Annotated in this window: 45 protein-coding genes and 1 pseudogene (2 of these 46 cut by a window edge); 29 read left to right on the top strand and 17 right to left on the bottom strand. The window is 57.5% G+C overall.

Annotated features, from left to right (window positions below; all coding sequences use genetic code 11):
* Positions 1-403 carry the 3' end of an HD-GYP domain-containing protein gene (locus ABD796_RS26640; protein WP_344913919.1) on the top strand. The gene continues 1,058 nt to the left of window position 1, outside the view, so 403 of the gene's 1,461 nt are visible here — the last part of the coding sequence; its start codon lies off the left edge, out of view; the stop codon is at positions 401-403.
* Between the two features lie 5 nt (positions 404-408).
* On the opposite strand, the gene ABD796_RS26635 is transcribed toward ABD796_RS26640, so the two are convergent.
* Positions 409-1,554, bottom strand: a complete 1,146-nt coding sequence (locus tag ABD796_RS26635) for an AI-2E family transporter (RefSeq protein ID WP_344913916.1) — start codon at positions 1,552-1,554, stop codon at positions 409-411.
* Between the two features lie 355 nt (positions 1,555-1,909).
* On the opposite strand from ABD796_RS26635, the gene ABD796_RS26630 reads away from it, so the two are divergent.
* From ABD796_RS26630 to ABD796_RS26575, 12 genes are all read left to right on the top strand, one after another.
* On the top strand, positions 1,910-3,244 hold the full coding sequence (locus ABD796_RS26630; RefSeq protein WP_344913913.1) for a hemolysin family protein: 1,335 nt from the start codon (positions 1,910-1,912) through the stop codon (positions 3,242-3,244).
* Positions 3,245-3,471: 227 nt separating this feature from the next.
* The gene (locus tag ABD796_RS26625; RefSeq protein WP_344914587.1) at positions 3,472-5,142 is read left to right on the top strand and encodes an alkaline phosphatase; all 1,671 of its coding nucleotides are present in this window, start codon (positions 3,472-3,474) and stop codon (positions 5,140-5,142) included.
* Between the two features lie 83 nt (positions 5,143-5,225).
* Complete coding sequence (locus ABD796_RS26620; RefSeq protein WP_344913910.1) at positions 5,226-5,939, top strand: ABC transporter ATP-binding protein; 714 nt, start codon at positions 5,226-5,228, stop codon at positions 5,937-5,939.
* Positions 5,936-7,153: an ABC transporter permease gene (locus tag ABD796_RS26615; RefSeq protein WP_344913907.1), complete on the top strand. Its 1,218-nt coding sequence runs from the start codon at positions 5,936-5,938 to the stop codon at positions 7,151-7,153. Before ABD796_RS26620 ends, ABD796_RS26615 begins: the two co-directional genes overlap by 4 nt.
* Positions 7,154-7,195: 42 nt before the next feature.
* Positions 7,196-8,095: a hypothetical protein gene (locus tag ABD796_RS26610; protein ID WP_344913904.1), complete on the top strand. Its 900-nt coding sequence runs from the start codon at positions 7,196-7,198 to the stop codon at positions 8,093-8,095.
* A gap of 219 nt (positions 8,096-8,314) precedes the next feature.
* Positions 8,315-10,621: a helix-turn-helix domain-containing protein gene (locus ABD796_RS26605; protein WP_344913901.1), complete on the top strand. Its 2,307-nt coding sequence runs from the start codon at positions 8,315-8,317 to the stop codon at positions 10,619-10,621.
* Between the two features lie 391 nt (positions 10,622-11,012).
* Entirely contained in the window at positions 11,013-12,644 is a 1,632-nt protein-coding gene (locus ABD796_RS26600) for a type 2 periplasmic-binding domain-containing protein (RefSeq protein ID WP_344913898.1), read from the top strand.
* Positions 12,645-12,752: 108 nt separating this feature from the next.
* Positions 12,753-13,718 (top strand): ABC transporter permease, encoded by a 966-nt coding sequence (locus tag ABD796_RS26595; RefSeq protein WP_379119143.1) that lies wholly within the window; start codon positions 12,753-12,755, stop codon positions 13,716-13,718.
* A 14-nt stretch (positions 13,719-13,732) separates the two neighbouring features.
* Positions 13,733-14,611, top strand: a complete 879-nt coding sequence (locus ABD796_RS26590) for a carbohydrate ABC transporter permease (protein WP_344913895.1) — start codon at positions 13,733-13,735, stop codon at positions 14,609-14,611.
* 191 nt (positions 14,612-14,802) lie between these two features.
* Positions 14,803-16,260 carry an ArnT family glycosyltransferase gene (locus tag ABD796_RS26585; RefSeq protein WP_344913892.1) on the top strand — a complete coding sequence of 486 codons (1,458 nt, stop codon included), beginning with the start codon at positions 14,803-14,805 and terminating at the stop codon, positions 16,258-16,260.
* Positions 16,261-16,345: 85 nt separating this feature from the next.
* Positions 16,346-17,053 (top strand): winged helix-turn-helix domain-containing protein, encoded by a 708-nt coding sequence (locus ABD796_RS26580; protein ID WP_344913889.1) that lies wholly within the window; start codon positions 16,346-16,348, stop codon positions 17,051-17,053.
* Positions 17,050-18,114, top strand: coding sequence for a sensor histidine kinase (locus ABD796_RS26575; protein WP_344913886.1), 1,065 nt, complete (start codon positions 17,050-17,052; stop codon positions 18,112-18,114). Before ABD796_RS26580 ends, ABD796_RS26575 begins: the two co-directional genes overlap by 4 nt.
* 109 nt (positions 18,115-18,223) lie before the next feature.
* On the opposite strand, the gene ABD796_RS26570 is transcribed toward ABD796_RS26575, so the two are convergent.
* Positions 18,224-18,487, bottom strand: coding sequence for a hypothetical protein (locus ABD796_RS26570; protein ID WP_344913883.1), 264 nt, complete (start codon positions 18,485-18,487; stop codon positions 18,224-18,226).
* A 312-nt stretch (positions 18,488-18,799) separates the two neighbouring features.
* Between ABD796_RS26570 and ABD796_RS26565 the strand changes: the two genes are divergently transcribed.
* Complete coding sequence (locus ABD796_RS26565) at positions 18,800-19,582, top strand: ABC transporter ATP-binding protein (protein ID WP_344913879.1); 783 nt, start codon at positions 18,800-18,802, stop codon at positions 19,580-19,582.
* Positions 19,554-21,479 (top strand): ABC transporter permease, encoded by a 1,926-nt coding sequence (locus tag ABD796_RS26560; RefSeq protein ID WP_344913876.1) that lies wholly within the window; start codon positions 19,554-19,556, stop codon positions 21,477-21,479. Before ABD796_RS26565 ends, ABD796_RS26560 begins: the two co-directional genes overlap by 29 nt.
* Before the next feature lie 341 nt (positions 21,480-21,820).
* Here ABD796_RS26560 and ABD796_RS26555 read toward each other — a convergent pair.
* A pseudogene (locus tag ABD796_RS26555) lies at positions 21,821-23,332 on the bottom strand (ABC transporter ATP-binding protein); the annotation flags it as partial.
* Entirely contained in the window at positions 23,301-25,127 is a 1,827-nt protein-coding gene (locus ABD796_RS26550) for an ABC transporter ATP-binding protein (RefSeq protein WP_344913873.1), read from the bottom strand. The pseudogene ABD796_RS26555 and the gene ABD796_RS26550, both read right to left, overlap by 32 nt.
* Before the next feature lie 391 nt (positions 25,128-25,518).
* On the opposite strand from ABD796_RS26550, the gene murQ reads away from it, so the two are divergent.
* The 3 genes from murQ (at position 25,519) to ABD796_RS26535 (ending at position 28,433) form a co-directional block, all read left to right on the top strand.
* Complete coding sequence (gene murQ, locus ABD796_RS26545; protein ID WP_344913870.1) at positions 25,519-26,421, top strand: N-acetylmuramic acid 6-phosphate etherase; 903 nt, start codon at positions 25,519-25,521, stop codon at positions 26,419-26,421.
* A 93-nt stretch (positions 26,422-26,514) separates the two neighbouring features.
* The gene (locus ABD796_RS26540) at positions 26,515-27,489 is read left to right on the top strand and encodes a DUF4434 domain-containing protein (protein WP_344913867.1); all 975 of its coding nucleotides are present in this window, start codon (positions 26,515-26,517) and stop codon (positions 27,487-27,489) included.
* A complete protein-coding gene (locus tag ABD796_RS26535; protein ID WP_344913863.1) occupies positions 27,486-28,433 on the top strand; it encodes an ROK family protein in 948 nt (315 codons plus the stop codon). Before ABD796_RS26540 ends, ABD796_RS26535 begins: the two co-directional genes overlap by 4 nt.
* 182 nt (positions 28,434-28,615) lie before the next feature.
* Here the strand turns inward: ABD796_RS26535 and ABD796_RS26530 are convergent, their stop codons facing one another.
* Positions 28,616-29,314, bottom strand: coding sequence for an N-acetylmannosamine-6-phosphate 2-epimerase (locus tag ABD796_RS26530; protein ID WP_344913860.1), 699 nt, complete (start codon positions 29,312-29,314; stop codon positions 28,616-28,618).
* Between the two features lie 658 nt (positions 29,315-29,972).
* On the opposite strand from ABD796_RS26530, the gene ABD796_RS26525 reads away from it, so the two are divergent.
* A complete protein-coding gene (locus ABD796_RS26525; RefSeq protein WP_344913857.1) occupies positions 29,973-30,683 on the top strand; it encodes a TerC family protein in 711 nt (236 codons plus the stop codon).
* Between the two features lie 77 nt (positions 30,684-30,760).
* On the opposite strand, the gene ABD796_RS26520 is transcribed toward ABD796_RS26525, so the two are convergent.
* The 6 genes from ABD796_RS26520 to ABD796_RS26495 form a co-directional block, all read right to left on the bottom strand.
* Positions 30,761-31,726, bottom strand: coding sequence for an ABC transporter ATP-binding protein (locus ABD796_RS26520; RefSeq protein WP_344913854.1), 966 nt, complete (start codon positions 31,724-31,726; stop codon positions 30,761-30,763).
* Complete coding sequence (locus tag ABD796_RS26515) at positions 31,723-32,706, bottom strand: ABC transporter ATP-binding protein (RefSeq protein ID WP_344913851.1); 984 nt, start codon at positions 32,704-32,706, stop codon at positions 31,723-31,725. Before ABD796_RS26515 ends, ABD796_RS26520 begins: the two co-directional genes overlap by 4 nt.
* 29 nt (positions 32,707-32,735) lie before the next feature.
* Positions 32,736-33,635 (bottom strand): ABC transporter permease, encoded by a 900-nt coding sequence (locus tag ABD796_RS26510; protein ID WP_344913848.1) that lies wholly within the window; start codon positions 33,633-33,635, stop codon positions 32,736-32,738.
* The gene (locus ABD796_RS26505; protein ID WP_344913845.1) at positions 33,628-34,575 is read right to left on the bottom strand and encodes an ABC transporter permease; all 948 of its coding nucleotides are present in this window, start codon (positions 34,573-34,575) and stop codon (positions 33,628-33,630) included. The genes ABD796_RS26510 and ABD796_RS26505 overlap by 8 nt, the downstream gene beginning before the upstream one ends.
* A gap of 66 nt (positions 34,576-34,641) precedes the next feature.
* Entirely contained in the window at positions 34,642-36,297 is a 1,656-nt protein-coding gene (locus tag ABD796_RS26500) for an ABC transporter substrate-binding protein (RefSeq protein WP_344913842.1), read from the bottom strand.
* Positions 36,298-36,330: 33 nt separating this feature from the next.
* Entirely contained in the window at positions 36,331-37,161 is an 831-nt protein-coding gene (locus ABD796_RS26495) for an IclR family transcriptional regulator (RefSeq protein ID WP_344913839.1), read from the bottom strand.
* A gap of 294 nt (positions 37,162-37,455) precedes the next feature.
* Between ABD796_RS26495 and ABD796_RS26490 the strand changes: the two genes are divergently transcribed.
* From ABD796_RS26490 to ABD796_RS26475, 4 genes are all read left to right on the top strand, one after another.
* Positions 37,456-38,301 carry an alpha/beta fold hydrolase gene (locus tag ABD796_RS26490; protein ID WP_344913836.1) on the top strand — a complete coding sequence of 282 codons (846 nt, stop codon included), beginning with the start codon at positions 37,456-37,458 and terminating at the stop codon, positions 38,299-38,301.
* A gap of 56 nt (positions 38,302-38,357) precedes the next feature.
* The gene (locus ABD796_RS26485; RefSeq protein ID WP_344913833.1) at positions 38,358-39,593 is read left to right on the top strand and encodes a dipeptidase; all 1,236 of its coding nucleotides are present in this window, start codon (positions 38,358-38,360) and stop codon (positions 39,591-39,593) included.
* A gap of 199 nt (positions 39,594-39,792) precedes the next feature.
* A complete protein-coding gene (locus ABD796_RS26480; protein WP_344913830.1) occupies positions 39,793-41,181 on the top strand; it encodes an MATE family efflux transporter in 1,389 nt (462 codons plus the stop codon).
* Positions 41,182-41,484: 303 nt separating this feature from the next.
* Complete coding sequence (locus ABD796_RS26475; RefSeq protein ID WP_344913827.1) at positions 41,485-41,979, top strand: hypothetical protein; 495 nt, start codon at positions 41,485-41,487, stop codon at positions 41,977-41,979.
* A gap of 290 nt (positions 41,980-42,269) precedes the next feature.
* On the opposite strand, the gene ABD796_RS26470 is transcribed toward ABD796_RS26475, so the two are convergent.
* Complete coding sequence (locus ABD796_RS26470) at positions 42,270-44,750, bottom strand: beta-propeller domain-containing protein (RefSeq protein ID WP_344913824.1); 2,481 nt, start codon at positions 44,748-44,750, stop codon at positions 42,270-42,272.
* Positions 44,751-45,098: 348 nt separating this feature from the next.
* Positions 45,099-45,917 (bottom strand): helix-turn-helix domain-containing protein, encoded by an 819-nt coding sequence (locus tag ABD796_RS26465; protein WP_344913821.1) that lies wholly within the window; start codon positions 45,915-45,917, stop codon positions 45,099-45,101.
* A 141-nt stretch (positions 45,918-46,058) separates the two neighbouring features.
* On the opposite strand from ABD796_RS26465, the gene ABD796_RS26460 reads away from it, so the two are divergent.
* Both ABD796_RS26460 and ABD796_RS26455 read left to right on the top strand, forming a co-directional pair.
* The gene (locus tag ABD796_RS26460; RefSeq protein ID WP_344913818.1) at positions 46,059-47,879 is read left to right on the top strand and encodes an FAD-dependent oxidoreductase; all 1,821 of its coding nucleotides are present in this window, start codon (positions 46,059-46,061) and stop codon (positions 47,877-47,879) included.
* Positions 47,880-47,914: 35 nt separating this feature from the next.
* Positions 47,915-49,237, top strand: a complete 1,323-nt coding sequence (locus ABD796_RS26455) for an ABC transporter substrate-binding protein (protein ID WP_344913815.1) — start codon at positions 47,915-47,917, stop codon at positions 49,235-49,237.
* A 219-nt stretch (positions 49,238-49,456) separates the two neighbouring features.
* Here ABD796_RS26455 and ABD796_RS26450 read toward each other — a convergent pair whose 3' ends face one another.
* The 3 genes from ABD796_RS26450 to ABD796_RS26440 all read right to left on the bottom strand — a co-directional run bounded on the left by ABD796_RS26450 (position 49,457) and on the right by ABD796_RS26440 (position 54,672).
* Complete coding sequence (locus ABD796_RS26450) at positions 49,457-52,423, bottom strand: DEAD/DEAH box helicase (RefSeq protein ID WP_344913812.1); 2,967 nt, start codon at positions 52,421-52,423, stop codon at positions 49,457-49,459.
* On the bottom strand, positions 52,420-54,033 hold the full coding sequence (locus ABD796_RS26445) for an SWIM zinc finger family protein (protein ID WP_344913809.1): 1,614 nt from the start codon (positions 54,031-54,033) through the stop codon (positions 52,420-52,422). Before ABD796_RS26445 ends, ABD796_RS26450 begins: the two co-directional genes overlap by 4 nt.
* A gap of 150 nt (positions 54,034-54,183) precedes the next feature.
* Entirely contained in the window at positions 54,184-54,672 is a 489-nt protein-coding gene (locus tag ABD796_RS26440; RefSeq protein WP_344913807.1) for a GNAT family N-acetyltransferase, read from the bottom strand.
* Positions 54,673-54,800: 128 nt separating this feature from the next.
* Between ABD796_RS26440 and ABD796_RS26435 the strand changes: the two genes are divergently transcribed.
* The 4 genes from ABD796_RS26435 (at position 54,801) to ABD796_RS26420 (ending at position 57,419) form a co-directional block, all read left to right on the top strand.
* Positions 54,801-55,250, top strand: coding sequence for a hypothetical protein (locus tag ABD796_RS26435; protein ID WP_344913804.1), 450 nt, complete (start codon positions 54,801-54,803; stop codon positions 55,248-55,250).
* A 35-nt stretch (positions 55,251-55,285) separates the two neighbouring features.
* Positions 55,286-55,600 carry a hypothetical protein gene (locus ABD796_RS26430; RefSeq protein WP_344913801.1) on the top strand — a complete coding sequence of 105 codons (315 nt, stop codon included), beginning with the start codon at positions 55,286-55,288 and terminating at the stop codon, positions 55,598-55,600.
* 97 nt (positions 55,601-55,697) lie between these two features.
* Positions 55,698-56,966, top strand: coding sequence for a glutathionylspermidine synthase family protein (locus ABD796_RS26425; RefSeq protein ID WP_344913797.1), 1,269 nt, complete (start codon positions 55,698-55,700; stop codon positions 56,964-56,966).
* A 15-nt stretch (positions 56,967-56,981) separates the two neighbouring features.
* Entirely contained in the window at positions 56,982-57,419 is a 438-nt protein-coding gene (locus tag ABD796_RS26420) for a DUF350 domain-containing protein (RefSeq protein WP_344913795.1), read from the top strand.
* A gap of 134 nt (positions 57,420-57,553) precedes the next feature.
* Here the strand turns inward: ABD796_RS26420 and ABD796_RS26415 are convergent, their stop codons facing one another.
* On the bottom strand, positions 57,554-57,671 hold the 3' portion of the coding sequence (locus tag ABD796_RS26415; RefSeq protein ID WP_344913792.1) for a hypothetical protein. The gene runs 1,526 nt beyond the window's last position; 118 of the gene's 1,644 nt are visible here — the last part of the coding sequence; its start codon lies beyond the right edge, outside the window; its stop codon occupies positions 57,554-57,556.

Genomic DNA, 57,671 nt, shown 5'->3' with positions numbered 1-57,671 from the left:
GGTGATCGAGCTTCATCCGGTCAAAGGCTATGAGCTATGCCGCAGCCTCGGGTTTATGAAGGACGAGTTGGACATCATCCGCCACCATCATGAGCGTTGGGATGGAACAGGTTATCCGGATCGGCTGGAGAAGGAGCAGATCCCACTTCTGGCCCGGATCGTAGCCGTAGCCGACGTTTATGATGCGCTTACCTCGAACCGCTCCTACCGGCAGGCGCGCACCCATGCCGAGGTTATCGCGTTTCTGATGGAACACAAAGGAACGCAGTTCGATCCGAACTGCGTCGATGCTTGGGCCGCGCTGTGCGAGCGGGACCCGCAAGCTTACCAGTACCCGGCCGCGATGATCCGGGAGGGAGGCATGCCGGCGGCAGTCGCCTCCTCCGGACGTATCGCGTTGTAGACGTTTCAGAGACGATCGGTCGGCTCGTACCAATGCGTGCGTTTCTGGAACCATTGGAATAGGTGCACGACCACGACTTTCAGCACGGCGTAGCCGGGAACGGCCAAGATGATGCCGAGAATGCCGAACAGCTTGCCCGCGGTCAAGATGACGAACAAAATCGTGATTGGATGGATATGCAAATTTTTGCCCATAATTTGCGGCGAGATGAACTTGCCCTCGACCAATTGGACGATCGTCCAGACGATAATCATCTTGAGCAGCATAATCGGCGACGTGACGATGGCGATAATGAGCGCCGGCGTAATGGCGATGGCCGGTCCCAGGTAAGGCACGATACTTGTGCAGGCGGCGAAGACGGCGAGCACGAGCGAATAATCGAGGCCGATGACCAAATAACCGATATACAGCAAAATGCCGATGCAGCAGCTGACGATAATTTGCCCCCGGATGTAGGAGCTGATCTGATGATTCATCTCCGACATGACGCTGAATGCTTGGCCGCGCAGCGAAGTCGGTAAAAACCGCAGCATAAACGAAGGCAGCTTGCGTCCGTCACGGAGCAGGTAGAATAAAATAAGGGGTACGGTAATGATCGACAGCACGACCTCGGTGACGGCCCCGACTACGGCGCCTATGCTGACCCAGGCATTGTTGACGATCCGGGATAGCTGCGTTGCCGCTTTTTCCACATAATTGGCCGGATCGAAGTTGAGCGTCTCCTGCAGACGGTCGAACAGCCCGCTCCCGACGATCTGCTCGAATTGCAGCTCGACCTGCTTACTGTATCTCGGGAAATTGTCCAGCAGACTGACGATCTGCTGTCGGATAAAAGGCACGACGATCGTAATGAGCAGAGCAATCAAGCCGATGATGAGCAAATACAGAATCAGGATGGAATAGACCCTGCGGAGACCTCGGCGTTCCAGGATGTCGACAAGCGGATTGAGCAAATAAAAGACGATGCCGGTCAGCAGGATCGGCAGGAAGACGGTTTTCACAAGCGCGATAAAGGGCAGGAAAATGTACGAGACATAAGAAAAGACGAGGATGTTCAGGCCGATCAGCAGCAGTACGAGCAAACTTAACACGAACCGGTTGTTGAGAAAAAATCGTTTGAATCGTTCCGTCCATGGCAAAGGATTGTTCACGTGGTCTCGATACCTCCATAAGCTATAAGCGAAATTTATGTTTGCCCGTCTTACCCGCACTGCGCCTGCCTTGATGCTGTTGGCGCGCGGTAAAGCGCATCGTGTCCGTCCGCAGTTGCCGGATGCCGTCAAAAAGCAATGGTGAAGTTTATAAGCAAATGCGAATAAAGATTAAATAATAAACTGTTTTCGGCGAATTATCTGACATTTTGTTCGGATATGACTCAATAAGACCCCGTGCGATCCTTTGATCTTTACTGACGTTACTTTATAATAGAGAATAACCAATTGCAACTATCTTCAATCCTAAGGGAGGTGTACCTGTCCGCCTCAAGAAAGGCGGGTAGGAAATTATTTGGAAAGTGACCCTGGTCCGATAATCCTGAATTTGTCCTTGGCGTTTATTTTGGTGCTTCTGAACGGTTTTTTTGTAGCCGTGGAATTTGCCATGGTGAAAGCGAGAAGCAGCCGTATCGATGCTTTGGCCCTGGAAGGAAACATTAGGGCGAAATTCGCGAGCCGGATATTGGGCAACATGAACGCATATTTGTCCGCTTGCCAGCTTGGTATCACGCTGACGTCTCTTGTGCTCGGTTGGCTGGGCGAACCGACGATCGCGCGAATTATCGAGCCTCTCTTGTCGAAGCTGGGCATGCCCCAAGGTCTGATTCATATTATTGCCTTTATTATCGGATTTACGATCGTAACCTCCTTTCATATTACCGTAGGCGAACAGGTGCCGAAAACGTATGCGATCCGCAAATCCGAAGCGGTTACGCTGTGGACGGCGATCCCGATGATTGTGTTTTTTAAAATCATGTATCCGTTCATTTGGGTATTGAACGGCGCTTCCAACTGGATGCTGCGCAAATCCGGCATCGAGCCCGAAGACGAGCACGACGTGGTTCATACCGAGGAAGAAATTCGATTGCTCGTCAAGGAAAGCCATAAAGGCGGCTTTATCGACAACACGGAACTGACGCTCGTCGACAACGTGTTCGAGTTCACGGAAACCGTTGCGCGCGAAATAATGATTCCCCGCACGGAGCTGGCCTGTTTGTATGCAGACCGCACCTTCGAGGAAAACATGGAGATTGCCACGACGGAAATGCGGACACGGTACCCGGTGTGCGATCCCGACAAAGATAACATTATCGGCTTTATTCATATCAAGGATTTGCTGAAGGCGCGCGACGGACTCGAACAGATCCGTTCGATCGTGAGGCCGATTATGAGCATTCCGGAATCGATGCCGATCAGCGCGCTTCTGAAGATGATGCAGAAGAAGCGTACGGAAGTCGCTCTGCTTATTGACGAATACGGCGGCACGTCCGGGCTGGTCACGATGGAGGACATTTTGGAGGAGCTTGTCGGCGAAATTCACGACGAATTCGATGAGGAACGCTCCAGCATAGAACAACGAGACGAATACACTCATTCCGTCGACGGTCTGCTCCATATCGAAGAGTTTAACGACTATTTCGGCTTGGATATCGAAACGGATGATTACGATACAATCGGAGGCTGGGTCTACTCCCAGGTGGAAATCCCGCCGAAGAAAAACCAGCAAGTGGAATTCAAAGGTTACCAAATGATTATCGAGGAAGTCGACCATATGCGCGTCTCCCGCCTAGTTATCCGGAAGATGGTGGAAGATAACGAGAACGAGGTCATATCGGTCGTATCATAATAACGGCTAACAGCAGCAGCTTGTGCGAAAAGCACAGGCTGTTTTTTTTGTTCCAGTGCTCGGCTATGAAGCCGGGGGGATGGCTTAACGAAATCTACACATAGAGTTAATCATCCGTTTACGAATCCCTCTTAGACTGGTTGGGAAGGCTATTCGAAATTATAGGAGGGTTTTGTTTGAAAAGAAAGATTTCCAAAGGGCTTCTATTATCCGCACTGGCGGTCACGATGATTCCGGCATCCTATTCCATGGCGCTCGGCAACGAGACGCCGGCACAGACGACGAAGACGCCGTCGCAAAACTTGATCGTTCTGATCGGCGACGGAATGGGTCCGGCTCAAGTATCGGCAGGGCGTAACTATTTGCGTTACGAGAAAGGGATCGATCATCTGACCCTCGACAGCTATTACGTAGGACAGGCGACGACGTACGCCGACCGGGGAGAAGACGGCGGTACGATCGTATCCGGCGTCGTCACCGACTCAGCTTCGGCGGGCACCGCTTTCGCGACCGGCAACAAGACATACAACGCCGGTATCAGCGTGTCCAACGAAGATGTGTCCAAGCCGTTCGCGTCGATCATCGAAGCGGCCGAGAAAGCCGGCAAATCGACCGGTCTCGTCACGACGGCCCGTATCACGCATGCGACGCCGGCCGTATATGCTTCCCACGTGCGCAGCCGCGACAACGAAAACGCCATTGCTTCCCAATACCTGGAAGGCGGAGTGGACGTATTGTTCGGGGGCGGCAGCCAGTTTTTCCTAAGCAAGGACGAGAAGGGCAAACGCGCCGACAAGAGCATTGTAGCCGACTTCCAGAATAAAGGATATTCGGTCGTGAAAAGCGCATCCGAGCTGGCTTCGCTTCCGGCGACTTCGGGCAAGGCGCTTGGCTTGTTCGGAAGCTCTCATGTCGATTATGTGCTGGACCGCACCAATGACACTCCGAATTTGGCAACGATGACGCAAAAGGCGCTGGACATTTTGTCCCAAAACAAGCAAGGCTTTGCCATCATGATTGAAGGCGGCCGCATCGACCATGCGAGCCATGCCAACGATTTCCCTTCCACGATCCAGGAAATGCTCGACTTTGACGCGGCGGTCAAAACGGCAATCGATTTTGCCAAGAAAGACGGCAATACGTCTGTAGTCATTACGGCCGACCATGAGACCGGCGGACTTTCGCTGGCCCGCGACAACATTTACGAGATGAACATGGATCTGTGGGACAAGCAAAAGCATTCTTCGGAATTCCTCGCCCCTAAGCTGAAACAAGCGAAAACGGTCGAAGAAGTTCGTGCCATCGTAGCGGAAAACACATTCATTCAGGATTTGAGCGACGAAGAGGCTCAGTTCATTATGAAGGGCGACGGTTCTTCCTACGCCCAAGAGGGCGCGTTCAACGCAGTCGTCTCGAAGCGGATGCTGATCGGCTGGAGCGGACACGGACATTCCGGCGTCGACGTAGGCGTATGGGCGTACGGTCCGATCGCGGAATTGGTCAAAGGCCAAATCGACAACACGCAAATCGCCCTTGCCGGCGCGCAAATCATCGGCGTCGACCTGAAGGCGGCTACAGCCGATCTGCAAGCCAAGCATGTGTATCCGAAATTTAAAATTACCCGGGACAATCAGGTCATGTACCCGGCCAAAGCGTTGGCCGAAGCGCTCGACGCAACCGTCACGTATGACGCAGCCAGCCGCACTGTTCAATTCAAAGGAACGGCCAAGACGCTCAACGTACAACTGGACAGCCTGATTGTATCCGAAGGCGGAACCGATACGGGATTGAAGGGCAACCTGGACAACAATGTACTGTACTTAACGTTGGATGCCTTCAACAAGCTGACAGGCAAAACGATGACGTGGGATGCCTTGTCCGAACGGATCATCAAATAAAGAAACATGCAGCGTAAACGGCGGCAGGGGGGCACTTTGCTCCCCTGCTATTGTTTTCGGGCGATTTTGAAAGGGGGCTTCACATGATTGTGCTGGACAATATCGTCAAATCGTACGCCCTTCAGGGGCAAAGCTTGCCGATTTTGCGCATCCGGCAGTGGAAGGTGGAGAGCGGGCAGCGGATCGCCCTGATGGGGCCAAGCGGCAGCGGCAAAAGTACCCTGCTCCATCTCATCGGCGGGGTGCTGAAGGCCGATTCCGGCGAGCTGCGCGTAGGGTCGTTCGAGCTGCACCGGATGAGGGAACCCGCCCGCGACTCGTTTCGCGCCGCGAATATCGGCTATATGTTTCAGGACTTTCATTTGATTCCGTCCTTAAGTGCGCGGCAAAACGTCGAGCTGGTCATGGACCGGAAGCTGGCAAGAAGAGAACGGCAAGACCGTATCGAGCATTGGTTCGAGCGGGTCGGGCTGACGGAACGGATGAACCATCTGCCGTCGCAGCTTTCCCGGGGACAGCAGCAGCGCGTGGCCATGATCCGGGCTTTGGTGAACCGGCCGCCGCTCGTGCTGGCCGACGAGCCTACGGGCAGCCTGGACCGGGTGACGGCGGAGAAGGTCATGGCGCTGCTGTTGCAGCTTTGCGGGGAAGAGAAGCTCACGCTGCTGACGGTCACCCATGACGATCAACTGGCCGGCATGTATCCGACGCGCGTTCAGATGAGCGAGATCAATGAGCTGATGGCCGAGCGGACGGGCGGAGACGCGATGGCGATCCGGGCAGGAGGCGCGTTATGAGCCAATGGATGCTGCTGGCGCGCAACATCGCGCACCGCAAAACGCTGTCGCTGTTAACCGTCGCCGCGGTGGCGGTCACGATTGCGCTGTTCGCGCTTCTGATCCTTTTCCGCGATGGCGTGGAACGCGGAGCGCAAAAAGGGTACGGTCCCTTTGATATCGTCATCGGCGCCGAAGGCAGCGAATCGCAGCTGGTGCTAAGCACTTTTTTTCGCGTCGGTTCACCTACCGGCAATATCCCAGCTTCGGTGTGGGCGTCCTTGAAGAAAGAAGAGCAGGCGGAGGCCGCGTTCGCCATGACGACCGGCGACCAGCACAACGGGTATCCGATCGTCGGCGTCGACCCGGGGTATTTTCAGATCCGCTACGGAGATCGCCAACTGGCGAAGGGCAAGCTTTATAGCCAACTGGGCGAAGTCACGCTCGGATACGATGCGGCGAAACGGCTGAACGCCAAAATCGGAGATACGTTCAGCGGCGCTCACGGATTGGCCGGGCATCTTGCCGAGGAGCATGACGATGAGGAAGAGGATGGGCACGAACACGAGGATGCGCATCACGCGTTCCGCTATACGGTAGTCGGAGTCCTGCCAAAGCTGGGCACCCCGGACGACCGGGCGGTGTTTACGACGCTCGACTACGCCTGGGCCGTTCATGAGCTGCCGGAGGATAGAAGAGATGTGACAGCGGTTATGATCAAGCCGAAGACGCTTCTCGGCGCGCAAATGATCAAGCAGAAATACGACAAAATCAATAACGTGCAGGCTGTATATACGAGCAAAGCGATTGCCGACGTACTGAACGTGGTCGACACCGGTTCGCAGCTGCTCCAGATCGTGATGGCGGTTTGCGTGGTGCTGGCTGCCTTGTCGCTGCTGCTGTCGCTGACGGCGGCCGTCAACGAGAGGAAGAAGGATGTCGGTCTGCTGAGGCTTGTAGGGAAGCCGGGCTCGTTCATCTGGCTTTGTCTGGTAGGAGAAGGGGCGCTTCTAACCGCCGTGGGCGTCGTGGTCGGCCTCGCGCTCGGTCATATAAGCGGCTGGCTCATCGGCGACGCGGTGTTCTCTCAAACGGGAGTACGCATTATCTCCGATCGGTTGCTCGCGAGCGAGCTGTGGATCGCCGCAGGCGCGCTTGCGATTGGAGCTGCGGCTTCGGCCGTACCGGCCTTTCGGATCTACAAGGTGGGCCCGATGGAACTGTTCCGTAGCTGACGACTTGCGTTGCAGCATACCTTCAACAAGGAGCGATGTCTTATGAAATACGATCGAAAGTTGATTCTGTACGGCGCACTGGCGCTTGCCATGGCTGGGCTAACCGGCTGCGGAGCGAAGGCCGGACAGGAGGCCGGGCAAGAGACGGCAGGTACTTTCGCGGCGGCGGCCCCTCGCGTCACCGAGACCGGAACTTCCGCGTCCGCCGCGGATTCGGCCAAGTCCGCGTTAACAGCCTCCTCCGTGGAACCGCTCAAACCTGCGCAATCCGCTTCTGCCGGTTCGCCGGAACAGCGGCAGCCGGAAGCGGATCGTCCCGCTGCGCAGCAAACGCCGCCTGCTGGAGGCGAAGCCGCTTCGGCGACGGGCAAAGATACGTTGCCGGCAGTCACGGTCAAGGAGCCGCCCGCCGCGCCGACGGAGGGCGAGAAAGCTCAAGCTCCATCCGTGCCGCCTGCCCAGCCGGAACAAGCGCCTGCTTCGCCAGCCGGACAGACGAATGAAGCCGCGCCGCCTGCCCAAGCTCCAGCCGCTCCGAAAAAGGCCGAGCCGTCCAAGTCGGCGTCGGCTACCCCGGCTATTCAATGGGCGGAGTTTTTCGATAACGAGAAGCAGGACCGGCCTTCGGAGAAGTTTTGGGATTTGAGCGACCAGAAGAAGACGGTCGAAATCAAAGGATATATGGGCGAAGTGCTGTCTTTGGACAAACATTGGTTTTTGCTCATTCCTCAGCCGGGAGCCGAGTGCCCGTTCGATAACGGGGACGAGACGTATTGGAATAAAATTATGATCGTGTACGTCCCGGATACCGTCAAGCTGCGCTACACGTCCGGACCGCTGAAAATTACCGGCCGGCTCGACGTCGGCATCAAGGTCGACGAATCCGGCTACAAGACGATGTTCCGCCTCTACGACGCCTCGTTCGAGAAAATCAAAGAATGAACGTGAGTCGGCAACTTTTAGCGGAGATATGACACAACAGGGGCATCCTTTCGGTTCGAAGTCCGGCCGAGACGATGCCTCTTTCCGTTGGATGCCGGATGCCATTTGATGGAGCAACTCAAGTGTGATACACTTTTCCCCATAACTTCTAGTCTTGAGTGTGGAAACGCTTCAATGAGCACAAGTCTTCCCGGCACCGTTGATGAGGGGGTCCAGAGCATGTTTCGCCGACGCAAAAGCGTCTTTCTGACGCTGCTGTTATCGTATATCCTGATTCTGATCATTCCCGTCACGATTTCGGCGGTGCTGTATACGAATATGGAAAACAACTTGGTCCAGAACGCGAGCCGGTCTAACCTGGCGATGCTGGAGCAGGTGCGTCAAATCGTAGACAACCACCTCCAGGAAATCGACCAGATGAGCGTGCAGATCGCCACGCATCCCAAGCTGCAGACGCTGTGGACGATTCCGGAGAGCGAGAAATACGTGCAATACGAAGAAGCGGTTAAAGCGCTTCGCAATATAAGGAGCGGTACGGGCTTTATTAACGATTTTTATATCCATCTGCGCAAAGGCGACGTCATTCTGACTCCGTCGCTAAAAACCGAAGGGGACTTGTATTTCAGTCAATTGTCCCCATACGTGGACAAAAGTCCGGAGCAGGCTCGCGAGCAGCTGTTAACCGGTTACCATTTCAAGACATTCTGGCCGGTGACGGGTATCCGGGACAACTCGACCGTGAGGAATGTCATTCAATGCGCTGTATCGTTGCCGCTCGGTGAGAAGGAAAACGTGTGGGGCACGCTGGTGATGAGCATCGAGGACCAGCAAATTTTCAACCTGCTGAAGCAGATCGAATGGGCCAATAGCGGCTCCATGTTCATTATCGACGACCACGGACAGGTGCTGCTGTCGACGACGGGGCGCTACGTTCTTCCGGAAGGTTTGTTGGAGGAGATTGCCTCCGGAAGCGGCTACCAGTCTTACCAGGCCAACGGGGAGCTTAATTTGCTGTCCCATACGACAGGGCAAAGCGGCTGGAAATACGTCTCGCTCGTACCCGAAACGGTCGTCCTGCAAACGGTGAACGAGGTGAAGGGCTGGGCGCTCGCTTTGCTTGCACTGGCTGTCGTCGCCGGAGCGGGCGTCGCTTACTGGATGGCCTACCGCAGTTATAGCCCGATTCGCGACATGATGATGGCCATCACGAACGGCAAACTCGCCGACACTCCTCCGCAGCTTGGCAACGAATACGAATTTATTAAGACGTCGATAGTGGAGACGATGGCGGAAGGCAAGGAGATGCGGCAGAAGCTGGAAGGCCATCTTCCCGTCGTGCGCGCCTACTTCTTGTCCCGCCTGCTGCGGGGGCAGGCGGATTCGACAGAGCTTCGCGAGGAGCAGTCGTTACCGTTTTTCGGCGTGCAGTTTCAATACAAATATGTGTGCGTCATTTTGATCGAAGTGGACGAGAGCAGCGAATTCGTGAAGGATGGCAGCGAACGCGAGTGGGCGTTGATCCGGTTTATTTTGTATAACCTGGGCAGCGAACTGATCGGGGACCGCGGCTATGTGACGGAGACGGACCGCAACCGGCTGGCGCTGCTGCTGACTATGCCCGACGATTCGGAGCATTCCGCACAGGAACGCGATGCGCTGATCGGGGAACTGAAGCGGCTGGCCGAGGAGCGGTTCCGCATGAAAATCGCCGTAGGGATCAGCTCGATCGGGCTCGGGCTGGAAAATACCGGCCTCCGCTACAACGAAGCGCTAGGCGCGCTCGATTACCGGATTATTCACGGAGTCAGCGCGGTCATTCACTTCGAGCAGATCAAGGACGAAGGCTCGACCTTTTACCATTATCCGATGGAAGTGGAAGCCCGGCTCATCAATGTGTTGAAAAGCGGGGACTATACGAGTGCGGAAAGCTTGCTGGACGAACTGTACAAGCAAAATATCGTATCCCGGGGCATTACGCCGGAGATGGGCAAATGCTTGTTCATCGATCTGCTTGGCACGGTGCTCAAAGTGCTGCACGCCTTGAAAATCGACGATCAGCAGCTACTCGGAGCGTCGGATACGGTGAAAAGCATTGCCAACAGCTCGTCCGCCGAATCGATGCTGCGCAAGCTCAAGGAGCTGTGCCGGACCATATGCGACAACGTCAGCGGAGCTCGTACCGACCAGGGGGAGCAGCTCAGTATCCGGTTACGGGAATATATCAGCGAGCATTACTCCGACCATGGACTGGGTCTGGCTTCGATAGCCGATCATTTTGGCATGACGCCTCAATACGTGTCGGGCTTCTTCAAGAAGCATAACGGAGAAAACCTGACCGACTATATGCTCGCCATTCGGATTCGCGAGGCGAAGCGGCTGTTGGCGAACCCGGATTTGACAGTTTTGCAGGTTGCCCAGCATGTCGGATATGCGACGGACATCGGTTTTATTCGGGTATTCAAAAAAATCGAGGGTATCACTCCCGGCAAATTCCGGGAGCTGCAAAACGGAGAAGCGGCGCCTTAAACGGGCAAAGGATTTTCCCGAGACACGAGTTCCTAGAAAGACAGTACGATTCCCGTAAGGCCGCCGATCCATTCGACGGTCTTTTTGGCGTTCGATGACGAGCAGGGATTATATTTAACAGCAAATCGGCGGAAGATAATCAAGAGCCAGGCGGCGACATCGGCCACTGTATCCGGGAAGTACAGACGGACAAACAGAACCGCAAAAGGTTGCGGCAAGCGGCTGAGATGAAGGACGGTTAGGCCAGTTTAAAATCGGTTGGTGCCTGATATGAAGGGCGGTTTATGCTTGGAGGCAACGGATTGTAGGCAAGCAACGCGAGTTCCTTTATAGTGGGGGTGTGGACGGAAACATCCACAATTACGAAAGGCATGGGAGGGTCAACAAGGATATGGTCAAAAAAATGAGAGTGCTTACATCTACGGCTGTGGTCGCATCCCTTATGGTCGCGCTGCTCGCGGCATGCGGCGGCAAGGAAGAATCGCCGAATACGGCGAATCCGTCACCGGGGACCGGTACGGAAGTGAAGGAAGCAGCCTATCCGAAATCGCTTACTTATTGGGTCAGTTTGAACCCGAACGCAGCGGTCACCATGAAAAGCTACAATGAAATAGCTGCCTATAAGGAACTGGAGAAAGTAACCGGAACGAAGGTCGAGTTCCAGCATCCGCCGACCGGTCAGGAAAAAGACCAATTCAACCTGATGCTGGCCTCCGGCAAGCTGCCGGACGTCATTGAATACGGCTGGAACGCCGCTCCGAAGGGAGCCGACAGTCTCATTAAAGAGAAGCGGATTATCCGGTTGAACGAACTGATCGAGAAGAATGCGCCGAACTTGACCAAAGTACTGAAGGATAATCCGGAATTCCGCAAAATGATCACGACGGACGAGGGCAACATTTATGTCATGCCGTTCCTGCTCGGGGACCCGCTGCTGTCGAGCGTGAACGGACCGGCGCTGCGCAAAGACTGGCTGGATAAGTTGAACCTTCAGGTGCCCAAAACGATCGCCGATTGGGAGAAAGTGCTGACGGCTTTCCGCGATGGCGACCCGAACGGCAACAACAAGAAGGACGAAATTCCGTATACGTACACGATCAATCCGGAGAACGAAACCGATATGAACCATCTCTTCGTCGGAGCATGGGGCATCACCGCGGACTTCTTCCAAGAAAACGGGAAAGTGAAATATGGCCCGATCGAGCCGCAATACAAAGAGTTTTTGACGACGATGAACAAATGGTACAAGGAAGGCTTGATTGATAGAGATTATGCTACGACCGACGGCAAGCTGAAGGACGCCAAAGTGACAGGCAGCCAAGTAGGTTCGTTTTCCGCCTACGCAGGCAGCGGCATCGGGCGGTATACGACGCTCGCCCAGCCGAACAATCCGAACTTCGCTCTCGTCGGCGCTCCTTATCCGGTGCTGAAGGAAGGCGACAAGGCGCTCGGTCAATATACGCTGCCGTTCACCGGTCTCGGCGCCGCCATCTCGGCGACGGCGAAAAATCCGGAGGAAATCGTAAAATGGCTCGACTACAAATACGGTCAAGAAGGCCACATGCTCTTCAACTTCGGTATCGAAGGGCAAAGCTACAAGCTCGATAACGGCTATCCGAAATATACGGACACGATTTTGAACAACCCGGACAAATTGCCGATCACGCAAGCGATGGCGAAATATTTCATCGCGAGCTGGAGCGGTCCGATCGTACAGGACAAACGCTACATCGAGCAATACTTCACAATGCCGGAGCAGCGCGACGCGCAAAAAGCGTGGATGGGCGCGGATCATTCCAAGGTAATGCCTCCGATCACGCTGACTGCGGACGAAAGCTCGAAGACTGCTTCGATCATGAACGACGTCAAAACGTATCGCGACGAAATGGTCAACAAGTTCATTATGGGTTCAGAGCCGCTGGCCAACTACGACAAGTTCGTGCAGACGATCAAGAGCATGGGCATCGACGAGGCGATCAAAGCGAGACAAGCAGCGCTTGACCGTTACAATAACCGGAAATAACGAGATCGCTCGCGTCTGGGCGCGATCCGGGCGTCGGGAGAATCCCGCGCCCGGGAAGGCGTCCGTCGTCCGCCACGCATACCGATAACGACACTGAGGAGGGCTCGTATGTCTGTAGTCACGAAAGAAAAGTCGGGTCCCCCGAAGCCCGAGGTCGACAAGAACGCCTTCAAGTATCGCGCCAGACGCGATTTGAAATTGAACAAGTACGTTTACTTGATGCTCGTTCCGGTTGTAGCCTATTACATCGTTTTTTACTACGTGCCGATGTACGGGCTTCAGATCGCCTTCAAGGACTTCTCGCCGGGACTCGGCTTGTGGGATAGCCCATGGGTCGGCTTCCAGCACTTCGAGAGTTTTTTCGGCAGCTATTACTTTTGGCGGCTGCTGCGCAATACGCTGCTGCTCAGCTTCTACGAGTTGCTGTTTGGTTTTCCGGCGCCGATTATTCTGGCGCTTCTGCTAAACGAGATACGCAGCAATTTGTTCAAGCGTGCGGTTCAGACGGTTACCTACATGCCGCACTTCATCTCGGTAGTCGTTATCGCCGGTATGATGGTCGATTTCCTGTCCCGCGACGGCCTGATTAATATTGTGATGGGTTTCTTCGGCATCGATCCGATCGCCTTTCTCGGGGAAAGCAGCTGGTTCCGGACGGTATTCGTCTCCTCGAACATTTGGCAGAGCGTCGGCTGGGGCTCGATCATCTACTTGTCCGCCATGTCCGGCATCGATCCTTCGCTCTACGAGGCCGCGAAGGTGGACGGGGCTTCGCGCTGGAAGCAGACGATGCATATCACGCTTCCCGGCATTATGCCGACGGTCATCATCTTGCTGATCCTGCAGATGGGCAACCTGATGTCGGTCGGTACGGAGAAAATATTGCTGCTGTACAACAGCACGACCTACGAAACGGCCGACGTCATCGGCACATTCGTATACCGCAAAGGGATTCTGGAGTCCAACTTCAGCTACAGCGCGGCGGTCGGTCTGTTCAACTCGATCATTAACTTTATTTTGCTCATTGCGGCCAACACGATCAGCCGGCGCACGAGCGATACGAAGCTCTGGTAGGAGGAGGAACGTTCATGAATCATCGCAGTCTGGGAGAACGCACGTTTGACGCGGCCAATGCCGTATTTATGATCGGGTTGTCCATCGTGACGATCTATCCGTTTCTGTACGTCCTCTTCGCCTCCTTGAGCGATCCTTCCTGGGTGGTGCAGTTGCGCGGCTTGATCTGGTTTCCGCACGGCTTCAACCTAGAGGCGTATAAGCTCGTATTCGCCAACCCTTCGATCCTGACCGGTTATGCGAATACCTTGTTCTATGTCGTTATTGGCACGGCGCTCAACATTCTGATGACCTCGCTCGGCGCCTACGCGCTGTCGCGGCAGCAGGTCATGTGGAAAAACCCGATCATGTTCATGATCGTATTCACGATGTTTTTCAGCGGCGGCCTTATTCCGACCTACTTGCTCGTCAACAACCTCGGCATGCTGGACAGCCGTTGGGCGCTGATCATTCCGAGCGCGATGAGCGCCTACAACCTGATCATTATGCGCACCTCTTTCCAGGCCATACCGGTTAGTCTGGAGGAATCGGCCAAGCTGGACGGAGCCAACGATTTCACCATTCTGTTCCGCATCGTGCTTCCGTTGTCGATGCCCGTGGTGGCGGTCATGATTTTGTTCTACGGGGTCGGTCACTGGAACTCGTGGTTTAACGCCCTGATTTACTTGCGGACGAGGGACTTGTACCCGCTTCAGCTGATTTTGCGGGAAATCTTGATCACCAACAGTACCGATTCCATGATGACGGGGGTCGGAGGCGGCGATAAAATGCCGATCGGGGAGACGATCAAATACGCGACGATTATCGTGGCAACTCTTCCCATCCTGCTGCTGTATCCGTTCCTGCAAAAGTATTTCGTCAAAGGGGTTATGATCGGGGCCATCAAAGGTTAAAACATAACCTATCCGTTTGGGTCAGCCAGAGTGTTTGGTTGGCCTGTTTTTCGTTTTATCCCAATAGACAACCGTCGGTCAGAGGCCAATATGGGGAAAAAGGATTTGCGCCTCGCTTCCCGATTGATTAAGATAGCGGTAAAGGATACGTCGGAGGCGGGGCAGCGCCCCTCCAGGAAAGGAAGAACACGTTGGAGACAGGGCGTTACGGGTGGGGAGAAAGGCAGTTGTCGCGGCTGCTGGCCGTATGCGGCTTTGCGTTGTTCGGCTGGATGCTGGCGTATGCGTATCAGAATACCGCGAATTTCTTCGAATCGGCGGGGACGATCGTTCTGCTGGGGATCGTGGCGCTCGCCGTCTCGGTGCTGCTTGCGTTTGTGCTCGGCCGCTATGCGGGCCGCGCCGTATCGCTAACGGTCATCGTGCTGCTGGCGGCCGGGTTGCGGCTTCTGTGGGTGCTGAATGCGGATACGCCGCCGGTGTCGGACTTTCTCGATATGCACGAAGCTGCGCTGAGCGCGGCCGCCGGCGATTTTTCGTTCGGAACGAATGAGTACTTTACGCGCTGGACGTATCAGATCGGTTTCGCCTTGTATGAGGCGCTGGTCATCAAGCTGTTCGGCCCGTCGCTGCTTGTGCTGCAATCGTTCCAGATCTTGTTTCAGCTCGGAACGCTGCTTGTAATATACGGAATGGCCGTCAGGGCGTTCGGCGAAACCTCAGCCAAGGGCGCGGCGCTGCTGTACGCGCTGTACGTGCCGAACATTCTGATGTGCTCGGTGCTGACGAATCAGCATATTTCGGTGTTCTTTTATGTTCTCGGCCTGTTCGTCGTCATGCGCCGTCGCTTCTCCGGGAAGACCGATTGGCTGTTGGCCGGGTTGTGCTTCGGCTTGGCGAATCTGATGAGGCCGCTCGGCAGCTTTTTCCTGGTCGGTTTTATCGTCTATGCGGTATTGTTCCTGCTTGTACCCGGTATCCGCGAACGGAGGTGGCCCGCTTTGGCTGCCAAATGCGTCGGTCTGCTTGCCGTCTATTGGCTTGTGCAGCAGGCGGCCGGCGCGGCGCTCGTCCAGACGGGCGTCACGCCGTATCCGCTGGAGAGCCGGGAGCCGTACTGGAAATTCGTCGTCGGTCTCAATCCGGCGACCAACGGCGGCTGGTCTTACGACGATACGGTGCTCGTGCAGCAGGTGCCGATCGGAGAGGAGCGCAACCGGCTCGAGTTGGAGCTGGTGAAGGAACGATTGGCGGACAAAAGGCAGGTTGCCGCGCTGCTCGTCAGCAAAGCGAAGACGATGTGGGGTGGGGACGACTCCGCTCCGATGTGGAGCATGCCCGATCAGGATCGTCCAGAGCTACGGGGGAAGCTGATCCGAAGCGAGCGGATTGAATACGTGCTCCTGGCCTTTCTCGGTCTGGTCGCCGCTACGTTGATCGCCGTTCGGGGCGCGTCGGCGGAAGCCTCGCTGCTTGTGCTTCTGCTGCTTGGTTACGCGGCGCTTCATCTTGTCATCGAGGTGCAAACCCGGTACCGGTACGATATATTCCCGTGCGTCTTCATACTGGCGGGCTTCGGCCTATCCGTTCTGGCCGGAGGGTTCAGACGGAAGCCGCCCGACGTAAGCACCAGCGAGCCCGTTTCCTAGCGAACGGGCTTATTGCCCGTTTTGGCGCAAGGCTTGCGAATTTGTATAATGGAGGCATCGGACAGTCGGAGGGGAGCGAAGACGTATGTATACGATCATGATCGTCGAGGATGATGATAAAATTGCCGCGATTCTCGGCAGCTATTTGGACAAGTACGGCTATGCATCCGTTCGTGCGAGCGATTACCGCAATGTGAAGCAGACGTTCGCCGAGCTCGAGCCGCATCTGGTGCTGATCGACATTAATTTGCCGCAGTATGACGGGTTTTATTGGTGCAGGCAAATCCGCACGATATCTAACGTGCCCATTCTGTTCCTGTCCGCTCGGGTAGGCGAGATGGATCAAGTGATGGCGATCGAGAACGGCGGGGACGATTATATAACGAAGCCGTTTCACCTGGAAGTCGTGATGGCCAAAGTGAAAGGGGCGCTGCGCCGCGCGTACGGCGAATACGCCTCTGTCTCCGTGACCGCATCCGATCGGATCGAGGTGGAGGGCTTGACGCTGGATCGCGCCAAAGGAACGCTGGAGTGGGACGGCAGGCGAGCGGAGCTGAGCCGCAACGAGACGAAGCTGGCGGAAGAGCTGATGAAGCGGCCCGGGGAGATCGCCACGAGGGAGCAGCTGCTCGAAGCGCTGTGGGACGACGTGACGTTCGTCGACGACAATACGCTCAACGTAAACGTGACCCGGGTACGCCGCAAGCTGGAAGAGATCGGGATCGACAAGGCTGTCGATACGGTGCGCGGACAAGGCTATCGGCTGCTCGTTTCCTGGAGGGACGTGCCGTGACATTCAACCGTTTTCTCGCCGACCGGCTCGGCTACATTGTCATTTATTTATTTAATCTGCTGCTCGTGGTGCTCGTCATCCAGCTGGAATTGAGCGCGCAGCGTTCGGCGCTTGGCCTCGATGTTTTGCTGTATGCCGGTTTGCTGTCCATCGTAGGTTTAACGGTCTGCCTGCTGATCGATTATGTACGCTGCCGCCCGTTCTACCGGCAGTTGGACCGCCTGCTTCAGAACGGGATGAATCTGGATGACGCGGTCGGCCTCCAAGAAGCGGCCACCCGGGAGCAGCAGGCGATGCAGACGCTGCTGCAAGCCCAATACGGCAAATATATCGAACGGCTGGAGCAGTACATGCAGCAGCAGGAGCAGCATCAAACGTTCGTCCGACAGTGGGTGCATCAGATGAAGACGCCGGTATCGGTCATTGGCTTATTGACCCAGCAGGCCGATCAGACGGCGAACGGGGAAACGAAGCGGCTGGCCGCCAGCGTTCAAGAGGAGAACGAGCGGCTGGCGCATGGGCTGGATATGATGCTGCATACGGCGAGATTGGAGAAATTCGAGCTGGATTTGCACAGCAAGCGGGTGGAACTGATCGGGGAGGTGCGCTCCGTTATTAACGAGCACAAAAAAGCGTGCATTCGCTATCGTCTGTTCCCGAAGGTGGAAGCCGCTGGCGAACGCATATGGGCGGAGACGGACGAGAAATGGCTGCGCTTCGTGCTGAATCAGTTAGTGACGAACGCGATCAAATATTCCAAGCCGAAGGATGGCGCGAAGACGCTTACGGTCAAGGTTGAGGAGTCGGACGAATTTTGCCGGATCGTCGTCAAGGACGAGGGCATCGGCATAGCCGAACACGAGCTTCCGCGCGTATTTCACGCTTTTTTCACCGGAGAGAATGGCAGAAAAACCGGAGAATCGACCGGCATGGGGCTGTACTTGGCGAAGCAGGTGTGCGACCGGCTCGGGCATCGGCTGGACATCGCGTCTTCGCTCGGCGAAGGCACCGAGGTCACGCTGAGCCTAGCGCGGCACGCCGGATTGCGACGGTTAAGCTAGAAGAAAAGGAAGTGCCGTGAGGCGCATTTGAGGGGGAGGGACCTGCACGCGATCGCGGGTAGCGAGTCAACGGCGGGAGGGGGTGCAAAAGGAAGAGGGCAGGGCCCTCTTACTCCGGTAGCAGCCCGCTGTCTTGGACTTCCTGATGGATTTCATCGGTGAACCGATCCAGACAATTGCAATAGTAGTCTCTGCGGCAGATGGGACAAGGAACGGACAGTAGCCGCGTAATGCTGCTGATCTTCCAGTCGGGATTTTTCTCGTAAAAAATCCGGCACTTCGTCTTGTCGGAGAATGTGACCAAAAACTGGTGAAGACCCAGCTTTTCGTTGGTATCCGACTTTTGAAGGTCTGTTACGTAAAATTGATGCATGCGATCACCCTAAAGTTTGAATGGTCTGGCGCAAAGCGGCCCGGCTAGCGGACGTTCGAATAACGGCCGGCAGGAGGGTTCGGCTTTGTATGGGACGTTTACTAGTATACCATATTTGCCTGCTGTGCAAACGGAATCTTTGCTTGACGTACGGGGAAAGCCGTATTTTTTTGCTTGCCGAGCAAAGGAAAAGTGACAAAACTGTAAGCTTCGCTCCCGCGGAATGAAAGGTTGATCGATAGCTGCCGCCCCGGCCGTTCGGATACACTACGAATAGAAAATCTATTACTTGCACCTATTGGAGGAGTGGCAATGAACGTCTTGAAGGCGCAGGCGCTATCGAAAATATACGGTACGAAGCAAAGCAACGTGACTTACCGGGCGCTGGATCATTTCGATTTGGAGGTCGAGGCGGGAGAGTTTGTGGGCGTGATGGGGCCGTCCGGCAGCGGCAAAACAACGCTGCTCAACCTGCTGTCGACGATCGACCGGCCTACATCGGGCCGCATCGAGGTGAACGGCATCGATCCGAGTCTGCTGCGGAACAAAGAGCTGGCGTTGTTCCGGCGCCGCAAGCTGGGATTTATTTTTCAGGACTTCAATCTGCTCGAGACGTTGTCGATCAAGGAGAATATCGTCCTTCCGCTCGTGCTGGACAATGTGAAAGTGGCGGACATCGAGCGCAAGGTTAAGGAGCTCGCCGAAGTGCTGGGGATCGCGCACATTCTGGACAAGCGGACTTACGAGGTGTCCGGCGGACAGCAGCAGCGGGCCGCGATCGCCCGGGCGATCATTCATGAGCCCGCAATCGTGTTGGCCGACGAACTGACCGGCAACCTGGACTCGAAGGCGGCCAAAGACGCGATGGAATCGCTGCGCCGTCTGAACGAGGAGCAGGGAACGACTATTCTTATGGTCACCCACGATCCTTTCGCCGCGAGTTATTGCCGCCGCATCGTCTTTATCAAGGACGGCAAGCTGTTCTCGGAAATTCGCCGGGGGACGAACCGGCAGGCGTTCTTCCAACAAATACTCGACGCGCTCAGCGTGCTGGGAGGGAACTTCGATGACGTTGCGAACGCTCGCCAGGAGTAATGTGAAGGGCAATTGGAACCGGTATATCGCCTTTTTCCTGAGCAGCACCTTCTCGGTCATGATCTTCTTCATCTATGCGGCCTTCCTGTTCCACCCCGACGTGATTAGCGGCGAGATCCGGGCAGCGGATAAAGTCCGCTACGGCATGGTATTATGCGAATACATCATTATTATTTTCTCGTTCTTCTTCGTGCTGTACTCCATGTCTGCCTTTCTCAAAACGCGCAAAAAAGAGTTCGGGCTGCTCCGGTTGTTCGGTACGACGAACGGGCAGATCGCCCGGCTCGTGCTGTACGAAAACACGCTGATAGCGGTGCTGGCTATTGCCGCCGGAGTAGGCTTGGGCGCCTTGTTTTCTAAGCTGTTTTTCATGGCGATCGCCGAATTGCTGAAGGTGGAAAGTCCGATCCGGTTTATTCTTGCACCGAAGGCGATCTGGCTGACCGTGGCGGGCTTCTTCGCGCTATTCGAGCTGATAACGCTGTATACGCTGATCGGCGTCGGGCGCAGTCAGATCATCGACCTGCTGAAGGCGGCGAAGAAGCCGAAAAGCTTGCCCGCGTATTCCATGGGGCTGGTGGTGCTTGCCGTCAGCTGTTTGGCCGCCGGCTACTACATGGCGTTCCATTCGACTTTGGCACATATCCTGTTCCTGATGTTCCCGATTCTGACTACCGTCGTGGTCGGCACTTACTTCCTGTTCACGCAGGCGAGCGTGGCCATTTTGCGGCGTCTCCAGATGACGCCGGGCTTGTATTACCGCCATACGAACCTGGTTACCGTAGCCCAGCTCGTCTTCCGATTGAAAGACAATGCGCGCACGCTGTTCATGGTTGCGATACTAAGCGCGGTCATTCTGACCGCTTCGGGCACCTTCTACGTGATGTACGAGGATACGGAGGGCCGGGTGATCGCGCAATATCCGCACGCGTTTAGCCTTATCCAGCGCGGAGGCGAGGGGCCGGCGAAGGTCAGCCTCGAAGAGATGAAGCGGCATCTGGCGGAGAACGGTCAGCAGCTTAAGTACGAACTGCAGCTGACGGGCGTAAAAGTGCCGATTACCCTTGCACAGATGAGCAACAAAAAGACGGAAGCGCTGCTCGTGCCGGAGGAAGCCTACAACCAGGCCGTACGGCAGCTGGGCGGAAGCGCCGTACGGATCGAAGCGGGCCATGCTTTGTATGTGTTTCCGTACAAAGAGGTCGCGGTCGAGTTTTTCGCGAAAGGAAGCCGGCTGGAGACGAGCTTGGACGGCAAGCCGTTGACGCTTGTCTCGGACGGGCAGCTTAACGGCGGGGTTACGAATGTGGACGCAGATTACACCTCCATGCTGGTGTTGAACGACAACCACTACGCGGAGCTGACCCGGGGACTGCCGGCCTCGAAGCTGGAAACGTACTACGGTCTCGAAACGAGCAACTGGAAAAGCTCGCTTGAGGGCTCGCAGCGGCTCGCCGAGGCGCTGCCGCAGGAAGCCAGGCAAGGACTGAAAATGCGTATCGGGGACTATTTGGCCTACAAGCAGTTCAATTCGTTGACGCTATTTATCGGTCTGCTCGTCAGCGTCCTGTTCTTCGTCGCCTCCGGCAGCATGCTGTATTTTAAGCTGTTTACGGAAATTCAGGACGATCAGGCGCAGTTTCGGGCGCTTTCCCGGATCGGCATGTCGGAGAGGGAAATCCGCAAAATTACCGGGACTCAGGTGGGGATCGTATTCTTCCTGCCGGTTGCGGTCGGCGCCGTTCATGCCGCGTTCGCCTACAAGGCGCTCGGCAACTTGCTGAACACCGAGGTATGGTACTTGGGCCTCGCAGTGATGGGCGTATACACGCTGCTGCAGTTCATGTACTTCGCCTTAACGCGCCGAGCGTATATGAAGCAGCTGCGGCAAGGGTGAGAAGACGGGAGAGGCGGCCCGCTGCCCCCGTCTCTCCTTCCAAGCCCTGGTCGAGCAGAGGCTCCGGTTCTGGCATTGGCGGCAAAACAGTTCAGGCTCCGGCACTTGCGGCCGGAGCCGGCGTGCTCGAGGTAGGTGCGGAACAGCGACGATTCGGCCAATAGTTCCTCGTACGTTCCGCTCTCCGCGACAGCTCCGTCGCGCATGACGATAATATGATCCGCTTGCCGGGCGATCGACAGGCGATGGGTGATGAACAGCAAGGCGCAGCCGGGCAAATGGCCAATCAACTTGCTTAGCAGCCTATGCTCGGTCCGGGTATCCAGCGCCGAAGTCGCCTCGTCCAGAACGAGGATAGCCGGCTTGCGCAGGAGCGCGCGGGCGATGCTGATGCGTTGGCGCTCGCCGCCGGACAATTGCAGCCCCTGCTCGCCTACGCGGGTATGCAAGCCGTCCGGTAATCCCCCGATCCATTCGTCCAGCTCGGCAACCCGCATGGCGTTCGCGATCTCCTCCGTACCGGCGTCTTCGCTGCCGTATACGAGGTTGTCGCGGATCGTGCCGCTGCGCAGCATGACGTCCTGCGTGACGCACAGCAGGCGGCGGCGCAGCCAATCTGGATCAAGCTGCTTCAGCGGCACGCCGCCCAGCGAGACGACGCCCGAAGACGGCTGGTGCAGCCCGAGCAGCAGTCCGGCGAGCGTCGATTTGCCCGATCCGCGGCGGCCGACGACGCATACGACGGAACCCGGTGAGATTCGGAGGCTGACGCTGTTCAGCGCCGGGCGGTCCGTATTCTCGTATAGAAAGGAGAGACGGTCTCCCTCAAGGACAAGCGCTCCCTCCGGTATCCTGGTTCCGTTTCCGGACGCGACCGGATGGACGATTTCCGTTACCCGGTCGATGGCCGGCAGCACTTTGATGGCGGCAAGCGTCATCTGGATCAGCGAGACGCCGAAAGGCCGCAGCCAAGTAAACACAGTAATAAAGGCGACCAGTGCGCCGAGCGTCATGGCATGATTGACGACAAACCATCCCCCGACCGCATACATGAGAACCGGCGACGACGCATTCAGGACGGCATGGACCAGCTGAATCCGGTAATCGGTCAAGGCGCCGCGCCGGGCATGGTCCCGCTCTCGGCCAAGGCATTCCTTCACCGTACCGAGAGCTTGCGTCTCCCGGCCTGCGGCTTTCAGGAAAACGGCCGCCGTGACGAGCTCGCGGACCTTCTCTGCCACCTTGGAGCTGTGTCTCGACGCTTCCGCCCATCTTTGCTTGGCCCGGCTGCCCAAAGCGGTCGTCATGAACGCTTGTCCGACCCACAGCAGCAGGACGGCCGTCCCGAGAGCCGGATGCAAGTACAGCAAATAAGACGCCCCGCCGATAATCGTCACGATATGAAAAAGCAGGAAGCCGAGATTTCCGTTCGCGAATTCGCCGATGGCGTTCGTGTCGTTCAGGACGCGGGCGTGCAGATCTCCGATCGTCCGCTTCCGCAGCTCGTGCAGCGGCAGCCGCTGAAGCCCGTCGTACAGCCGGGCCCGGCCCTCGCCGGTCAGCCGTTCCATAAAACGGCCGACGTATACTTCGGCGACGATCATCAGGCTCCCGGCGATCGGGGCGGCAACCATGCACAGGACTACGACCGCGAGCCAGCTCCAGTCCCGCGCCGGGAGTACGGTTTCCAGTACGTATTGGGTCAAAAACGGCGGAGCGAGGTACAGCAGACTGCCTACTATGTTTTTCAGAAAAATGAGCAGCAGGTTCGGCCAGCGCGGACCGGCATGCGCGCGGATATAGGCCAGAACGGGCGATCGTCTAGCGGAGCGTGGCGACGGGCCGAGATTCATGCTCCACTCCTCCTTCCTTCCTTTCGGATTCGTAATACCCGCTGCGATCCTCGGCAAACTGCTCGCGTTCCCGCCGCCACAGCTCGGCGTACAAGCCTTGGCGGGTCAGAAGCTCCCGATGCGTCCCTTGCTCGACCAACTCGCCGCGATCGAGGACGAATATGCGGTCGGCGATTGCGGCTCCCCGCAGACGATGCGTGACGGCAAATCGCGTCGTGCCGCCCGCGCGGGCATGCAGCGCTTCGTAAACGGCGGTTTCGGCTTCTTGGTCGAGGGAAGACGTGGCTTCGTCCAGTAGAAGCAGGTCGGGCCGGGCGACCATCGCGCGTGTAAGCGAGACGAGCTGCCGCTGCCCGCCGGACAGCCGGGCTCCTCCGGGGCCGATGTCGGTTTCGTAGCCGTCCGGCAAAGCTGTCGCCAGATCCGCGGCTCCGAAGACGCCTAGCCATTCATCTAGCTCGGTTTCGTCGGCCGGGGCCAAATAAGTCAGGTTGCTGCGCAGGCTGCCACCGAATAGGGCGCTCTCCTGCATCACGTAGCCGCATCGTCTGCGTAGGTGCGACGCATTCAGCTCGGCAAGCGGCGTTTCCCCAAAGCGGATCTCGCCTCCGCTCGGTTCCCGCAGCCGCAGGAGCAGTTGGAGCAGCGTGCTTTTGCCCGCTCCGCTCGGCCCTACGATCGCGATATGCTCGCCCGGTTCCACCTTGAAGGTGAGTCCGCGCAGCAGATCGCCGCGCTCGCCGGCCACGCTCACCTTACGGAATTCGACCGGCAGGCCGCGGTAATCCGGCAGCGTGCGCAGCCCCGGCCGCAAGCCGGGCTCGACCGGCAGGTGCGAGTAGTCGACGATGCCGCGTATGCGCGCCCGAATATCGGCGAAGGCGGCGTAGAGCGAGAAAAAGGAGCGGACCGGCGCGTTGACGGCCGGGATATAAGCGACGATCGCGACGAGCTGCCCGACGGTCGCGTCGCCGGTGGCCATTTGCCATCCAGCGAACAGGAAGACGAGCGCCGGCGCCAGCGAATCCGGAATGCGGGGGAAGAGGCGGTACAGGCTGTCGGCGACACCCTCTTGAAATTTCAGCCCGGCCCAGCGGCTCTGCTCGGCGGCCACCGCTTCGTATTCCTGTCGCTCGGTGCCGTACAGCTTGATCTGGATCATCGTTTCTAGCTTCTCCAACAAGCTCTGGCGAACCCGGCTGTCGTGGGCGGCCAGTTCCAGACGGGTGCGACCGCGCTTGCGTCCGAACGCATGCACTGGAATGAACAAAAGGACGTAAGCGGCGACAAGCGCAACCGCAAGAGGCGCGTTCCAGCGGGCGATCACGGCCAGTGCCAGACCTGCGAGCAGCAGCTCCTGAAGGAAGCCCGGCAAGGTCGATAGCCCGAACTTCTGGATCGCCCGCGTATCCTGCGTGCAGCGCTGTAGCAGCTCTCCCCGCGCCGTGGCGGCGAAGAACGGGGCCGAGGTTCGGAGAACCGTGCCGAGCGTGTCCTCGGTCAGCTTGTACGACAGATCGGTCATCGTCTTGTTCGATACGTAAGCGCGGCAGGCGACGCAAAGCTCGAACGCCAGCAGAACGGCCAGCAGCAAAACCGCCGGAACGGTCAGGCCGGCTTGTCCGCCTGCGGCCGCCGCTTCCATGAGCCTGCCGATCAGCAGCGGGGCGGCCGCGCCGCATGCGGAGGCGGCGGCCGTGAGCAGGGCGACGAGCAGGAACGCCCGTTTGGAGCGGGTTAACTGAGCCGCGAAGAACGCCAGCCAGTCGGGAATGGCAACGAACGCGAGCTTCACCCGGAATCACCGTCCTTTTTCCTAAAAAGTGTCATTAGCGTATCAGTTCGGTTTCCAGAGGGTCAAACTTTAAAAACAAGTGTTCGCTTTATTCGGCTTGTCCGAGGGGAGCATAAGGATGCCGGATATTGCCGTTTTCTGAAAACGAAAGCTCTGTTATGCTCCCGATTTCATCTCTTTTTGCATCAAAGGCGTGCAATGCCGGAAGTCCCTTGCGGCCGTAAGGGCGGAGAGGCGTCGCTTTTTTTGCGTGTGGTTTGGACCTTTACAGGGAGGGGAACGGTCTTCTATAATGGTGGAGACAAGTTCCTTTTTGTTTATTATTATAGAAAAATAATTCCGAATCGGCTGTTAAGCATGTGCCGATTTCGCTTCGAGAGGAGATATGCGCATGCAAGCGGACCCGAATATTCGTCGGCTGGACACCGAGCAGATCAACCCGCGCACCCGCCATCTGGACCAATGCACGACGATGGAGCTGCTGACGCTGATGAATGCGGAAGACTTCCGCGTTCCCGCTGCGGTGGCGGAGGCGCTGCCGGCCGTCGCGGAGGCGGTCGAGCTGATTGCGGCCAGTCTGCGCACGGGCGGACGGCTGTTCTACGTCGGCGCGGGAACGAGCGGCCGGCTAGGCGTGCTTGACGCTTACGAGTGTCCGCCCACGTTCGGTACGGCGCCGGAGCTGGTGCAGGCGCTCGTGGCCGGGGGAACGGACCGGGATCGGGCCGACGAGTCGGCCGAAGACGATTCGGGATGCGGCGCGGCCGATCTCGCCGGACGGGGGCTGACGTCGGCCGATGTCGTCGTCGGCATCGCCGCCAGCGGACGAACGCCGTATGTGGTCGGCGCGCTTGAGTATGCCAGGTCGCTCGGAGCGTCGACGATCGCTTTGGCGTGCAGCCGCGATTCGGTGATCGGCGCGTTGGCCGACCGGAGGATCGAAGTGGCGGTCGGGCCGGAGGCGTTGACCGGCTCCAGCCGATTGAAGGCGGGAACGGCTCAGAAGCTCGTGCTCAATATGATCAGCACGGCGACGATGGTAAAGCTCGGCAAGGCGTTCGGCAATTTCATGGTCGACATGCAGCCGACGAACAGCAAGCTGAGGCACCGGGCATACGGAATCGTCGCGATGGCGACAGGGGCCGACGAGGCGGCGGTGGATGCCGCGATGAGCGCGACGGGCGGGCAGATGAAAGCCAGCATCGTCATGCTGCTGAGCGGCGTAACGGCCGAGGAGGCGCTGCGGCGCCTGGAGCAGGCCGGCGGCATCGTTCGCGGGGCGCTTGGCGGCTGAAGCTTCACATACGGTGTGCGTTTGCTTGGCTGTACTGGATCGGCTGTCAGCCAAGTCCGGACAGAGGGATGCAAGATCGGGGGGTACGCCGATATGGCTTTGATGCGCATTACGGGCTCGTGGTTCGATTTCTACCATCCGAATCCGTATGAAGGGGACTGCTGGAATGCGGTGACGCAGCGGTTTACGGCGGAGGACTGGGACCTGAAGCTGGCCGAAATGGCCCGGGCAGGGCTCGACACGCTTGTGCTGCTGAACGTGGCGCTGCACGGAAAGGCGTTTTATCCGTCCGAGATATGGTCTTATCGCTGGGATACGGTATGCCCGGACCCGCTGGAGGCGGTGCTTGCAGCCGGCGATCGGCTCGGGCTGGCGATTTATGTCGGCAACGGCTTTTATACGACGCCGATTATGGGCAGCTTGTCGATGAGCGGCGAGGCGTCTTCGCTGAAGTACGATTTTGCCCGGGAGCTTGCGGCCCGATACGGGCACCACGCCTCGTTCGCCGGATGGTACTTGCCGGTGGAGGCGGCGATTTTTACTTATTTCCCCGACCCTTATATCGCCTATGCGAACGAAATGGCAGGCTTTCTGCGCAAGCTCGGTCCGGAGAAGGTGCTGATCGCGCCGTACGGGACCCGTTCGATTACGGGGGACGACCGGTTTGTCGGCCAGCTTCGGTCGCTGGACGTCGATTATATCGCGTATCAGGACGAGCTGGGCGTCGAACGGACGACGCTGGAGGCGGCGGATGCGACGTTCGCCCGGCTGCGGGAAGCCCACGACCGCGCGGGCAAGCCGCTCTGGTCTGATCTGGAGCTGTTCCAGTTTGCCGGCAAAGTGCTTCATCCCGGATCGTTCGAGCGGATAAAGAGCCAACTGGAAATACTGTCGAACTATTCGGATAAAGTGTTATGCTATCAATACTTGGGCCTGATGAACGAGCCCGGCAGTCCGGTGCACGCCGGACACGAGACATCGGTGCCATTGTACGAACATTATATGGCTTACTTGCGCGCCAACGGGCTGTGGGACGCGAAGCAAGCGGGGATGGAGCGGGAACGATGAAGCGGCAAGTCGTATTCGGGATCGATATTGGAGGAACGAACATTAAATCGGGCATCGTGGATGCGGACGGTTCCATTCTGCACACCGACAATACGCCGACCGACGCTCAGGCCGGTCCGGCATCGCTGCTCGGCAAGCTGTACGGCATCGCTGCGGACTACAAAGCCCGGGCGGAGGCGGAAGGCTGGGAAGCCTGCGGCATGGGCGTGGCAACCGCCGGCTATGTGCACGCGGGAGAAGGGCGGATCGGATATGCAACCTCGAATATCCCCGGCTGGACCGGCGTGCCGCTGCGCGACAATATGGCTCGCGAGACCGGACTGCCGGTCGCGCTGGTGAACGATGCGCACGCCTTCGCGATCGGCGAAGCGTGGATCGGAGCGGGCCGGTCGCTGACCGAAGGGTTTCTGTGCATTACGCTCGGTACGGGCGTAGGCGGAAGCTGGATTACGGCGGCCGGAGAGCCGTATTACGGCCGGGACGGGTATGCCGGCGGCTACGGGCATATTGTCATTCGGCATGGCGGCCAGCCGTGCAACTGCGGATTGAAGGGCTGCTGGGAGCAATACGCTTCGGTGCGGGCGCTTATGCGCCAGGCTGCGGAAGCGGGCATCGGCGAGTCGCTTACCGGCGGATCGGCCAAAGTGCTGTTCGAGCTGGCGCGCGGCGGGGACGAGACCGCATTGGGCGTTATCGACCGTTATGCGGAATATGTCGCCGTAGGCTTGACGAGCTTGACTCATGCGCTCAATCCGCATGCGGTCGTCATTGGCGGCGCCGTTACGGCGCAAGGAGATTTCCTGTTCAGCCGCATCGACCGCATGGCGCAGGAGCAGCGGATGCCGGCTTATGGTCCGGTACGGATCGTGCCGGCGGAGCTTGGCGAGCATGCGGGCCTGGCCGGTGCGGCCAAGCTGGCGTGGCGGTCCGCCCTTCGGGCGTAACACGGGAAAGGATTGCCGAATAATCGGCAAGACTAGCCGGTATAGCCCGGCGTTGTACGATTAAACGCGCGGTTTGCTCCATGATCGGATTCCGGAAAAACACAAAGGCTGTCTCTCAGGAATAAAAACCTGCCGAGACAGCCTTTGCTTATGGGAAGTGAGCCACGAGGCTCAGCTACAGCTTAGCTTTGCGGTTTGTCGGACTGTTCCAGCCATTGTCCGATCCGCTCCGCATACTTTTGGGTAATGAACTGGGGGCGCGTGATGGCTCCGCCCACAACGACGTAGGTGGCTCCCGCCTTCAAAGCCTCTTCGGCTTCTTCCGGACTCCAGATGCGTCCTTCCGCCACGAGCGGCTTGGTCAGCCGTTCCGCCAACCGGCGGACCAGCTCCAAGTCGGGACCGGCCTGCTGCGGGCTGTACGGCGTATAGCCGGACATCGTCGTGGAGATCAGATCCGCGCCGAGCGACTCGGCCAGAAGTCCTTCCTCCAAGGTGGAAATATCGGCCATAACCGCAACTCCGGCTTCATGGCAATGCCGGATCAGCGAAGCGACCCGTTCGGCGCGATCCTCGCGGTCGGTCATATCCATCGCGACTACGTCCGCACCGGCATCGATGATCTCCTGCACATCGACCAGCTCCGGCGTGATGTAAATGGCCGATCCCGGAATGTCGCGTTTCAGCAGGCCGATGACGGGCAGCTTGACGACAGACTTGATGTCGCGGATATCGGCCGGTCCGTTCGCGCGTATGCCGATCGCTCCTCCCTGCTCGGCGGCAAGCGCCATGCGGGCCATCGTGCCTTGAAAATAAAGCGGCTCGCCGGGCAATGCCTGACAAGATACAATAAGTCCTCTTTGGGCAAATATCGGTTTCATGCGGGGAACACTCCTCGGTTCTCTGGATGTATGGCTGCAGCGGCAATCGGTACTCGCGACCGACGACCGCCGGTAAAACGGAAATGCGAATGATCGGAACGGTTCAACCGGGAACTTATAGTTCGATTATATCACGAATTGGAGAAAAACTCCCTTTGTATTTATAATATTGAAGGAAAAATTCACAACTTTCATTTCAATTCCGGCCAATCCCGCCACCAATGATGACGCTTGAATTGAGAAGGAAAGATCTTACAATAAAACCAAGGCTGGAGAAACGCTCCACTTTTGTCGGTGATTATGAACGGATAATTTTGTTTTCGCCCCGAAGGATTCGGGCTACAACGGACCGCAGTGGAAATAAGCGGGGGGTGAATCTCTCGTACTAACGGATAACGGCTTGACTAAATAGAAGATTATCGGATACAATAAACACAATCGAATCAAAGGGGAGTAGCTAGCTACAGCAAAGTCGTCATTACGGGACTAACCACGTCCTCGGCTTTGTTGGCAACGGGAAGCCGTTGTTAGCAAGACCTTTGCCGAACAGGTAAAGGTCTGCTCCGTTGCGATTCATTTTGGAACGGCCTTTACCGCTCGCGGGTAAGGGCCGTTCTTCGTTATATGCCCGCCCGACACATGGGAGGAGGGATCGGGTATGGATTGGTTCACGGGAGAGATGCTCTCCGCGCTGCTGATGATTATCGTCATCGATCTGGTGCTGGCGGGGGACAATGCGATCGTCATCGGTATGGCGGCGCGCAATCTGCCCAAGGAACAGCAGAAGAAAGCGGTCATCTGGGGGACGGTCGGGGCGGTCGTCATCCGGGCCGTGGCAACGCTCGCCGTCGTGTGGCTGCTGGCGATTCCGGGACTGCTGCTGGCGGGAGGATTGTTCCTCGTCTGGATCGCGCTGAAGCTCCTTACCGAGGAGAAAAATCACGACAATGTGCAGGCGGGGACGACGCTCGCCGCCGCGATCCGCACGATCGTCATTGCCGATGCGGTTATGGGGATCGACAACATTTTGGCCGTAGCCGGAGCCGCGCACGGCAGCTTCGCGCTGGTGGTAGTCGGACTGGCTATCAGCGTGCCGGTTATGGTGTGGGGCAGCACGCTTGTGCTGAAGCTGATCGAGAAGTATCCCGTCACCATGTACATCGGCGCGGCCGTTCTGGCGTTTACGGCGGGCAAGATGATCGTCGACGAGAAGTTTGTGAAGGCTTGGATCGGAGAAGGGTTTTGGAAATGGGCGATCGTAGTGGTTATCGTCGTTGTCGTTATGGCGGTCGGCATGGCCATCAAGAAGGCGCGGAGAAAAGACGATCCGCAGCAATCCGGCGGTCAAGAGCCGTTCAAGGCGTCCTGAAGCGCGAATCGAATCGAATCGGAAGAAACGTCAAAAAACCCGGTATCCTTGCGGAGGAGCACCGGGTTTTTTGACGTTTAATAAAGCAGGCAAGCGACTTGATGGCCTTCGGCGACCTCCTTGAGCGCGGGACGCTCGATGGCGCACCGGTCGAACGCCTTCGGACAGCGGGTATGGAACGGGCAGCCGCTCGGCGGCTTGGCCGGGCTCGGCACGTCGCCCTCAAGAACGATCCGCTCCTGGATCACGTTCCGCTTTGGCTGCGGGGCGGCCGAAAGCAGCGCCTCCGTATAAGGGTGAAGCGGCTTCCGGAACAAGCTCTGGGTCGATGCCAGCTCAACCATCGTGCCCAAGTACATAACCCCGACCCGGTCGCTGATATGCTTCACGACGGCCAAGTTATGCGAGATAAACATATAGGACAAATGGTACTGATGCTTCAGCTCGACCATCAGGTTCAAAATTTGCGACTGGATCGACACGTCGAGAGCCGATACGGCTTCGTCCGCCACAATAAGTTTCGGATTCAGCGCAAGCGCGCGGGCGATGCTGATGCGCTGGCGCTGGCCGCCCGAGAATTCATGCGGGTGCCGGAACCGGTCGGCTTCACGAAGGCCGACGGTTTCCAGCAGCCTGCACACCTCGCGGTCGATATCCGTTTTGGACACGAGGCCGTGAATGACGAACGGCTCGGCGATCAGCTCGCGGACCGTCATTTTCCCGTTCAGCGACGAATGCGGGTCCTGAAAAATCATCTGAAAATCCCGGCGCAGCTTTCGCAGGCTAGAGGCCGGGATACGGGCAATATCGCGGCCTTCGAATCGGATCTGGCCTTCGGTCGGGTCCAGCACCCGCATGATCATCCGGCCGGTCGTCGACTTGCCGCAGCCGGACTCCCCGACGATGCCGAGCGTTTCCCCGGCGTTGATCGTGAACGATACGCCGTCCACCGCTTTGACGTGGCCGACTGTTTTGCGCAAAAATCCGGCTTTGATCGGAAAATATTTTTTGAGGCCGGTTACCTCCAGCAGCACTTCGCTCATGATGATGCACCTCCCCCGACAAGATCGCAGCGAACGTAATGCCCCGGACGGATTTCCCGCAGTTCCGGCATGCGGCGCCTGCAGGAAGGCTGGGCCAGGCTGCAGCGGTCCGCGAACCGGCAGCCTTCGGGGAAAGCGGCAGCGCTCGGAACGGTTCCCGGTATCGAGTAGAGAACGTCCTTCCGTTCCTCGAGGGAGGGGATGGACAGGAGCAGCGCCTGCGTATACGGATGCAGCGGGCTGTCGAAGACTGTATCCGCGTCGGCGCTTTCCACGACCTGTCCCCCATACATGACGACGACGTGATCGGCCATTTCCGCCACGACTCCGAGATCGTGGGTAATCAGAATGATCGACGTTTGCAGATCGTCGCGCATTTTTTTCATCAGCTTCAATACTTGAATCTGGATCGTCACGTCAAGCGCGGTGGTCGGCTCGTCCGCGATCAGCAGCTTCGGTTCGCATACCATCGCCATGGCGATCATGACGCGCTGGCGCATGCCGCCGGACAACCGGTGCGGGTATTCGCCGAAAATCCGTTCCGGCTGGGGAACACCTACAAACGTCAGCATATCGATCGCTTTCGTTTTTGCCTCTTGTCGGGAGACGGAGCGGTGACGCAGCAGCACCTCCGTAATTTGCTCGCCGACCTTCATGACCGGATTGAGCGCGGTCATCGGTTCTTGGAAGATCATCGAGATCCGGTCGCCGCGGACGCGGGTCATTTCCTTTTCCGACAGCTTCGTCAGATCTTTGCCCTGAAAACGGATTTCTCCCTCGACGATCCGGCCCATCGGCTTGGGCAGCAGCTGCATGATGGACAGGGAGGTGATGCTTTTGCCGCTTCCCGACTCCCCGACAATACAGACGATCTGGCCTTCGTCTACATCCAGATCGACTCCGTCCACGGCGCGGACTACGGCTTGCTTCGTATGAAATTGTGTTTTCAGGCTGCGGATTTCCATAAGCCTTTCCGCCACGGTATTGCCCTCCCCTCTTGTCTTCGGAGTCAACGCTTCAGCTTCGGATCGAGCACGTCCCGCAGCGCTTCGCCCAACAGGCTGTATGCGAGCACGGTAGTGAGGATCAGTGCGCCGGGATAAACCGCCAGCACGGGGGCCGTCCAGATGTACGTTTGCGAATTTTGCAGCATATTGCCCCAGGAGGCGAGCGGCGGCTGAATGCCAAGGCCCAAATAGGACAAGCCGGATTCGGCCAGTATCGCCCAGCCGATGCCCAAGGTGGCCAGTACGATGATCGAGGAGAACGTTTGCGGCAGCACATGCCGGAACAATATGCGCCACGGACTCGCGCCAAGCGTCGTCTCGGCCTCCACCAGACTGCTGCTGCGCCATTTCAACACCTCAGCATGCACGATCCGGGCCATCTGCGGCCAATAAGTCAGACCGACGGCGATAATGACAACCGGAGGACTATTTCCGAACGAAGTGATCTCGATCAGAATAAGGAAAAAAGACGGTATGGACAGCATCATATCGACGATGCGCATAATGACGTATTCCGCGGATCCTCCGAAGAAGCCGGCGATCGAACCGAGCAAGCCGCCGATCACGACGGCAAGCGCCATGGCGGCAAAGCCGACCGTCAGCGTAATCCGGCCGCCCGCTACGATGCGGGCCAACTCGTCGCGACCCAACTCGTCCGTGCCTAGCCAATGCTCTGCGCTTGCGGGCATTGTGGCCGACAGAGGATCGGTATTCGTAGGCGCATGCTTGAGAAACAAGGGAGCGAGTGCCACGAATAGGTGCAGGATGAGAAGAAAAGCGAGCGCGGCTTTTCCGGATATGGACAAATTTTTAAGCGTTTTGACGATCGCCGTTCCGATTCCGGGAACGGTCGAAGGGGACAGGGACGACCGATTGTCGGTATAAATGCCGCCGTTACTCATAGCGAATCCTCGGATCGAGCACGGAGTAAAGCAAGTCCGTCAGCAGGTTGGTCACGATGACGATTGCCCCGACAAGCATCGTCACGCCCATCACAACGGTATAATCGCGGTTCGTCGCCGCTTGTACGGCCAATCGGCCCATACCCGGCCAGCCGAATACGTTCTCTACCACAACCGACCCGCCGAGCAGAATCGGAATGATCAGGCCGACGATGGCGGCGATAGGAATCAGCGCGTTTCGCAGCGCATGCCGGAAGAAGACGCTCAGGCTGCCGAGTCCTTTGGCTTTCGCCGTACGGATGAAATCGAGTCCGATGACGTCGACCATAGCGGAACGGGTGAAGCGGACGATATTCGGCAGCATCAGAATCGAAAGCGTCAGCATCGGCAGCACGATGTGATGCGCCAGATCGGCCACCGAGAAGGCGCTGCCAGCCGTAACCATGCCGGACGCAGGGAAAATTTGCAGAGTGACGGCGAACACGATAATGAGCAAAATACCGAGCCAAAACTCGGGAATGGCCATGCCGAACGTAGAGGAGAACGTGACCAGCCGGTCGACGACGCCTCCTCGTTTGACAGCGGCCAGCACGCCAAGCGGGATGCCGATCAACAGCGTGAACGCCAAGGTGGAGGCCGCCAATATGACCGTATTGGGCAGCCGTTCGGCCAGCAGCGAGGTGACCGGCTGCTGGGAATCGAGCGAAAGCCCGAGATCGCCGCGCAGCAATCCGCCAAGCCATTCAACGTAACGCTGGACGACCGGCTTGTCGAGCCCGAGATGCTTGGTTAACGCTTCCCGCTGCTCGGCGGTCGATTCAAAGTTCATGATGGCCGACGGTCCGCCGGGTGCGAGATTGATCAGGAAGAAGGTCAGGATCGATACCAGCAGCAGCGTGAGCAATCCTTGACTGACGCGCGAGACAATAAATCGGGCCATCGGGACATTCCCTTCCTTTCTGCCGGGAGACGGCTGTGCGGTTCGTCTCCCGGCGAGGATTCAGCTTTATTTTTGTACGGTCCATTCGGTGATGTGGTCCTCGGCCACGATAAAGGTGGTCTTGGGCACGGTCAGTTTCTTCTGGGTGGCGACTGCCAGCGTCGGATACCACAAGTACAGGTAAGGCAATTCTTCCGCTGTCATGGCTTGAACGTCGTTGTAAATTTTAACCCGCTCTTCCGTCGTCTTCGCACTGCGGCCTGCTTCAAGCAGCTTGTCGAGCGCCGGATTTTTGTAGTTGGGGATGTTGTTGCCCTTGCCCGCCGAGCTGCTGTGGTAATAGGCCAGCACGTCCGGGTCTACCGGGGCGCGCCACCAGCAGAGCGTAGCGTCGTATTGACGGTTGCCGACTACTTTCTGTACGTAGGTGTTCCAGTCGATGACCTGCAGGTTGATCTTGATGCCGATCTTCTGCCAGTAATCTTGGACGAGCTGAGAAGCTTGGACCAGGACGCCGTATTGACCGGCGGGCATGTTGATCTCGAACGTCTTGCCGTCCTTCTGCAGGAAGCCGTCGGCACCCGGCGTATAGCCCGCTTCTTTAAGCAGCGCTTTCGCCTTTTCCGGATCGTAGCCGTACGTTTTGACGTTTTTGTTGTAATACTTCTCCTGAATCGGGGCGATCGGTCCGGTTGCGACCTTGCCGTAGCCTTTCAATACGCCCTTGATGATCGCATCGCGGTCAATGGCGTAGAGCAGCGCTTGGCGCACCCTGACATCTTGGAAACGCTCCTGCGTAAAGTCCAAAGCGACCCAATAGTAGTTATTGTCGGCCAGCTCGTTGACGGTCAGATTCGGATTCGATTTCAGCTTCTCCATCAAGGTCGGGTCCGTAACGTTAACCATGGAGAGCGTACCCGACAGCAGCTGGGCGATTTGCGTATTGCTGTCCGGAACGATGCTGACGATTACTTTGGCGATTTTGGCCGCGCCTTCGTAATAGTTCGGATTGCGTTCCAGCTCGACATGCTGTCCGGCCATATATTTGGAAAGCATGTACGGACCGGTGCCAACCGGCTTTTCTTTATTGAAGGAAGTCAGCTTCCACGGATCCTGGCCTTCGAAAATATGCTTGGGCAATATTTTGGCGTACCAGGCCAAATAGTTGGGCAGCGAAGACCATGGCTTCTTCAGTACGAACTGTACTTGATTCGGATTGACGGCAACGACCTTCTCCACATCGACGAAGTTGGAGGAGTTGCTCGCCCCGAGCTCTTTCTTCAGCACGATTTCATTGAATGTATAGGCGACGTCGTCGGCCGTGAACGGCTTGCCGTCGGACCAGTTGACGCCCTGGCGCAAGTTGAACGTCCAGCTCATGCCGTCATCGGCAACTTTCCAATCGGACGCAAGCGCCGGAACCGGCTGGTAATCCTTGCCCCATTTCGTTAGCCCGTCGAACAAAATTTCCGTAATCGGCTGCGATTCGGCATAACCGGTCGGGGACCACGGGTTGAAATTGGGCTCGGCATTGGTAGCCAAGTTAATCGTGGCGTTCGTGTCGATATTAGCCGGGTTGGCCGGAGTCTGTGCAGTGCTGCCGGTCGGCGGTGCGGAGCCTTCCGGCTGGGCGGACGGCTTGGCGCTGCAGCCGGAGAGGACTAGGGCCCCGGCCATAATGGTCGTGCATGCGGCAGTCATCCATGATTTGCGTTTGTACATGTGTACAATCCCCCTTGACATGGTTACAGAAGTTTATTGAAACGGCTTTTCCCGCTTGGGGAAGTAGCCGAGAAACTTGGAGATTTTGTCGGCCGCTTCCACCGTCAGCTGCCCGAATTCAGGGAGCGCTTCCGGACCGACCCGGATCGTCGGACCGCCTGCGCTAATCGCCGCGATGACTTTGCCGTTCTTGCCGAAGATTGGCGCTCCGACCCCGCGGGCACCCGCTTCGTAATCTTCGTCGCTGATGCTGTAGCCGCGGCGCCGGATTTCCTCCAGTTCAATGCGCAGCTGGTCGGGATCGGCTACGGTGTTTTCGGTAATTTTCTGATAATGAGGCAGCATCCCGAGCACCTTCTCCTGCTCCTCTATAGGAAGGAAAGCCAATATCGCCTTAGGGCAAGCGCCGGCATGGAGCGGCGTTCGTTGGCCAAGTCGCGACATGAGGCGGACACCCTGCTTGCCATGCCGCCGGGCGATAATGGTAGACTGCCCGTCCAGCAAGCAGCACAGGTTGACCGTCTCTCCGGTAGCCCGCTGCAAGCTTTCCATAACCGGCTGGGCCAATTCCTCGAGGGGCGCGTCGGGCTCGGCGGCCAGCGCCAAATTGTACGTAATTGTGGTTACCACATAATAGCCTTCCGATTCCATGCGCAATAGGCCAAATTCTTCCAATGATTTCAAGCTGCGGAATACTTGGTTTTTGGAAAGACCGGTCGTTGTCTCCAGGTCGGCGATCGTGAACCGGTAGGGGGGCTCGCAGAAAGAGAAGAGCACTTGAAGGGTTTTCATAACGGATTCGATCGCATAACGGGATTCGCCGTTTTTACGGTCGACGGTAGCGGTAGGAATAGGGTTGTCCACAATGAATCCTCCTTGGCTGACGCGGTTCCTTCAGCGGCATTTCCGATGTCAGAATAATTCACATCTCGACAAAGGATCGGTTGTTGAACCCCATTGTATACGATTCCATTTGACTTAGTCAAACAAATTTTATTTTTAAACAGGTTGATTTTTCGATAATCGGAGAGTAAAGTAGAAAATAACTTTTTGGAAGCAGTTTCAAGGCCTTTTTCCGTTTTATGGTTCATTTCTTAATTGAAACAAAGTTTATTCAGTCAAATGGGAAGTCATGGAATCGAGGAGGCGGCTGGTAGTATGCTGAAGACATTGAAGATCAACGGCGTCCTTCTTCATGTAGAGGATCAGGGCGAGGGACCCGCTATTGTAACGCTTCATGGAGGACCGGGACTGGGCTCGCGGCATGGAGACGCTTCCACCTTCGGGACGTTCGCGGCGGAGGGATACCGGGTCGTTTCGTACGATCAGCGGGGCAACGGCGAATCGGAGGGGGCCGAGCCTTACAGCCACGAGCAGTTCAACGCGGACACGGAAGCGCTCCGCGTCGAGCTCGGTCTGGATAAGATCGTCATCGCCGGAGGCTCGTATGGAGGCTATTTGGCGCTCGAATATGCGTTGAGATACCCGGATCGCGTGGCCGGAATCGTGCTGCGGGATACGGCGGCCTCCAATAAGTATCGCAATACCGCCCACGACCGCGCTATGAAGAGCGGCCTGCCGGGTATTACCGAGGAGATGCTGAACCGGTTGTTTAACGGCGAAGCGCGCAGCGACGAGGATTTCCGCGAGATGTATGCGGCGATTTTGCCGCTGTACTGGGTGGAATTTACGCAGCGCGATCTGGACGATCATCTGAATTCGATCCGTTTCCGGCACGAGACCCATAACTGGGCGTTCTCGCGCAACCAGCCGTCTTTCAACATCGTCGACCGTCTGAAGACGATTCAAGCGCCTACACTTGTCCTTTGCGGGCGGCATGACTGGATTACTCCTCTGGAGGCATCTGAAGAGATTGCCCGCGAAATTCCGAACAGCCGGCTGGTCGTATTCGAGAACAGCGGCCATTCCCCGCAGAAGGAAGAGCGGGAGAAGTTTCTCGCCGAGGTTCGCGGTTTTCTGCATGAAGTTGCTCCGCGGCATTGACTGCATTTTTGCATACCGAACACCCTACATCCTGACGAAAGAGACGTGATGACAGCATGAATAAGAAAAATTACCGCGGTTACCGCTCGTATCAATATTTGGAGGCCGGAGTGGACTTCAAATCGTTCGAGCTCGTAAAGGAGACGACTCTATTCCCCGACTATACTATTCCCGTTAAGGAAGACGAGGAAGCGCGCGTACAGAAGCTAATCGAGGAAAATATCGTCATCTCGCTCCACGAGCATACGTTCAAGGCGCCGGTTAATCTGAGCGAATTTTTCGAATTTCGTCGCTGGGGCCGGGACTCGACCGGTTATGAAGGTCTTGCGTCGTCCGGACTCGACTGCGTCTTCGACAACCTGATGAACGGTACGGCCATGATTACCTCCCGCGGCGGCTGGAAATGGGACGATATCATATACGACTTGGGCATGAGGCTGAGCGATATTGCCCACCAGGATATGGTCATTCTCGGGTTGACGACCGACGATATACGCCGCGCCAAGGCGAACGGCCAGATCGCCTTCGTGCCGTCGATCGAAGGGGCCAGCATGATCGAGAACGAGCTGGACCGTCTTGATATTTTGTACGGATTCGGCGTACGCTGCATGGGAATCGCTTATAGCGAAGGCAACTCGCTCGGCATGGGTCTGAAGGAGAAGCGGGACGGCGGGTTGACCGAATTCGGCAGACAAGCCGTTCGCCGCATGAACAAGCTGGGCATGGCTATCGACGTCTCCCACTCCGGGGATCAGACGTCTCTGGATACGATCGAAACGAGCGATAAGCCGATCTTCATTACGCACGCCGGAGCCCGGGCGCTCTGGAATACGAACCGGTTGAAGCCGGACGACGTCATTCGGGCGTGTGCGGAAAAAGGCGGCGTCATCGCCATCGAGGCAGCCCCGCATACGACCATTACCGCGAATCATCCGCGTCACAATATCGAATCGTTCATGGAGCATTTCGAATACTGCGTCAATCTGGTCGGCATCGATCACGTCTCGTTCGGTCCGGATACGCTGTTCGGCGATCATGTCGGCTTGCATAAAGCGTTCGCCGAGGCTCTCTCGCTTTCCGCCTCCAAGGGCAGTCAGCCTTACGAGAAGGTAGAGTATGTGCAAGGGTTGGAAAACCCGGGGCAATGCTTCCCTAACATCGTGCGCTGGCTGGTGAAGCACGGCTATTCCGATACAGACATCGCCAAAGTTATCGGCGGCAACACGATGCGTGTGCTTGAGGAAGTATGGTGGAATCCGCGCAAGCAGGGCTTCGGCGCGGGGCAGGCGTAACCGGACGACAAACTGTCGATTGGAATGATACTTTGAATGCTGGTAAAACGGGCCTCTTTCTTCGCTTTTGGGCGGAGGGGAGGCTTTTTCCTAATCGCATTGGTGATTGACAGAATCGGATTCAAATAGTATTGTCCAAACTAATAAGGCGGGTTGAATAGGCCTGGCTAAAATAAAAAGAAATGAATGTGATCTTTCTATGCAGCTTCGGCTACGAACAACCAAGATGAAAGCTTTTTTGAACCGTTCTTTTTCCGGAGAGTCGATGGATTACCGCCAGATGCTTGCCTTGTTTATTCCCATCCTGATCGATCAGGCCTTCATTTTCGGCTTGAGTTTGATCAATACGGCGATGATCAGTTCATCGGGAGTGGCGGCGGTAAGCGCGGTCAATATGGTCGACTCTTTGAGCATTTTTCTGATCAATGTGTTCGCGGCCGTTGCGACCGGGGGAACGGTAGTCGTGGCGCAGTACAAAGGGAGAGGGAACAACCAGATGGTCGCCCGCGCAGCCGCAGGGAGCATCGCTTCCGTTACGCTGCTGTCGATCGCGATCGCTTTATTGGTTGTCGGCTTGCATAACCCGATCCTCCGTGTTTTGTTCGGATCGGCTTCATTCGATGTCATGGAGAAAGCCAGCGTTTATTTGATCGGCAGCAGCATTTCGTTTATTGGGCTCGCGGTCGTTCAGGCAGTTTGCGGTGCGCTCCGAGGAATGGGGAAGTCCCGGGCCTCGATGTTCTTATCTTTAATTATGAACCTGTCGTATGTGGTACTGAACGTTCTCTTTATTACTTTCCTGCATATGGGGGTAATGGGGATGACGGTTGCTTTGAATATCGCCCGTTTTGCCGGGGCGGCTTGCGCGCTGTACTATTTGTTCAAGGTAGATGAGTCCATGCACTTGCGAATCCGGGATCTGTTTCAGGTTTCAATGACGATGCTGCGCAAAATCATGTTCATCGGATTGCCGTTTGCCGCAGAGCAGATGTTTTTCAACGGGGGAAAGCTGCTCACCCAAATCTTTATCGTCGGATTGGGTACTTATGCCATCGCGACCAATGCAATCGCTTCTTCGCTTGCGAGCGTGCTGCAAATTCCCGCTTCCGCGCTGTCTTTGACCATCGTAACGGTAGTCGGGCAATGTATAGGCGGGGGCAATTTGGAAGATGCCAAGAAATTCATAAAATCGTTTTTGTGGCTCGGTTCCGTTTTCTTGACATTGACCACTTTACTGTTGATGCCCTTTTTCGTGCCGCTAGTGGGGATATTCAATCCTCCGGCCGAAATCGTAGACGATATTTTCTGGGTGATTCTACTTAACGCGATCGCTCAAATTCCGCTATGGCCGCTAAGCTTTATTTTGCCTTCCGCGCTGCGGGCAGCCGGAGACTCCCGGTTCACCTCGATTTCCTCGATGCTGAGCATGTGGCTGTTTCGAGTCATATTCGGCTATATTCTGGGCATTACGCTCGGCATGGGCATTTTAGGCGTCTGGCTGGCCATGTGCTGCGAATGGGGCGTACGCGGCATCATATTTCTGTTACGGTTCCGGGGAGACAAATGGTACCGACATAAGCTTATTTGAGCAAAGAAAAAAGGCTGTCCCAGAAGTAAGTTTCAGCTCGCTTTTTGGAAACAGCCCAATAACTGATCCATGGTGTAATACAAAGAAACCGTTCTTTTCGTAAATGGTTGGTCGTTCTGCCATTTGACCAAAAGACGGTTTCTTTTGATTATCTCCAGCTAATTTAATACAGTTGAAAATGTTGAATTTATCGTATGATTTCTATCCAAACTTTATAAAATGGCTGATATAGAATTAACAAAATTCTTGAATGAGGAGAGGCGCTTGAAGATGTCTTGCAAATATTATTAAACGGAGGTAGTGATGAAAACACCTTATAAAGTTGTGAAAACGGTATCTTTGCTACAGCTGGGTATATGTGTTGTATACATGATTTATTTTTTTATGGATAACTCAATCTGGAGTAATCCAAGCAAGAGTCAGATAGCCTTACTTTATGAGATCCTCTTGACTGGAAGTATGGCGGTAGTTTCTGGAATCGGTCTTTACTTTAAGAAAAAATGGGGGTGGTCTTGGGCAATTTTTTTCTATTCGTACATTAGTTTGTCGCTTCTTAGAGACGTTATATATGTTGGAAAGGCAATAAATGATGAATTATTAATAAATATTGGGTATAGTTACATGTTTAAATTTATTGAGATATTATGTTTTGTTGGAATATTTATTCTATTGAATACAAAACACATTGCCAGTGTGTTTCAACAAAAAAACACGATTCAAAAATCGGTTTATTTGTTTGTGCTATCACTTATTCTGTTAGTAATCGATTCAATGATCATGTTGAATATTTTTCGTTGAAGTCAATGATCTAGTACAAAGTCAGACCTTAAACGGTATCCTTGGAATGGAGCGAATCCCTTGTACATCAAGGGATCGAGCTTTTCCGAATACACAGGATTAGCTCTGACTTTGTACTAGTGGTCAATCGCGGCTGTCCTGCAGCTATGCAACAACAGGCTCCAATATCGTGCTAAGCGTGGGAAATAATCATCTTAGGCTAGTTGAAAGTTGACGAAAAAATATCGAAACGCCAAATAACCGCAGTATCGCGAATCGCGAACTGCGGTTATTTGGCGTTTCGATCGCGCCTACCGATTGGGAATCGTCAGACTGCCTTTTTCCTGCAAGGTTGCGATATCGTTTGCCTTGACCAGCCCTTTGGACAGCGTGTACAGCGTGTCGCCGATATAGACGATCCGCTCCACGTTGCGGACGCTGTTGTACGGGACGTTGCCGGACTTCAGCCGATCGTCGGCGGTCATATGGGTAATCGGCGTCTTCAGCCGGAAGCCGTTCGTCAGGTCCAGATCGTAGACGTAGGCGCCCTGAAACTTGAACTGCCCGTATGCCGTGATCGCGTCCTGATTGTTGGCCGCTTTATTCGGCACCTCCATCACCGTGACCGGAAAAGCCAGCAGACCGCGTTCTTTGGAGAACAACAGCGCTTTCGGGTTGTGCAGCAGCTCGGATTCGGTACCGCGGTCGCCAATCGTCTCTTTGAACAGTTCCACCGGCGAGCTGACGTCGGTAACATCGAACAACGACAGCTTCATGCCCTGGTAATAGGCCACAGTGCGATTCGGGTCGTTCGGATCGCCCTTGAGCGGCATTTCGACCGTGTCCTTGCCGAACCCGATCAGGTGCGTGTCGTCATACGGATGCAGGTAATCGCTGTAGCCGGGTATTTTCAACGCTCCCAGCACGGTCGGCGCCGCAGGGTTGGCGAGATCGATGGCGAACAGCGGATCGGTGTTCTTGAAGGTGACCATGTAAGCCCGGTTGCCCATGAAGCGCACCGAATAAATGCGCTCGCCCGGAGCGATACCCTCCAGCTTACCGAGCGGCTTGAGCGCCTCGTCGAGCGTGTATACGTTGTTCTTCGAGGTGTTCTCGTCGGTCCGCCACATCTCGCCATTCGTCGTCGCGATGCGGAAAATGCCGTTATGCTCATCCATCGAATACTGATTCAGCACGGTTCCCGGTACTTCGCCCTGCGTCACGAAGGTCGTCTTGCCTTGCTCCAGCCGGAACTTGTAAACAGCCGTATTCGTCTCGTAGCTCGGAGGGGCGATCTTGCTCTTCATCAGCGCATCTGCACCAGGCGTCGCCGGTGCGCCCGTATTCACGGAAGGCTTGTCGAGCTGCTTCATCTTGCCGACCGCGACGTACAGATTGTCGCCGGAGGCGTACACATTTTGGCCGGAGCCGAGGTAAGCGGTGACATGGGCTGGCTGGTCGGGCCGATCCAGATTGATGCCGCCCACCAGCATATAATTCGATTCCGGCGATTGCGGGAAATAGCGGATCTCGGGATAATCGATCGCGATCGACCCGCCGGGCACCGCCGAATCGGCATAGACGGGAGCGTAAGCTTTCGCTTCCTCGGTCGTGCCGGCACCGCTGCCTACTTTGGTCGAATAGGGGTAACCGTTATATTTATTCGTTACCAGATAGAGCGCCGGGCCGATTTTCCTCGATGAAACGTAGTCGCCGTCCAATTCCACTTCGCGCAGCTGCTTTGGCGCCGTTTTGTCGGCAATATCGTAGATGATCGCCTTTACGGTCGAAGGTGCGGCGGGAATCGGGGCGATCATCCGCTTGGCACTGGATGCCGGGATGGCGTCAAACTCTTTCGTATTACGGCTGGTGGCCCCGATGACGATCAAATACCGATCGTCCACGTACAGCTCCTGCGGGCGGAACGGGGAGTCGTCGAAGTGTATGACGCTCTTAATCTCCATCCGGTCGGCCGGAACCGCTTGGGTGATGAAGATCCGTCCCTGGTTCACCTGGTACAAATAAGTGCCATCGGTCTTGATGACGTCCGATTCGTCCACGCCTTCGACCTGCGCGTTCGTCGTGGAATGATCCGTAACGGAAGCTTCGGTTTTTTGTTTCATCGTGGAAGAGACCGGTGCGCGCGGGCTTTCGGTGGCCCCCTTACTCGAGGCGGCGCTTTTTTCCGCGCTCGGAACGGGAGCAACCCCTTCCCGGGCGACGGCAGCGCTCGCATCGAAGCCGAGCTGTCCGTTCAGCTTGCCGGACTGTTCGAGCATCGCTTTCATCTTGTCGAAGCTGCCGACGGTCGGCAAGCTTTGCAGATGATCGATAGCCGCGGTTCGCGTATCGGCGTCCCAGGTGACGAGCGTATCGAACGCTTCGCCAATAAAACGGAGCGGCACCATCGTCGTCCCGCCGATCAGCCGGGGAGCGGCAGCCAATTGCAGCGGCTGCCCGTTCTTCACGGCCTCGCGGGAATCGAGAAAGAGCTTTATCGTCGAAGCTCCCTTGCTGAGCGAGACGGAACGGGTAGTCTCGTCCCAGCTTACTTCCGTGCCGAGCGCTTCGGCGATATTGCGCAGCGGAACAAGAGCGGCGCCGTCGGAGAGAAAGGGAGGACTTTCGGTTGGAAAAGGTTGTCCGAACAGCGTAATCCGTATGTCCCCGCCCGACAGGCCTTCCGCGTAGGTGTCGGCTGCCTCGGCTCTTGCCGGCAGAGGCGTTCCTTGCGATGGACTGAGCGTCGCCAGCGTCAGCAGTGCCGCCGCGGTGAATAGCACTTTTTTCACATCGAATCCTCCTGTCATTCGTTTCAAATTTGCTTGTTACGCTCTAAACGAGGGGGGCTGGGAAATTGTTGCAGCGCGGCAAGCGTTTTTTTGGTTGTTTGGATGGAATGAACAAAAGTATATGCAGGTTGATCGATTTCTGTATGTTGTGCCGGCAGGGGGCATGGTACGATGAACACGAAGGCGAGGATGGAAGGGACCTGCATAACGGTGCGGCATCTCGGTTGTCGGCTATGCTGGACGGCCTTGCCTGCGGGTAAAACGAAAGATGCCGGAGACGGCGGTCCCGACAACTGCCGGGCGCGCTGCGGTTCGCGATTCGGCCGACCGAAGAGGGAAGGCACAGCCTCACATGCGGTACGCCCGACGATATTCCGATGGGCTTATGCGCATTTTTTGCGAGAATACTCTGCTGAAGTAGAAGCCGTTGCTGTAGCCGCACTGCAAGGCGATCTCCTCCAGCGTAAGGCGATTGTCCTGCAGCAGCGCCCGGGCTTTGTCCAGACGCAGCCCGCTGACGTATTCGCTCGGATTGACGCCGAACCGCTTGCGGAAGCGGCGGCTGAATTGCACGGTGCTGAGTCCGAGAGAGGACGCCAGCTGGTTCATGCTGACCATATCGTAAGCGCTTTCTTCGAGGGCGAGCGCGGCCTGCTGCATAAGCGGATCATCGGGCAGGAGCGGCTGTTCCGTCTGCCGTCCTTCCGCCCATTCCCATTCGATCTGCTCCCACAGGTCGCGCAGCAGAAAGCTGCTGCGGGCTGCCGCAGGAGGGTCGGAGCGCCGCTTCAGAGGCTCGAGATAGTCGTAGGTCGATTCGAACCGTCGCGTGTCCCGAATGGTGTTTTTGCCGATCCGGTCGACGACTATCTCCTCCTCGGCTACGATAGCTCCAAGAGCGTCGAACCAGGAATAGTACAGCACGAGAAAAGTAGCCGGCCGGAGCATCTCCCTTCGCAGTTCCGTATCAGGCGGACATAGCACGAGATCGCCTTTCTCGGCGATCCCCTCGCGTTCGCCGATTCCGAACCGGAAGCTGCCTTCCTTGACGACAAACAGCATCCAGATCGGACTGCGGTCCTTGGCCAGCTCAAATTGCGCTTTCGCATACCAGGAGGTCATTACGTGAACCGTGGGGTTCAACTCGCGGGGGCTATAGATCGGCACCTTGCCATCACCGCCTCGTAGGTTTCTGTTCTTAAAATAACGGATCGTACGGAGAATGAAAAGTGTTTTTTCTTGAACCCGCCCATCAATTTATATAGAGGGCACAAAACCGATTCGTCTAGAGAAATGGAGAGATCCCCTATGAATTCAAGTCTGCACGGCGCCCGCATTCGTTTGCAAACCGGCTTGTTCGTAGCCGGCGGGGGCATGTCCGGCGTAGCCGCGGCCATCGCGGCCGCCCGCAACGGCCTCCACGTTATGTTATGTCAGGACCGGCCGGTGCTCGGAGGCAATGCTTCTTCGGAAATACGCATGCACATCAGCGGCTCATCGGTACGCGGCAAAGCATTGGAAACCGAGTCCAGGGAGAGCGGCATCGTCGAGGAAATTTTGCTGGAATGCGCGGTGCGCAACCCCCAGCGCTGCGCCCATATGCTCGATCTGATTTTGTACGAGAAATGTCGGGCCGAACCCAATCTGACGCTGATGCTGAACGCCTGCGTCGTGGGCGTCCGCATGGACGGGGCACGGATCGCATCCGTGTACGTCAATCGGGAAAGCACGGAGCAGTTTTACGAGATCGAAGCGGAGCTGTTCGCGGACTGTACCGGCGACGGGCGGCTCGGGTACGAGGCGGGAGCGGCCTTCACCACAGGCCGGGAAGCAGCCGCCGAATACGGGGAATCGGTGGCTTCGGACAATCGGGATGCTTACCGGCTCGGTTCCTCCTTGCTGTTCACTTCGAAGGATATGGGCAGACCGATGCCCTTCGTGCCTCCGGCATGGATACGCCGCTTCTCGGAGGAGGACCTGCGCTTCCGCCAGCATCCGACCTGGGAGTACGGTTACTGGTGGGTCGAATACGGAGGGATGCGGGATACGATCAAGGACAACGAAGAAATCCGCGACGAACTGCTCGCGATTATGCTCGGGGTATGGGACCATATCAAGAATAGCGGTCATCATCCGGAGTCGGAGAACTGGGCGTTGGATTGGTTCGGCTTCGTGCCCGGAAAACGCGAGTCGCGTCGGTTTATCGGGCAGCACATGCTGCAGCAGGGCGACATCGAGCAGGCTGTCGATTTTCCGGATGTGATCGCATACGGGGGATGGTCGATGGACATTCACCACCCGGCCGGCATCGAGGCGACGAAGGAAAAACCGAATATCCACCCGTACACGCCGCATATGTACAGCATCCCGCTCCGCTCGCTCGTCAGCGCGAACGTATGCAATCTGCTGTTCGCCGGACGGAACATATCGGCTACGCATGTGGCTTTTTCCAGCACGAGGGTGATGGCGACCTGCGCCTTGATGGGGGAAGGGCTGGGCACTTACGCCGCACTGGCGATCCGCGAAGGGAAGCCGGACGACGGCTGGCGAGACGGCGAACTCGTCCGCGCGGTTCAGCAGCAGCTCCTGAGGCAGGGCGCCTTCTTGCCGGGCAGGCTGCTGGAAGACCGCAATCTGGCGTCCGAAGCGACTATTGCCGCCTCGTCCGAACGGGAGAACGGGCTCGCAGCGCTCGTCGTCGACGGCTATACGCGGTCCGTCCATGGATCGCGGGGAGTTCGTCCGGACTTGACCGCAGCCGGGACCCATCGCTGGATGTCCGAGCCCGGCGATCTGCGGCCGTGGCTGGAGCTGCGCTGGGAGCAGCCGGTCGCCGTCTCGCGCATTACGCTCAGGCTCGATACCGGGCTGCACCGGCACTTGGCTTTGACGCATGCCGATGACCACCATCGGACGATGGCTTGGGGAGCGCAGCCGGAAACGCTCAAAGACTTCGTTCTGCTGGCTGGGAAGGGTGGAAGCCTCCAGCCTCTCGCCGAGGTGAAGGACAACTACCGGGGGCTGCTGCAATTCGATATAGATGTGCAGGAGATCGATTGTTTCCGTCTGGAGGTGATCTCGACCAACGGCTTGGATCACGCCAGGGTAATGGAAATCCGTTGCGAGTAGGGAAAGCAAGCATAGGACAATCGGGGGGGATTGGCATGAACAAGGGAAGAAGATACGTTAGCGGTATGGCGCTGCTGCTTGGCTTAACGCTCGCCGTAGCCGGATGCGGCAAATCGGGGGAGTCCACCGGCAATGAAGCTCCAGGAGCGAAGGAAGGAGACGCCGCAGTGAAAGTAAGTGACGCGCCCGTAACGCTCACGGCGGCTATCGATGCGGTTATTATCGACAGCGCGCTGGAGGCGCTGATCAAGGACAAGTTGAAGAAGAGTCATCCGAACCTTACGCTGAACATCATTCAGCCGGGCAAAGGCACGACTCTGGACGAATTGATCGCCACCGGAACGGTGCCGGATATCGTGTTCACGTACAGCGGGCGACTGACGTCGTACCAAGACAAGGGCATCCTGTACGATATGACGGAATTGCTCAAGACGCATAAGTTTGACTTGAGCCGTTTCGAGCCTCAGATGATTACCGATACGAAGGTCGGTTCGGCGAATGGAGAGCTGTACGGCATTCCATACAGCCGCAACTTTCACGCTTTCTATTATAATAAGGACATTTTCGACAAATTCGGGGTGCCGTATCCGCAGGACGGGATGAACTGGAATCAGATTCTCGAGCTGGCCAAAAAAGTGACGCGGTACGAAGGAGGCACGCAATACCGCGGCGTCGATCCGGGAAGCGGCATTTCGTGGATATACCAGCCGCTCGGCATCGAGGCGGACGATTACAAGACCGGCAAGGCGACTCTGAACAACGACAAGTGGAAGCAAGTATTCGAGCTCGTCAAAGCCATGTTTACGATCCCCGGCAACGAGCCGCAGGGCGCTGCTATCGACAACTTCCTGAAGGAAAAAAGGCTGGCGATGATCATGTACACGAACATGTTCTCGCAACTGGAGGGCCCGACGAAGGAAGGTTTCAACTGGGACGTTGCGCAGTACCCCAGCTATCCGGAGCGTCCGAACCTATACGGCAATGCGAGCGTCAACATTATGACGATTACGAAGACGAGCAAATACAAGGAGCAGGCGCTTCAGGTCATAGCCGCCGCAACCTCCGACGAGGTGCAGCTCGAGAGCTCGAGGCAGGGGCGCATCTCGCCGCTGCTAAAACCGGAAATTCAAAGGGAGTTCGGCAAAAACCTGGATATTTTGAAGGGCAAGAACATCCAAAGCATTTTTAAGAGCAAGCCGGTTCCGTATCCGAACTCGTCGCCGTACCGGTCGAAGTCCGAGGCGATCGCCAAAACGTATTTCAACGACTATCTCGCGGGGACGATCGACATCAATACGGCACTCAGCAAAGGCGACGAGGAAATCAACAAAATGCTGCAGGCCGAGAAAAGTAAGTAGGGTATTGGAAGTCAGGGAGAAGAGGGCGCCGAGGCGCCCCGGGAGAAGCGGCCGGTGCGGTCGCCAAAGCTGTCGCTCTGCGGAGGGCCGACCTTGCGCCGGTCATATCCGCCATGAAAAAAGATCGAGACGGGATAGAGCGTATCCCGGCCTCGATCTTTTCGTTTCGCTGCGACAAATCGCAGCTCTTTCGCGTTGACGCATTCGCTGATTGCCTTATCATACCTCGACCCATTCCCGGCGGAGGGAGAACAGCTCCTTCAGCTGATCGGTGGACAGCTCGGTGATCCATTGCTCGCCGCCACCGATAATTTGCCGGCTCAGCAGCTGCTTGCGCTCGATCATTTCGTCAATCTTCTCCTCCAGCGTGCCGAGCGTGACAAACTTATGCACCTGCACCCGCTTCGTCTGTCCGATGCGGAAGGCACGGTCCGTCGCCTGGTTCTCGACCGCCGGATTCCACCAGCGGTCGACGTGGAACACGTGGTTGGCTGCGGTCAGATTAAGCCCGATGCCTCCGGCTTTAAGCGACAGCAGGAAGATGCCGCAGTCGCGATCCTCCTGGAAGCGGGCGATCATCCGGTCGCGCTGCGCTTTGGAAGAGCCGCCGTGCAGGAACAGCACCTCTTCGTCCAACTCCTTGGACAGCGCGCGTTGAAGCAGGTGGCCCATATCCACGAATTGGGTGAAGACGAGGCAGCGGTCGCCCTCCTCGCGAAGCTCCCGGACCATGGCCAGCAGCCGATCGAGCTTCTGCGACCGGTTGCCCTTATGGGCAGCGGTCGGACTTTCTTTGCCGTAGATGGCCGGATGGTCGCAAATCTGCTTCAGCTTCGTCAGGGTGGCGAGGATGAGGCCGCGCCGTTCCATAGGAGGGAGCCGGTCCAGCCGGTCGAACAGATCGGCGATGACATTCTCGTACAGCGACGCCTGTTCCACGGTCAACGATACGTACGCTTTGGCCTCCATCTTCTCCGGCAGGTCGAGCTCGATCGCGGGATCGCTTTTAACGCGGCGGAGCAGGAACGGCTGGGCCAGCCGCTGCACCTGGCCGACCAGCTCTTTATCCTGCGTCTTCTCGATCCGGTTGGCAAAGCGCTCGTTGAAGGAACGCAAATTGCCCAAATAGCCGGGATTGATAAAGTCGAAAATCGACCAGAGCTCGGCAAGCCGGTTCTCGATCGGCGTACCGGTCATGGCAATCCGGTGATCGGCCTCCAGCTTGCGGATCGACGTGGACTGCTTCGTATAAGCATTCTTAATATTTTGGGCCTCGTCCAGACAGATCGAGCTCCAACGCACTTGCAGCAATTCCGCCTCGTCCAGGTGCGCCAGCGCGTAGGAGGTGAGCACCAGGTCGCAGCCGCGCATCTCGTCGGCAAAGCCGACGCCTTTCAAGCGCTGCGGACCGTAGTGCAGCCGCACCTTCAGATCGGGAGCGAACCGTTCCAGCTCCTTCTGCCAGTTGCCCAGCACCGAGGTCGGGCAGACGAGCAGGGAAGGCGATCCTGCCGTCCCTTGTTCCTTCACGCCGAGCAAGTAAGTGATCCACTGAATCGTTTTGCCAAGGCCCATATCGTCGGCCAGACAGCCGCCCAGCCCGAACCGGCGCAAAAACAGCAGCCAGGACGCGCCCAGCACCTGGTAATGGCGCAGGGAACCGCGAAATCCGGCGGGAGGCTCCAGCATCGGTACGGTCTGTGCCCGCTTCAGCTGCCGCAGGAAGCTGCGCAGATGCTCGTTCAGCTCGACCTCGACCCGCAGCGCTTCCGCATGGTCGCGCAAATCCTCGGCTGCGCCGCCGCCGTCCGCTCCGTCCGTTTCGTCTTGCGGACCGAGCAGATGCATCTCCAGCACATCGCGGAACGACAAGCCCTTTTTGCGGCGAACCTGCTTGATCCACTGCTGTACCTGCTGAAGCGTTTCCGGATCGAGCAGTACCCACCGGCCGCGGATGCGCACCAACTGCCGGTTGTTCTCGACAAGACTGCGGAATTCGGCTTCGGCCAGCTCATCGTCGCCGATAGCCATCCGCCAGTCGAACTGGACGATGCCGCCGAGTCCGAACAGCGATTCGCCGGAGGAGCCGAAGCCCGGCCGAATCTTTGCCTTCAGACGCGGTTTCGTGCGGCGCAGGCGCTCCCACCAGGCGGGCAGCAGTACCGTTTGGCCGAACTCGGCCAGCACGATGCTTTTGTCCGTAAGGAAGTCCCAGGCTTCGGCGTAATCGATAGCGGTGCGGATCGGCCAGCCGTCTTCGGCACCGTCCTTTTCTGCGCCGCGGAGCCACGGCACTATCGCTGTCCACTTCGCGGCCGCCTGACGAATGCGCGAGGCGAAGGGCAGCCATTCGGCGGGACAGTCCGGGCCGGGCTCGCCCAAAGCGTCGCATTCCACGATCCGGGCCGGATCGTTTCTGGCTTGCAGCACGACGGACAGCGACCACGATTCGCCCTCTTCGGGCTCGGTCAGGCGCAGCGCCGGTCGGAACGGAGCTTCATCCGGCGACCAGCCGATCGAGACGAGCCAGTCGTCCTCGTCCGTCCAGAGCTCCTCCAGTGTGGACCGGAATACGCCGTCGTGAGCCTCTGCCGGCTCCGTGTTCTCCGCCGACGCTTCATCCTGCTCGTCGGGATCGCGGAAGAACGCGTCTCCGGTTCTGGCGTAACGCCGGCGCCGCTCTTCGCCGCGCCGTACGATTTCCATATCCGGGTGCCGTTCCTCCATCACCTGCTGCATCCAGTCGTCCCAGAAGGGAGGGAGCGAAACCGCCGCTTCCGCTGCTTCCGCGCCCTCCGCCGGCTTGATTTTCCAGCCCCAGCCCCCGGCTTTCCACTTGGCAAAATCCGGCACGACCGCCCCGCTGCGCAGCGCAGCGGCGGCAATCCGCGCCACCGCTTGGAGCGATTGCGCCTCCTCGCTCCAAACGAGCGGGGCATAACCGTTCCAAGGCGGCGAAGCCAAGTAGTCGACCGCTTCGGCCGCGGGAAGCAGGACGCCTTCCTGCCGGTCCCACTCCAGCGTCTCGATGAACGTTCCATAGAAGGACGGTTCGTGCCAGGCGAACAGCAGCTGCTTGATCGCCGTCGCATCCAGCGCGCCGCCGCCCACTTGCTCGCCCCGGAGCCAGAACGATCCGGAGTCCAGCCACCTGCAATGTATCGTAATGGGCGCCTTCGTTTTCATCGAAGCAACTTTCCTTTCGTCAGTTCCTCCCGGAAGGCGCGCAGCCGCGCATACTGCAGCGACAGCCTGTGCAGAAACAGCTCGTAGCGTTCCGTCTGCCCGGCTTGACCGTACAGCGCGCCCAGCTTCTTCATCAGCCGGATCGCTTCCTTGTAGGACGAGCGGTTTTTTTGCATGATGCACCGGTCGATGCTTTGGTGATAAAGAGGGAAAACAACCGTCGGATCGTAGCTCTCCGCCGCCCGCAGGTCGGCCGGGTACAACTCGAACACGGCGACTCGCTCGGCCAGGTGGTAATTGGCCCAATCCCGGAACCGCTGCGATTTCACCAGAAATTCGGTATAGACGTAGTAGCTGGCCGGAAGCATGGAGACGAGCGCGCGGGCCCACTCCTCCTCGCGGCCAAGCTCCTTGGCGGCGTCGGCGGCGTGCGAGCATAAGGTCTGGAACAGATCGCGGTCGGTTTTGCGGCATTGCGGGAGCAGCCACTGCAGCCATAGCCACAGCCGTTCCCATTGACCGGTGCCGCTGAACAGCCTGGTGTAGTATAACGCTTCACCGGGATGGAATGCGCCCGCTTGCGCGAGCTCCGCCCACGCTTCCTTGTCCCGTCCGGCCATGACGTGGAAATGGGCCCGCGCCTTGCGCCAGTCGTCCTCCTCGGATTCGCTGCGCGCTGCCGCCAGCCTGCGCCCGATCGCACTTTCTTCGGCGGCTTTCCACTCGTCCGTGGCGAGCAGCCGCGTCCATAGCAGCCGGTAGACGTCGAGCCACCGCACCAGCGGTACGGCCGGCCGTCCGGCAATGGAGGCGACGACGAGAGAGGAGATGCCGAGCAGCTGCTCCGGCCAGCGGCGCACGGCCTCGTCCGCATCGGTATTCCCGGCCGTCTCTGTCAGGCGGCGCTCCAGCGACTCGGCCGTTTCTTTGTATTGCAGCAGCCGCGGAGCGACTCCCGGCCCGCCCGAGCCGTAATCGTGCTCGAGCTTGCGCATCGCGTAGACGAGACCGAGAAGCGTCAGCAGCTGCTTGGCCCCCGGCACCCACCACGTGGAAGGACGGATGGCCGTTTGCAGGGCGGCCCCGTAATATTCATCGACATCGTATTTCCATAAAGGATGGCGTTCGGCGAACGAAGCGAATTCGTGCTCCATATGAGCCAGCCATTCCTCCGGCGTTGCGGATTCCTTCAAGCCGGGAGAGGCGGGCTGGGCGGAAGGGAGCAAGGCGGTTTGCCGGTGCAGCCTCGAGCCGCTGCGGGCTGCGGGGCGCGGGGCCTCCTGCCGCTGCTTCCAGTCCTTCACGAAGGCGTCCGGCCTGCCATACACCGAGAAAGCATAAAAAAATACGGCCGCCATATGCTTGCAGCATCCTTCATAAGGGCAACTGCATTCGCTCAATCCGAAAAAATCGAGATCCAGCTTTACGCTGTACGTCTCCCCGCCCTGGACCTTGGACACGATGGCCCGCCCCGGTACGACTTCGGTATTGTACACGTATCCTTTTTGCTGGTATTCGAGTCCTTGTTCGACGACATGCAGCTCGAAATGGCGACGGATTTCTTCGCCAAGCCGATCGAGCTCTTCACGAGAGATTTGCTTCTTGAGCATAGGTGGCATCAACTCCGTTATGGCGTAACCCTTATTATACCATAGTACACAAAGGCGCGAATAAGTAATCCTCCCCATGGCTGACAATTAGCCGGGGCAACCGGTCGGCATCGAATAGTTGTAGGCGGATTCCGCTGTCCTTCCTTAACGTTAGCTTCGCTCGAGCTGCATGCAGTGGAACTCGGCCGGTCCGGTAGGGGTGTTGCGGACGTATGTATCGTGGATCGCGAAGCCCGCTTGCTCGTAAGCGCGGATCGCTCGCACGTTGAAGGTAAGCACCTCGAGATCGATTCCGTCGAGCGGTTTGCGCTGACGAGCCCTCTCCGCGATCGCTTTCGTAAACGACGGTCCGAGCCGCCGCCCGCAGAGCTCGGGCTTCAAGCCGAGACCGAGGCGCGTCCAGCCGGCCAGCGGGAAAAACTGCGCGAATCCGCACAGCTCGCCGCTCCCGTCCAACACCGCTTCGAACTGCTCCCTGCGGATCGCGGGATCGCCGAACTCCTCCGTGCGCTCCTTCAGTTGTTCCCAAGGGGTCCAGTTAAAGATGTCGTAGGGCTCCGGATAACGCCACTTGCAAATGCTCTTCCCGTGCTCCTCCGTCATCGGGACAAACCGCCATCCGGTTTGTGATAATGGCATAACGCATACACGCCCCCTTCTCCTGTATTCCCATTGTACCGAAAAGTTTACGGAAAATGGGAACCATTTTTCGATTTCTCGCGTATATATCGGTAGTTTTGACGAAACGAACAGGAGGGCTTGCTTCGATGGCCAGACTCGAGTACAGGCTGTTAGACGAGAAAAACGGATTTCCTTTGTTATATTATTACGATTTTATCGATAAGGACGAAATCTCGCTCCGTTTCGCCTGCGACTATCTGGTGAAGGACCGGGTCGTGTATGAGAAAACCTCGTGCGCGATCGAGCCGAAGGCTTACGTCATTTATGTCAAAACCGCCGAGGACGAGCAGGCTTCGGGAGGAGGCGTGGAGCTGTCCGGATACCGGGGAGGAATCCGGATCGAGCTTAGGGAATATAAAGCGGGGACGGCTCATTACCCGGTTATTCACGTGTATCAATTTCAGGACGATGACGACGCGCTGCTGCATTTGCAGAGCAATTATGTGCATTGGAACGGACAGGAATGGGAGAAGACGTCCGCGGAAGTGGATGAGGATCGCAAAGTGTACGTTTATTATGCTGTACCGTCCGTATAAGGTCAGGCAGCAGGAGCGGATAGGAGGAAACGGATGTGGATGGGGAGAACGGCAAAGCCCGCAAGCTGGTCAGCTTGTTCGTGGCGGCGGCTCTGATCGCCGCGCCCGGATGCGGCAGCAGCCGAACGGTTTCGGCCCGGGATTGCTGGGACCGCAACAACGACGGCTATTGCGATGACGACGGCAGCTCGGTCGGCGGCGGCAGCTATCATTATGTAAACGGCAGTAGGGTATACACAAGAAGCGGAGTGAGCGATTCGTCCCATGAAAGCTCGTACAAGTCTTCCTCCGGCATATCGACCGGTTCCAAAGGCGGTATCGGCAGTTCCTCCGGATCGAGCAGCAGTTGACGCAGCGCACAGACGGTGGCCTCTTTTCCCGGAGTATTCTCTTGAAACGGGCCGGCTTATCGCGAAGAAAGATTGCATGAAAGGGGCTGCTCGGATCGTGAAGGAGGCAGCGTGGAGAGAGCGGCTGTACGCGCCGCTGCGCGAAGAGGGGATCTTTACATGGGACCGCATGTACGGGGAGGAATACGCGCTTGCCGCTTTGTGGACGATCACCCTGGAACAGCGGCGCGAAATCGCCGAAGCGACCGAACGTCTCGGGGCTTTGATCGTGCGTACGACGGATGTAGTCCGCCAAGGCGGCGAGGAGCTGCTTGCCGAGCTCGGGCTGCCGCCCGAGACGTGGCAGGCCGTGCGTATTGCGGTTTCCGACCGGCTGCCCACGGTGATCGGTCGGTTCGATTTTGCCTGGACCGGGAGCGGGCTGAAGATGCTCGAATTCAACGCCGATACGCCTACAGGCATCGTGGAGGCCTTCCACGTAAACGGGCGCATTTGCGCCGAATACGGGTCGGATGACCCGAACGCGGGAATGGCCGCCCATATCGGGGAGGCGTTCCGGGAGGCGGCGGAGATGTATCGTCGCAGCGGCTTCCGCACCGATTCCACCGTATTCAGCTCGCTGGACTGGCACGAGGAGGACGCCGGGACGACCCGGTATTTGCTGAGTCAGTCGGGGCTGCCCGCGGCGACGTTCGCGCCGCTTGCCGATTTGCGCGTATATGGGGAACGGCTGTGCGTGCTCCGGGACGGCGAGCATGAGCCGATCGATCTGCTGTACCGGCTGCACGCGCTGGAGAAACTGGCGGAGGATCGCGATGCCGACGGTTACCCGACCGGGGCCCATGCGCTGCGGTTGATGGCTCAGCGCAAGCTGGCCGTGCTGAACCCGCCGTCGGCGCTAATTGCCCAGACCAAGGCGCTGCAGGCGCTGATCTGGGAGCTGTACGAGGCGGGGGAGTTTTATACCGATGAGGAACGGGAGACGATCCGGACGTACATGCTGCCCACCTATTTGGAGAACCGGTTTGCCGGAAAGGAAGGCTATGTCACGAAGCCGATTCTCGGCCGGGAGGGCGGGGGCGTGACGCTGTATGAAGCGGACGGGACCTGTCTGGAAAGCGATACGGAAGAGCTGTACTGGGAGCAGCCGATGGTGTACCAGCGACGGGCGGAGCTTCCGGCGGTCACGATCTCCCATGCCGGGGGAGAGCTCGAAGCAAGGCTGCTGTGGGGCTCGTTCTGGATCGGCGGTCGCGCCTCGGCAATCGTGGCCCGCGCCGGCGGACGCATTACCGGCAATATGGCTTGCTACGTTCCGGTCGGATTAGGGCCGGCGGGACGGGTTGGCGCAACGAAAAGGCGTTAGCGGGGAGAGGGTAAGATGAATGAGCAAGTATCCAATCTATTAAGTTTTTTGTCGTATTTGGGCGTGACGCTGCCGATTCTGGCGTTCGGTTTGTTGGCCTTCATGATTACGACGCCGTATAACGAATATAAGCTGATCCGCGAAGGGGCGGACACGTCCGACCCGCGGAAGGTCAATGCGGCGAAGGCGGCGGCCCACGACTTGGGCGGCAAAATCATCGGGCTGGCAATCGTGCTGGCATCGGCGGTGTTTCATTCCGTATCGTTGCTCGATTTGGCGATGTGGGGCATTTTGGGCATTATTTTTCAAGTGGCTGTCTTCTATCTGTTCGAGCTTGTAACCCCGTTCCGCGTCGTATCGGAAATCCCGAACGGCAACGTGAGCGTAGGCATCTTCTCCTCCCGGCTCAGCGTGGCCACGGGACTGCTGATGGCGGCGCTGATTAGCTATTGAGAACGATCCGGCCCCGCATATGCGGGACATGCAGCAACAGCCTGGTACAAAGTCAAACCTCAAACGTTATCCATGGAAGGCCCAATCCCTTGCTCGGCAAGAGGTCGGGCCTTTCCGAATACACACAACTTGGGCTATGGATTCACCCGCCAGATGCCTTCGCCCCACTCATTGGTGCCCTCCTTGATCACCTCCAGCGTCCAACCGCGACGGTCGAACGGAAAACCGTGAACGTAGTCGGGCTGCCCCGTG

Origin of the sequence: Paenibacillus hodogayensis (assembly GCF_039536325.1) — a bacterium.
GTDB lineage: Bacteria > Bacillota > Bacilli > Paenibacillales > NBRC-103111 > Paenibacillus_AB > Paenibacillus_AB hodogayensis.
Note: the sequence above shows the minus strand (reverse complement) of the source record. Positions and strands in the feature narration are given on the sequence as shown.

What these genes read in the sequence shown, in the direction of transcription:
- ABD796_RS26625 (WP_344914587.1), top strand. Translation starts at nt 3,472, where the DNA reads ATGATTCCGGCATCCTATTCCATGGCGCTCGGCAACGAGACGCCGGCA.
- ABD796_RS26620 (WP_344913910.1), top strand. Translation starts at nt 5,226, where the DNA reads ATGATTGTGCTGGACAATATCGTCAAATCGTACGCCCTTCAGGGGCAA.
- ABD796_RS26615 (WP_344913907.1), top strand. Translation starts at nt 5,936, where the DNA reads ATGAGCCAATGGATGCTGCTGGCGCGCAACATCGCGCACCGCAAAACG.
- ABD796_RS26610 (WP_344913904.1), top strand. Translation starts at nt 7,196, where the DNA reads ATGAAATACGATCGAAAGTTGATTCTGTACGGCGCACTGGCGCTTGCC.
- ABD796_RS26605 (WP_344913901.1), top strand. Translation starts at nt 8,315, where the DNA reads ATGTTTCGCCGACGCAAAAGCGTCTTTCTGACGCTGCTGTTATCGTAT.
- ABD796_RS26600 (WP_344913898.1), top strand. Translation starts at nt 11,013, where the DNA reads ATGGTCAAAAAAATGAGAGTGCTTACATCTACGGCTGTGGTCGCATCC.
- ABD796_RS26595 (WP_379119143.1), top strand. Translation starts at nt 12,753, where the DNA reads ATGTCTGTAGTCACGAAAGAAAAGTCGGGTCCCCCGAAGCCCGAGGTC.
- ABD796_RS26590 (WP_344913895.1), top strand. Translation starts at nt 13,733, where the DNA reads ATGAATCATCGCAGTCTGGGAGAACGCACGTTTGACGCGGCCAATGCC.
- ABD796_RS26580 (WP_344913889.1), top strand. Translation starts at nt 16,346, where the DNA reads ATGTATACGATCATGATCGTCGAGGATGATGATAAAATTGCCGCGATT.
- ABD796_RS26570 (WP_344913883.1), bottom strand. Translation starts at nt 18,487, where the DNA reads ATGCATCAATTTTACGTAACAGACCTTCAAAAGTCGGATACCAACGAA.
- ABD796_RS26565 (WP_344913879.1), top strand. Translation starts at nt 18,800, where the DNA reads ATGAACGTCTTGAAGGCGCAGGCGCTATCGAAAATATACGGTACGAAG.
- ABD796_RS26560 (WP_344913876.1), top strand. Translation starts at nt 19,554, where the DNA reads ATGACGTTGCGAACGCTCGCCAGGAGTAATGTGAAGGGCAATTGGAAC.
- murQ (WP_344913870.1), top strand. Translation starts at nt 25,519, where the DNA reads ATGCAAGCGGACCCGAATATTCGTCGGCTGGACACCGAGCAGATCAAC.
- ABD796_RS26540 (WP_344913867.1), top strand. Translation starts at nt 26,515, where the DNA reads ATGGCTTTGATGCGCATTACGGGCTCGTGGTTCGATTTCTACCATCCG.
- ABD796_RS26535 (WP_344913863.1), top strand. Translation starts at nt 27,486, where the DNA reads ATGAAGCGGCAAGTCGTATTCGGGATCGATATTGGAGGAACGAACATT.
- ABD796_RS26530 (WP_344913860.1), bottom strand. Translation starts at nt 29,314, where the DNA reads ATGAAACCGATATTTGCCCAAAGAGGACTTATTGTATCTTGTCAGGCA.
- ABD796_RS26525 (WP_344913857.1), top strand. Translation starts at nt 29,973, where the DNA reads ATGGATTGGTTCACGGGAGAGATGCTCTCCGCGCTGCTGATGATTATC.
- ABD796_RS26520 (WP_344913854.1), bottom strand. Translation starts at nt 31,726, where the DNA reads ATGAGCGAAGTGCTGCTGGAGGTAACCGGCCTCAAAAAATATTTTCCG.
- ABD796_RS26510 (WP_344913848.1), bottom strand. Translation starts at nt 33,635, where the DNA reads ATGAGTAACGGCGGCATTTATACCGACAATCGGTCGTCCCTGTCCCCT.
- ABD796_RS26505 (WP_344913845.1), bottom strand. Translation starts at nt 34,575, where the DNA reads ATGGCCCGATTTATTGTCTCGCGCGTCAGTCAAGGATTGCTCACGCTG.
- ABD796_RS26500 (WP_344913842.1), bottom strand. Translation starts at nt 36,297, where the DNA reads ATGTACAAACGCAAATCATGGATGACTGCCGCATGCACGACCATTATG.
- ABD796_RS26490 (WP_344913836.1), top strand. Translation starts at nt 37,456, where the DNA reads ATGCTGAAGACATTGAAGATCAACGGCGTCCTTCTTCATGTAGAGGAT.
- ABD796_RS26485 (WP_344913833.1), top strand. Translation starts at nt 38,358, where the DNA reads ATGAATAAGAAAAATTACCGCGGTTACCGCTCGTATCAATATTTGGAG.
- ABD796_RS26480 (WP_344913830.1), top strand. Translation starts at nt 39,793, where the DNA reads ATGCAGCTTCGGCTACGAACAACCAAGATGAAAGCTTTTTTGAACCGT.
- ABD796_RS26475 (WP_344913827.1), top strand. Translation starts at nt 41,485, where the DNA reads ATGAAAACACCTTATAAAGTTGTGAAAACGGTATCTTTGCTACAGCTG.
- ABD796_RS26460 (WP_344913818.1), top strand. Translation starts at nt 46,059, where the DNA reads ATGAATTCAAGTCTGCACGGCGCCCGCATTCGTTTGCAAACCGGCTTG.
- ABD796_RS26455 (WP_344913815.1), top strand. Translation starts at nt 47,915, where the DNA reads ATGAACAAGGGAAGAAGATACGTTAGCGGTATGGCGCTGCTGCTTGGC.
- ABD796_RS26450 (WP_344913812.1), bottom strand. Translation starts at nt 52,423, where the DNA reads ATGAAAACGAAGGCGCCCATTACGATACATTGCAGGTGGCTGGACTCC.
- ABD796_RS26445 (WP_344913809.1), bottom strand. Translation starts at nt 54,033, where the DNA reads ATGCTCAAGAAGCAAATCTCTCGTGAAGAGCTCGATCGGCTTGGCGAA.
- ABD796_RS26440 (WP_344913807.1), bottom strand. Translation starts at nt 54,672, where the DNA reads ATGCCATTATCACAAACCGGATGGCGGTTTGTCCCGATGACGGAGGAG.
- ABD796_RS26435 (WP_344913804.1), top strand. Translation starts at nt 54,801, where the DNA reads ATGGCCAGACTCGAGTACAGGCTGTTAGACGAGAAAAACGGATTTCCT.
- ABD796_RS26420 (WP_344913795.1), top strand. Translation starts at nt 56,982, where the DNA reads ATGAATGAGCAAGTATCCAATCTATTAAGTTTTTTGTCGTATTTGGGC.